This window comes from Carboxylicivirga marina, from assembly GCF_016612505.1.
GTDB classification, from domain to species: domain Bacteria; phylum Bacteroidota; class Bacteroidia; order Bacteroidales; family Marinilabiliaceae; genus Carboxylicivirga; species Carboxylicivirga marina.
The window spans coordinates 1-57671 of sequence record NZ_JAENRR010000001.1 but is presented as its reverse complement, the minus strand read 5'-3'; the positions used below and the strand labels follow the sequence as shown (position 1 = coordinate 57671).

The following is a 57671-nucleotide window of genomic DNA, read 5'->3' as shown; positions in this document are numbered from 1 at the left end:
CGTGATATGAATGTAGCTGGAGTCATGTTGTTATCTGATAATAAAAACGGAACTGCCGAAGTAATCTTAGACTATGTAACACCACAGTATCGTGATTACAAAACAGGCAAATACCTCTTAAGAAGGTTTAAGCAACAATTATTAAATGAAGGGGTAAACTCGCTGTATTATTCGGAGCTGAATCCTTTGCATTCAAAATATTTTCAGCGTATGGGGTATCGTTTAGAAGGTGAAAGTTATGTGTTAAACCTTAACAATAGAGCTGATTAGTTTGCTTAAAATACAGCGCTACAATAATTTGATATCATCAACAGCCCGAATAATAAGTGCTTATTTTACTTATTATTCGGGCTGTTGCAAATGACGATTCTTACATTTATTCTACCTACATTTTTATTACCTTATGTGTGTGGGTTCTGTCATTTGTTTTGACATTAAGATAGTACACACCAGGTTCATAGCCTGATACATTAATGAAGGTTTCATCAATATCCTGCTCTTTTTCCAATTTGATTATTTTCCTACCTCTTGAATCATACAACTCTAGTTCATATATCTCGTTGTTGTAAAACTCAATAAATAATTTACCTGATACAGGATTTGGATATACCTTATGAGAGTTAATTACTGTTTCATCCAATCCAGTAGCAATATCAATGTTAACGATGTATTGCAGCGAAGTCAACTGGTCTTCAGCTAATACGTTAATTTCAGCTGCACCAGGTACCTGAGCTGGATCGATAACGTTTACCGATGCACTCGGGTCAGTTGGTGTACCAACAACAGTAGGAACAGTAAAGTCACCCGGAGCTAATTCGTAGTTGTATATATAAACAGCAGGACTAAAATCTGGTATAGCATTTCCATTAACTGTGATGCCTTGCAATGTTGCATCGGAGGAAAGAATTAATGTTTCTCCTGTAAGCGATACAATCGTTGTCTCATCGTTACTCATAATGCTTAAGTCACCTGAATACGTATCGATAGCCTGAGGATAGAAGTATATTGGTACTTTCACTTGTTCGTTTGGATTAACCAAAAATACAGTGTTAAGAACAAAGAAAGCCTGCTCAGATGATGTAATGTCTGTTATTTCCAATGGTATACATCCCTGATTCGAAATAACTAAAGTGTCTACAGTGTAATGATCTTCCAATACAGCACCAAAGTCTATTGTACTTTCTGAAACTCCAATGTCAGGCACACCCATTTTGTCCAGGTTAAACACTATTGAATCAGTTGGATTAGCCGGATCATTTGAGAATATGGCAACAATATCCTGATAAGAACCATTTGGTAAATTAGCAGTCGGTACCACATATGATACCTGCTTCGTTTCACCAGCTGTAATGGCATCAGAAACCGTTGTTGTTGCCACGTTTTCGAGGAAACTGTACATTATTTTCTCGAAATCTTCATTATCAATAAAAGCACCATTTGAACTTGCAAACAGTAAGTAATAAATCCGGGTTACCGAATTGATGCTATCAAGTTTGTGTCTGTTAAACTCTGGATTTTTATCAACCTTCTGAACAACATCATCGTTTGGCTTTGTAATGATTAAGTGATTAATAGAAGGCTGAGAAGAACCATGTACACGTCTGATATAACCATTATAGGCATTTCCATTGAATATCTGTGTGATCATATCTTCAGTATGGGTGGCATCATCTTTTGCACCAGCCACACCGTTTATTTCAAAGAAGTCGAGGTCGTGTGCATCCATAGCCAATACAAATAAGCCTTCAACTTTTCTGGTAAAGTACTCACTCTTGTTACCAAAATCGGAGCTTTGTGTGATCACATTATCCGAATATGGTATTTGATCGTTGAAGTTGGTGTTGAGGTAATTACCAAAATCATACATGTCGTTACCACCATTTTCGATGAAAAAGCCTTCGACGGCTTCAGTGAAATTATATCTGTTCGGAATCAGTGCCGTTACTTCAGCAAAATTGGTATTTAAGTTGTCTAATACATCGGTTAATGTCGCCTGGTTAGATGAATACAATTCTAAATCTCTTCCCACTCCATTGTTGCTGATAGAAGTACTTACTGTAACAGACTCTTCGCAACTGACCACAAAATCGGTGATATCAGTCGAAATATTCATCACAGGAACCAATGGATCAACACCAGCATCGTCTAATAGAATGGCTGTTCCCAGAACTGACGGATTGGTGGCTTTATCAATAGCACCTGAATGCCAGCCCAAAATCTGTTCTACACCATCACCATCATTATCAATAATATTCAGGTCTATTCCAATCTCTGTACCTGCAGCAGGAATAATGCTTGTAGCTGAACTCCATGGAATGGCCATTTCAAATACATATTCGACAGAGTCTGTAGTTGTTGTTTGTGCAAAAACGATGTCATCAATGTTTGTCCCATTTGCAATAATATAGTTGCCATTGTCCCATACAAAACGGATGAAATAGTCATCTGCATCATAATTCGTGCCTTTTGAATTATTAAAGTCGAGGTACAACTCTACATTATCAAGTGTAGCCACATCGCCGCCAACATTGTGCAATGAATCATCGGCAACTGTTACTAATAGGTATAAGAATTCATCATCCCATGAAGCCCGGTATCCTGCGACAAGATCTGCCACAAAGGTTGATAGTTTTTCAACTGGAGAAACCGGTTGGGCGATATAGTCAAAGGCATAAGAATTCCAATCAGACTCCAGAGCCCCATCAATAGTAAATGGTGTGTTAGTATAGGTAAATGATGGCTTAATATTCGCACCAACGCCTGAAATCGGAATCCTGTAAGTTGGGAAATTCTGGTCATTGCTTTCGATGACTAATTCACCATCATAATCTATCGCATCGCTTGGTTCAAAAACAATATCGAGATAAGCCGATTGATTGATTGGTATCAGAAGGTCGCCAGTCAGCGATTCAGCCAATTCACTGCCATTCACTGAGAATCGGAAACCGCTAGGTACACTAATAGATGTAATATTTATATAATCATTGGCAAAATAGTTTGACAGTTGCATGTTGTATGGCTCAGATTGGAAGCCAATGGGTTGTGCATAAAAATTGATCGCAGAAGTATCAATACCCATTATCAGGTCTTGTAACACTTTTTCGGCTTGTAATTCATAAGCACCCATGTCAATAATATCAACTGTGCCATCAAATATACGTGGGTTTCCAGCCAAATCAGTGGGAGGGAACATACCATCCGAATCCCCCATATTTACAAACAGGGAAGTAGAGCTAGGCTTGTAACCGGCATCCAGCTCTGGATCCTCCGGAAATTCTGCTGAGCCGAAGATATCGTTAGGGCCAGCATTCCAATACGAGCGGCCTATATTACCAATAAGGTTATAGCCTAATGAATTGGTTTCGCCATTAATAAAGAAGTCGGGTCTGAAATTGGATTCATCAATGATAGTATTATCCGCAATTATCGAATGCCAGATAGTTAACATGCCACTACCCATATATAAACCACCGGCTGCCATGTTTGATTGGTTCGCAACAATACTGGTGTTGTATAAGACCAGGTTACCGCTAAATGATTGTCCTGTTACTACACCACCTGCTCGCTGCTGTACACTGATATTGTTAGCTATTAGTGAATTGACAATTGCTATGCTATCTCCGTCAACTACCGCAATACCAGCTCCACTCAATTCGGCAGTATTATCAATTATTCTGCAGTTATTTATAAATGTTGTTGATAAACCGCCATCAATCAGTATGGCTCCAGCATTAGTAGTTGAACTGTTGTTAGATATTGTAGTGTTATTTAATTCAAGCATAAAGGAATTGCTAACTGCACCACCTCCATCGGTAACGTTAAGAGTGTTAACACTGTTGTTGTCAATAAGGCAGTTGTTAAGTGTGGTATTACCTTCGTTGTGTATGGCACCACCACGGTTGTTACTTAGATTATTAGATAACTCACAATTATTCATTTCTAAATTAGCGGCTATGTCCACATTAACAGCACCGAATTCGGTACCTTGACCATCTGATATCCTGGTATAATTTAAAATGGAGGATTGAGTATTTAGGTCATTATATATGAAATGAATACCTTTCCATCCTTCATCAGCTATTGATTCAATAAATACAACATTATCAGTCTCCAGGCCATTGCTTATAAGCATTCCTTGGACGATGAGTGCGGCATCAGGTAAAAACTCAAGAATTGTTCCTTCACAAATGGTATATGTGACACCCGGCATAACAGTTAAGGTATCAACAACTAATGCTCTATCGGTACATAAAGTGATATTATCACCAATTTCACCTTCCAGTATGGTCAAATCACTTCCTAAACCTTGCAAATTAACGGTCTTGATAGGTGCAAAATTATCATTACTTAGGATGATAATTTCGTTATCATAATGTGTGGCTAGAGCAGGAGCGAACTCAATGGTAATGATAACTGTATCCTTTAAAGGCATTGAGAAAGCGGCAATGAGGTTGGTAAATGGTTCATCATCCTTTTTAACACGGAATCCGGTTGGCGCTGTAATACCTGTTACCTCAACGATGCTCGTACCAATATTGGTTAACAATATAGAATCTAGTCTAACGTTACCAATTTCAGTAGGTAAAAAACGGACAGTATCTTCACTAATAGCCAAGAATATTTCTTCATCGGGTGCATCGAGGTATTCAAAAGCACCAATATCTATAATGCCAATGCCATCGTCTGTGTATATTCTTCGGTTGCCTTTTATATCAACTGGCAGAAGGTTAATGCCTGTTGTATCGGCTTTACCATTATTAATGGCAATGGAATTGCTTAATGGACTGTAGTCAACATCAAGCTGTGGGTTGATTGGATTATCGCTTGTACCAATAATATCACCGTTCTTGTCCGGGAAATCAAAATTAGCCGTGTTGTCAACCAGGTTGTAGCCTTTAGATTTTATTTCCTTGTCATCCGCTTTGATAAATGGATCGTCACCACCGGCGTTATTATTACTAAACAAGTTACTTTGTAAATCAACAGTAGAGTCATAAATGTATATAGCACCACCATCGTCTGCAGCTTGATTATTCACAATGGTTGTGTTAATAAGTTTGACTTTGGAGTTAGTTCTGCTGTGCAAAGCTCCACCATCATCATCCAGGGCTTGATTGTCTGCAATTAAACAGCCCACAATTTCTACAGCTTTAGCCTTGCGTACAAGTATGGCACCACCATCTGTTCCGGCAGTATTGTTGGTGATATACGAATTTTGTATAAGTGTATAGGTATCTTCATATTCAATTAGAATTGCTCCTCCTTCATTAACGGTTGTATTGTTTTCAATGCTTGAGTTAGCCACTTTCATATACCCAGCCTGGCGATTAGCTAATGCACCGCCGCCATAATGATCATCTGGTTCTACTTTAGTAGTCGTATTATTTGTAAATAAACAATCATTAATAATTACTACGCCTTCATTATAGACAGCTCCTGCAATGTCTTCAGCATTATTATCATAGAACACACAATTATTGAGTTCGACAGTGCCAAATTCGTCAATGAAAATGGCTCCACCTCGTCTAAAGTGGTACGAATCTTTTAATAGGAAAGGGTAGGCATCGGTATGATCAAAGCGCGCATATTCAAATTTTGATATATTGACGCTGTCGAATTGAGCTTCTGTGTCAATTTGCAGGCCGGCCCATCGCTTACCTTTTGACGTGAAAACGATGCTGTCTGTAACTGTTCCCAAAGCTATTATCTGCCCCTTAACCGTAATATCAAAATAATCCATAAATTCAACGGTCGTACCTGGGCAAATGGTTAAGGTCGCATCATTTGTAATGGTTATGCTTGCACCAATACGAATGGTGTCAGTACACCATTCCGTATCTTCGGTTATATCACCTGTTATTAAGTCACTATTATCTACACTGGTTGCTGATAATTCAATGCTAACTGTAGAAGTGTTATCGGCGTTACTATAAACGGTTGCTTCGCCAGTAAATGCGCCCAGTCTGCTAGGTGTAATTGAAACTATCAAATCAACTGATGCTAGTGCAGGAATGGCGAATGAGCTAATGGAGTCTGCGGGCTCGCCATCGGTATTCACTAAAAATCCACCTGTTGATCTAATGGAGTCAATTGTTAAGGCTATATTTCCAAAGTTGGTGATAGACAGCCTTTTATTGGTAGTTGCATTGAGAGATACTTCTCCGTAGTTAATGATGGTATCCGAAACTTCTATAATGTACTTTGGTAGTGGATCACCCTGAAATTCAACAGCACCAATGTCAGTCACATTGTATTCCCCTACAAATATTCTTGGATTCTTATATACATCCACACTTGATTCGTTGATGTATTCCAAATTTTCACCATAATTGATGGCAAATGAAGAGGGTAGCGGTGTAAACGAATCATCCAATTCCGGATCAAACGGTTCTGTTGAATTGCCTTCAAAGCCTTCTCCATACATTTCAAAATTGGACTCACCTGATGGGTTTATCCCTATTATGTTTCGCCCTTTAGATAGAGTGATGGCTCTGATTGAAAAATCCGATGTTTCAGGATCGAAAGCATCTGTATTTTCAGCAATGATTGAATTAGCGATCGTTAAGTCGCCTCCTACCATATATAATCCCCCACCTTTTTCATTAGAGGCGTTTTTAGAAATGGTGGTGCTGTTAATCGTGATGTTGTTGAATGGTTGCAGGGGGAGTGGGAAACCATTGAATGCCACACCTCCTCCTTTATTTCGACTCTTATTGTTCGTGATCAGTGTATTTTCAATGTAAATATTGGCATCAAATTTAGATCCAATACCTCCACCGGATTCTACCGTTTCATTATTATCGATTATACAATTATATACCTCCAGATAGCTGCCGCTCTTTGACGACCAGATACCACCACCATGTCCGCTTGAGTAGTTGCTGCGAACTTCGGTAAAATATAATCCTAACCAGTTTTTGTTGGCTATAGCACCACCACCTTCAAAATTAGCTGCTGAGGCATCAAGATGATTATTCGTTAATAAACAATTATAGACAGAAAGGTTTCCTTCATTGTAAATGGCACCACCCTCACCACTGGCATTACCATGTTGCATGGTAAGGTGATGAATACTCACTGTTTTGCCCTCTGGGATAACAAAGATTCGATCATTTGCCTCTTCAATACTTGGCGCTGCTTGTATAGTGGAACTGTTTTTATCTATTCCGGTAATTGCAACGTCCTTTGTTATCAATATATTACTTTCATTGTGTACAGCATCACCTAGCCTTAAAGTATCTCCGTCAATTACTAGGTCGCTAAGCAAAGCTTCCTGAAAGGAGGAATAGTTGCCTCCACTGGAGCTGATAGTGTAGGTTGATTGCGCTTTAAGGTTTTGGGTAAATATAAGAATAAGTAATACTAACAGACAATTCGATACATCTCTCATAACAAATGGGATTGGTTCATCATTAAATGCAAAAAAAACATGCCTCCTTGGAAGCATCCAGAATAGCAGAAACTATACTTGTCTTGTTATTTTGTCGGAGATAAAAGTTCTTGTTTTACAACAGAATTGTCAAGTTGTATTCATAAGAAATTGATGGAATATTCGTATTGACTGACAAATAAAGTCTGGAGCGTAATAGAAGTGTTGTTTGATAATGTAGAATTGGCCTATTCAATAAAATCCCTAAGCTCTCTTTTTACTGCTCTCAGGTTCCGTGGTTTAATAGGAAGTGATTCTTTTTGCGTTGCTTTTTTGTAAAGATCATGACACATCACAATGCCTTTGCCCAATAACGCTTTTTTCTCCTTAAGGGTGATGGATGACAAACAGGTAATGGGGTGAAGGTTTTCCAATTCAATCCAGTTTTTGAGGTTCCCTTTCTCGGGATAATCCCAGCTTAAAAGTGTTAAGCCGTAATCGCGACCAAATTTAATGGCATCCTCGGTAAAGCGAGTGTTGGTGACAATCCAGCCTTGGGTATTGGTATTTTTTAATTCATCGTCAAAATGACGAACCCGGTTTAGATCGTCAAATCGCGAACGGATATACATGGGTACTTTTACATTGGTCTTGGTACCCTGATAATTATGAAATTTACACTCGACAAAGATGTGTTTATGCTCCGTTTTTGCAAGCACGTCAATTTCATGGCGTACACTATAACCGTTTACCAGCTTGCCCACTTCAACACTAAAACCACGTGCTTTAAATAATTCACCTATAAAATGTTCAAAGGGATAGCCAGAAGGTCCCAGCTGCAACACAGCCTGCTTTAGTCGGTAGTTAACCGCCGTTTTTCGCTCTTGTTTTTGTAGCATGCGGTAGGCCTTGGTATAGATGTCGCTGGTCAGCATGCCATCGTGCAATTCCATACTGATGGCCTGTAGTATTTGTTTTGCCAATTCCTCTTTTGCACCTGAACGGATTAGTGAATCCACTAGTTTATGGCCTTCGAAATAAACTTGTTCGCCCGAAGCTTTTTGTATCAGATAATTAGAAATAGGCTTAGTATGCATGCTGTGCGTTTTGAGTAAAGATATTAGAAATTGTTGAACTGCATAAATGTCGAAGTGGAGAAATCAAAGTTGAAAGTTTAAGAGTTGATGAACTCCTAATAGCTGATAGTAGGAAGTGATTTATTTGATGACTGATACCTTCATCTTTTTTTTGTAGTTTAGTTATTCATTAATACATGCAATTATTATGGAAGAAAGTGGATTGCCCTGGCGGATGCAAAAGATTTTTGACAGAATGGATGAGCACGAGCGGATTGGGAAAGCTTTTTTAAGTCAGCTTAAGGCTGATCTTATTCTGTATGTATTGGACGAGCGCCCTCTGGTTAAGCAATATTATGCAGAAGTTGCAGAGCAACTGATTGAGATCTCAGACAAAACGGCACACCAGGTTTTTGACGATTTTGATTTGGCATTGTCCATTAACTCCAATAAGATGAATGTGGATGAATATTCAGGTGTGCGTAAACCCAAAACGAAACAAGAAGCTGAATTAAAACTTAAAGCGGAAATAGCAAAGATACCCAATTGTGATGAAGAGGTGTTCGCCGAAATATTCTGGGAGAGTTTTGAACAAGAGCAAAAAAGAGAATGGTTTATTTATAAGGCCTATTCTAAAATGAAAGAAGTGTTGGTTAAGTATTATGAAGACTTGATATTATCTTTGGACAGTAAATATTTAAGGATACTTGATAGTTATTTATTTACAACAGCTTATAACGATTTTTCAGATGAGGTGTTTGTTCTGGAAGGTAAAATAAGAAAACTTAAGTGTTAAAAAGATACTTACACTAAAACGGGCGTATAGGAATATATTCTTTGGTACCATGGCCTAAAAATAACAAAAACGACACCAAAGGTGCCGCTTTAAATGTTTTCGCAACTAGTGCCTGATAGTGGGGGTGGGGTTTCTCATTTCAAAGACCGCATTAAATATACAATTTGAAAGCAATTCACAACGAACATCTCTTAGGTTTCGTTATTAATACTTTGCGCTTTCTTCGGCTCACCTTCGTCCTTTCTTCGGGTCTTCATCGTACCTGCTTCGGGATCAACCTCGCTCCCAAGCGAGGTTGATCCCGAAGCAGACCCTTTGTTGGTACGAAGCGGGGAGCTATAAAAGTCAAAAGAATGTACTTTCTTATTCTTCGCCTACAACAGGGGGAAACAAGCGTATTCCTGAATATTGTATTTAAGCATGGTTTAAGGCTCTGTTTTTTTCAGAGCGATACAGTTGTTACAAAAGTTTTTTGATTAAAAATCTTTCCGAACGTTTCCGAACGAAAATCGGACGTATCGAATCAGGTATCTTCTATTGCTAATCAGTGGTTTTGAATCGCTTGTTTGGGATGGTAACTTGTAGAGTGAAATTTCTTAAAATAAAACTATGAGAAAGCACAAGAATTTACCTCACATTAATGTGGGACGCGATGGCAATGTAGTATACTATTTGGTAGGTGAGCAAATGCGCCTGAAGAGTTATGCTTGTCCTAAGGACCCAAAAACCGAAAAGCAGATTAAAAACCGCAATTTACATGCCGAACTTACTTTAATAAGTGCTCAAACTAAAGCCTTACGGCAGTTTTGCTACAAAGAAGTGCCCACGTATAACAATTCACACAATGCCTTTATTGGCTTGCATAAGCAGTTTATGCGCAAAGCCAGACTGGATTCTGAAAAGGTATATGAGAACTTGCACTGGTCGAGAGGTGAAAGGGCCGGAGTCGCTTCTGTTACTGTCAGGCGAAGTAGCGGTCATTTCAGGCTCGAATGGCACCCGGGGAATTTGACTGCCCTATCGGATGTTCAGTCACGCGTTATTTGGGTGCTACGCAACCTTACACACGGCTATTGGGAATGGAATCTAAACGCTGCTCTGCGACCAGATGGTCATTGTAATGTCAGTTTATTTGATAAGCATTATATGGATGAATATTTGCTCTGGATTTTCTTCTATAATCCGAAGCTAAAACGATTTAGTGAGGATCAGATTGTCCATATTCCGGCTAACAAGTCGATTTTTACGATAGAGTTTGGTGGTAATAATAAAACCCCGTGGAATATGTTCGAATGGCTGTATCCTGAGATTATTGCTAAAAGAAGAGAATAAAATCTCAATGGGTGATTGATACCTGTAGAGTGATGTAGAGTATTGTGTTAATCTTTAATGTGATACTCAATACGCCTGATCCATACCACCACAATGGCAAATAATACCCTTGGAATGATTAATACGGGCATCGAATAGCCCAGGCTGACAAATAGCAATGGGTCTTCCAGCTGTGAATGGGAAATAGCCAGGTGGTGATTAAGTAAGTCACATTCCTTGGGCTTGAGGTGCCCTTCTTCTACTTTTTGTAACATCACCGCAGAACCGTATGCCAAACCGATGGTGTTGCCAACTGCTTGGTATATCTTATTGCTTATTAGATTCAAACCACAACTGTAAACACCACTTTCACCATTGAGAAGTCGGTATATCTTATTGCTTATTAGATTCAAACCACAACTGATATGGTGTTCACTTCAATGTTACGACCGGTATATCTTATTGCTTATTAGATTCAAACCACAACTGTGGTGGCTTCTTTGGGGGGAATTGGGAAGGTATATCTTATTGCTTATTAGATTCAAACCACAACTTCTTTGATCGGCTTCTTTTTTTTGTCATCGGTATATCTTATTGCTTATTAGATTCAAACCACAACTTAGTGTTAATCCACTAGCAGCGACGATGGGGTATATCTTATTGCTTATTAGATTCAAACCACAACCCTGAGTCGACGAGAGAGTTCGCTGTTGTCGGTATATCTTATTGCTTATTAGATTCAAACCACAACTTCGTGGCGTACCGATGGCTCAACCACAAGGTATATCTTATTGCTTATTAGATTCAAACCACAACTTACCCTGTGATATATAATAGTTCCTATAGGGTATATCTTATTGCTTATTAGATTCAAACCACAACCATGAAATACTTGTAGAAAGTAAAGAAAAGGGTATATCTTATTGCTTATTAGATTCAAACCACAACTTACCCTGTGATATATAATAGTTCCTATAGGGTATATCTTATTGCTTATTAGATTCAAACCACAACGGTCATGAGGTAAAGATGTCGTGTCAATTTGGTATATCTTATTGCTTATTAGATTCAAACCACAACTGAATTTCCAAATCTTTTTCAAGATACTTAGGTATATCTTATTGCTTATTAGATTCAAACCACAACTAGCCATCCCTCTAGTTCTGTCATAATCATGGTATATCTTATTGCTTATTAGATTCAAACCACAACTCGGACATATCTATAATCCTAAAGTTGTTTGGTATATCTTATTGCTTATTAGATTCAAACCACAACTAAAGTTTGTAAATTGAAAAAAGATAATACGGTATATCTTATTGCTTATTAGATTCAAACCACAACTTGATGATGATGGACACGGTGCAGAATGGAGGTATATCTTATTGCTTATTAGATTCAAACCACAACTTAGCGGCAGGAATTTAGTATCTTCATTGAGGTATATCTTATTGCTTATTAGATTCAAACCACAACTCTCCAGTTAGCCTTTTCATTTCATTGTGCGGTATATCTTATTGCTTATTAGATTCAAACCACAACTTCTTCTTACGGTTGTATCGCCTGTTATATGGTATATCTTATTGCTTATTAGATTCAAACCACAACACGACAAGTGAAGGCTTTACGATAGGGATTGGTATATCTTATTGCTTATTAGATTCAAACCACAACAGGTGCAACTTTAGGTGATGCCATACTTGGGTATATCTTATTGCTTATTAGATTCAAACCACAACAATGTAATAAGACTAGCCAGATTTGATGAGGTATATCTTATTGCTTATTAGATTCAAACCACAACCGCGCGCCATACAGCTCAGTATTTACGGTGTATGTAGCTTGTTTTTCTATTGAAAAAATTAACACGGAAGAGTGTTCGAACCTAAATTATGTGGTATTTTTTTCAGGACGTCAAAGAGCGAGATGTAAATGTACTAATCTTTTTTGAGTATAATCTTTTGCGTAAATGGATGTGCTTATTAAAACAGTTCCAATTGTTGAGGAGTCTCTTCCGAAGCTTGTATTTGAGCGCCCCAAATATTAATCATACCGCCATATTGCTTATCGGTGATACGCAGTATAGTTATCTGCCCTTTGTCGGGCACAAAACTCCTCACGCGTTTTTCATGTACATCGGCACTTTCACGACTGGCACAATGACGTGTATACACACTCCATTGCATCATATTAAAACCATCTTTAATGAGCTCCTTTCGAAAACGGGTAGCCAGCTTACGTTCTTTTTTAGATGAAACCGGCAAGTCGAAAAATACAAATAGCCACATAATTTGATAAGCGTTTAGTCGGGAATGTTCCATTAAGTGAGCTTTTATTCTTTGAAAAAAGTGGGGTAAAGAATTTTTTTACCTTCCCCATTAAAACAGCGAGCCAACGATGCAGTTGTGTGCGAAAGTGCTAGCAGTAGCGGGCGTTTAACTTCACCAATTGAAACATCACAACTCAACACTTGCAACAAGTGAGCCTTGGTTTCCTTTTCTAGTATGAGTTCACCGTTACCTGATTGCCACATTTCATAGATTACATCATCCACGTAGGGGCGATACGGTTCCATAATATCATCAGCCAGGCAATAGGCATTGTAACGGTTGCTATGGTGAATGCCCAGTGTAGGTAGCAGCCCCGAACCAACTAAGGCGCGGGCTACGGCTGAGCGCAAAACGATGTAGCCATAGTTAAGCAGGTTGTTAGGATAGGCGCCATAACGGTCGCGTGTGAAGTCATTGTCAAATAAACGTCCCCAATATTCACGGGCAGCTGTACCTTCGCGATTGGTACTGTCATCACTTTTAACCGATGATGCCAAAGACACTAAAGAGCCACTGTCAATGCTTTTTGATTTGAGTAGAGCCGCCTGATTTTTTATTTTGGCTACAATGGTTTGCTGCCACAATTGCTTTTTAAGTGGTTGGCTACTATTAATCTGCTTACGAAATATCTCGTTCTGCAGATGGTGCCCATCCAGGTTGAGCAGCATAGATGCGGGCATGTGTTTTTCGTCGCAAAAAATAACGGCCACGTTATTAGTATTGAGTTGCTGTAGTGTAGGCATTGTCATTGATATTTGTGGATGTTCTAATATTACAATGCCAATGTCTTCAATGGGTACAGAGCGCTCCGTGTCGCTATCTTTAGTTTTAACCACAAGTTGTTTTTGGCGAACAGACAGGTAAGCCGGATTAGTAAAAAACAGGGTGCGTTTTAACATGATTAGCAGGTTTTGTAATTACTATCTTATTCGATGGAAGTAGTTGATGGGTTTACTTATGTTGATGAACGCGATGAAAACGAGGGCGAACATCATTTAACAGGTTTTAAAAGTGCAGTAAGTGAATTTGAATCATATGCCTTTATTTTGAATTTAACTTTTAAAGTTTAACTCATCTCTGCTTGTTTCGATGTAATTCTTCCATGGTTATTCGTTAATTATCTAATTAGGTTGTGTTTCGGGATGTATGATTTGCTGTATCTTTTTTGAAAACTACATACTGATACGCATATAACTTTATTCGAATTGAATTTGGGTAAGTCATACTAAAATATTATTATTGCTGATGATAAAAAATAACCAGTTAACCTAAAAAGTCCCATTAGTAATGTCGAAATTCTATTTTATTCAACAAAACAGTTGTTTTGTCAGCGCTTATTTAAGTCGAATTAAGCGAAAAGATATGAATGAGAATTATCCTTGCAATTTATATAGCGAACAGCCAATTATAACTTTCGAACCACGGTTGCAGCCTGCGAAATCTACTATTTGCAATTTCCAAAGTATATGACACCTGTAAAAGGGATCGGGGATTGAGTGAACGATTCGATTTTACAGCGAAACACCAATGTTTCAGAGCGAATAGCTTATGTATGAAAACATCCGTACTTCTGCTGCCAAACATTGGGTTTCGCCTTTAGTAATAGCATTTCGCTACCTACAAAAAGCTATTTATTTTAATGATTACAGTTATCTGACTACTATCATGCAGCAACGGTTGCATTCAATTATACTTTTAACTTTTATACCATTTTACCATGAACAGAAGTAAATTAACGATTGCAGAGTTTCTTTTTCAATGTGGTTTACGCATCAACAACTCATTAAATGACTCTAAAGTTCAAGAGGCCGTCTCAGTGTTTGGCTATACAGCTGAGAGGCTTGAAGCGGGGCGTAATATTTTAGACGCCTCAAACGCGCTGAATGAAACATTTGTTAAAGAGTATGGAGAACTTGATGCTGCCTACGAACAGCGCAATGAGGCCAAGGATTTGGCCAACTTTAAATTTCAGGGGCACCTGGCTGTTGCACGCATTGTATTTAAAAGCAATCCTTCTGCATCAACCGCACTGGCTTTAAATAAACCTTTGCCTCGTACCAACAGTGAATGGTTTACCCGTTCGCGTGCCTTTTACAACAACTTACTGTCCAATGCCGAGTGGTTGGCGGCCATGGCCGATTATAATGCTGGTGAAGAAATGCTAAAGAGTGTTTTAGCCGATATTCAGGGTGTTGAAAATTATTCGGATGTGATAATGCGAGAAAAGGGTGATGCGCAAAATGCCACCAAAGAACGTGATGCTAAATTAGAAGAACTCAACGAATGGGTTAACGATTATGAATCAATTGCTAAAATTGCATTGAATGAAAAGCCTCAGTTATTAGAAAAACTGGGTATTGTGGTTAAATAATTTATCATTCCACCACCTAAGGCTTTATTAGGTGGTGGAATGAAAGTTTATAGTTTTTGAATTTTGCCGAGAGGGGAGAGGGTGAAGTCAATGCCTTCGACAAGGGCGTTGAATTGATTGTGACTTAATTTCCTTTGTGCAACATATTCTTCATCAGATTTATAAATCCCATCCTGAGTTTTAAGATCACTTGCAGAGTTAGCTTCTTGATGATGTCTTAATATGCACATGCCAAATTCATAAAACTTCTGACCTGATTTAATTCTATTAATTGTTAAGCCCACTAATTTATACAATCTTTTTTTGACTTGTTCATTATCCAATTCCCAAATTTCATCCGGTGTTTTCTCCCAAAGAATGACCATTGTGCCAATTTTTATTGTCGCCTTGTGTAGTAGCTCTAGTTTGCCATTTTGTTTGACTTTAGGAATTAATCCTTCAAGTACCCCTATGCCTTGTGGTTTTAGTACTGATTGAACGGAGTTTTTAAAGTATTCAGCTGCTGTTAGGTTATTAATTAATTCAAAGTCACGTTTAATCTTTCCCTTAACATCTTTCCCCTCATAAACGGCCATTAGGTAATTCCCATCGTTAGCCGTATAGTACTTCTCCTTATGAGGACGAATTGCTTTAGTACTCTTATCGCGTTGCACTTTTATTTCAAGTGGGTTGGTAACAGTTGGTTGCAGTAAACGTACTTTCTTAATTGGTACCCCGCTGGCAGGGAATGCATAAAGATTTTCAATCTCTTTTTTCAACTTAGCAATATTTTGCTCTATCTGTGGCTCTTCATGCTCTTCGGCTTTTTGTTTTTGCTTAACAAGCTTGTCAATCTCTTTTTGCAGTGTTTTTTCAGCTTTACGTGCTTCAATTAGTATGTTACGCACCTTTTCATCCACCACATTTTTAAGGTCAGTATCTGATAAATCGACCACCTTCTTGCGAACAACATATTTACATACTTCCTCAATCTGGCCTGTTTTTTTATTTTCTACCTTCTGTTTGATTGCTCCGTAAAAAGTTTCTTTATGTAGGCTGCCTCTAACCGAGTCACCTGTTTGGATAATAGGATTGCCGTTTTTATCTCGTTGTATTACGCCTCTTTTGCGCAGTGTCTTTTTATTATTTTTGGGCAGATTGTCAGGTGTGTAGTGCGATACAAACAATTCATGTTCTATATTCTTAACATCTTCAGTAAAAGTTGGCCATGGTTTTTCGAAGGTTGGCTTTTTATCGTGGCCATCTTCTCTTAAGCCTTCCCAGTCGTGATAAAACTTGGCTAGTTTATCGTATTGAGGCTTTGTCATACATGCAATGGTCATGGCATCAATGCAATGGTGCACGTGGTTAACTCGTGCCTTTTTCTCATAAATATCCTGCAGTCCCCAGAATTTTCTGAAATCCGCCACTGTAGCACCTTTTACAGTAAACACTTTTGAGAAAAGTGTTTGTAGGTATAGGCGCGAGTATTTAGTTATAATTCCTATATCAACCAGTTGGCTGTTTTTAAACCCACTTGGCACATCTTTCATTATAAAACGCTGGTATTTTTCGCGCCAATAGTCACGTTCAATAGTAGCTTCGTGTCTACGCTTTATAGCACCATCTTTTGCTTCTTTGGTTGAGGCACCTCTGGCATTGCGTACTTCTTTACGTATTTTTTTATCCAGGTCTTCGTATGCCTTTTTCCAGTGTTCAATGCGCTCAGTAAACACTTCATGTTCGGGTAATTCGCATGGTATTTTATTTCGTTTTACTGAACGATTATAATCATTGTAGCATAAAGTAAGGTTGGCTTGTGAGTTGTCAAACGAAAGACTTTGTGGGATGGTGTGTTCGATGTCAAATTTTGGATTAGCTCCTAAAAAATCACTTAAACCAATGGTTTGTCCGGTGTAGATACAAACATGTTTCTGCTCTTCCCATAGTTGGTATTTGAGTATTTCGCTGTCATTTGGTTCGGAATTAATACCCTGAGAAGAAAAATGAGTTTTAATCTCCGCAATATATTTTTTGCGTTCATTTTCGCGTTTACGTTGCCAATTTTGTAATGCCTTGCGTTCGTTGGCATTCATAAGGTCGCGCGCCATTTCAATATGCACGATTGTATTGGCGTCAATGGTGTCATTTTTGATTAACTCATTCATCACCTTACGAAGCTGGTGTAGTGCTCGCATAGCCATCGGGTTACGCACCGATGAGGTCATAGGACTGCCCAGATACAATTTACCATCTTTGCCTTTTTGAGCAGGTTTATACGTCTCTAGAGCCGAAGGATGATATAGTTTTTCCTTATTTACTATTCCAAAATTGTCGTTCAGAAATTGGATTATTCGGTCGTCTATTCGTTGTACAGGCGCAAACTGGCCGCGTCCCATATTAAGTTGCATTTGCTTTTTTAAAAGTTCAAAAGCATGTTTTTCAATTCGTTGCTTTTTTTCTTCGTTAAATGTGGCAAAGCGATTTGCACCATAATAGTTTTTTATCCGGTCAATCAAGTCCGCTTTATAGGCATCAATGGCCTCTTCGCTCCACGTTGATTCATTCTCATGGTTAATCTTAACAAAGCCATTAACAATATCAATTATTTGCTTTTCCTCATTTTGAGTAATAATTATATCATGTATAGCTTTGCGTATGATAGCTTTGTTTTCATCGTCTTGCCATATACTTTGGGGAACTACTTCGCCCATATTAGCTAAAAAGATGGCGTGTGAATAGATTAAATTCATACGCAGATAGGGAAGCGTCTTTTTAATTGCTTTAAGGCTCAATGAAGCAAAATCTTGTTTTAACTTAATGTTGACAAACTCTTTGGTTTGCTCATCGTTTAAATTAAGCTTGTTTTTAGCAAAGTCGAATAGTTTGTCATCCGAATCAAAGGTCATTAATACATGCCAAACATCGCTAATGTCAATAGTTGATAATTGCTTGTCTGAAGAACGGGTATGCGTAATAGATAGTTTTAGCCAATTATCACCAAAAACAGATTTAAACCTGGCTGACACAGGACAGCCACTAACAGTGGATTTCATGCTGTAATTAAACAACGAGTCTTCAGGATTTTTATCTCTCGATTTGTAGTATTTGTATTGTTTTTTAGGTGCCAACTGTTTGGCTATGTCCTCAAAGTCAAAATGCTCTTTGCTTTTTCTGAAAAACATAGGTATAACCTTTTCACGTTCGCCTTCATTTAAAAAGCGAAGCTTTTCATCTTTGGGTGTTTTAATTTTAATATTATTCAAAAAGCAAAGCATTCTATACTCTTCAAACAAGGGATGTGAAACAGCACAACGTGGTTTGTTGGTTTCAAACGGGCATTTACCGATTAGGCCTTTTTGCGATTTCAGCGGTCGTTGGTAAAAGATAGCTTTGCGTATCGTATCAATTTGTTCTTGAGTTAATTCTTGTAATTGACAGATGTGGTTAAATTCTGCCAAGTAATGGGTGTCGCGATGTGGATAATGGTCACGTATCTTTTCACCTTTGGTATATCGCTCGTAAAAATATTGCCCGAGTGTTTTTTTGCCTTTTGCCTCGTCTATTTCTTTAATGCCAGAGAGCACAGCACCATTTTCATTTTCTTTTGTTGTTTCGAGGCGGTTGCTTAAAAAACCTCTGCGCTGTGCCATGTGGTAGAAAGCACGGCCAAGTGCAAATCGATTATTTTCACAGTTTAAGTCCAGTTTTTCTGTAGCTGCTAAATTACGGAAGTAATATGGATTCTTTTTTTGAGCTTTTTTCTCATTTTCATCCCCTTCATTATCCGTCATCCACCAATGCTTGAATGCTTCATTGTTGGGGTATTTTTTATCGTATCGCCAAGTATTTAATTCTTGCTCGGTGAGGGTAGGGCAAAGCTGATATTTAACTAAAGCTTTTAGCGTTGTTAACTTCCTTAGTTTTCGTCTGTATTTAATACGTCTGGCGCTTCTATAGCCAGTTCGTTCTGCCGCTTTTGACCCTTCAATGCCTTTTTCAATTTTAACACCTTCCTGGAATATCCTAACGCCTTTATCTACGGGATTGAAAGTTAATTTGTCTTCTGTTTCCACCACAGCCCAACCAATACTATTTGTGCCAAGGTCAAGTCCTAGTATTTTGCTCATTTACTTAGGGTTTTAATAACGCTAAAGAGTGCTAGTTTTATTTGTCATAAGTATCAAACCTAAAAGTAGGTATTTTGCTACCCTTTTCCAAAGTTAATGACTTTAGTTGTGGTAAGTGGGATTTGTATATTAAATTTCTTTTCTTATTTTTGACATAAGAATTTAAAAAATGCTTATTAGATTCTTATCACAATAAGGCTATATGCCGAAGGAAATTTATCCTATACTCCCGCCTCGGTGGGAGTTTCTTTTTTAGCTCAATTTTTTCTTCAATTGACAAAGCCACATTCATCCTTTATATTAAAGCCCTTTGAAACAGGGTATTAATTAAACGTTGGGAAGATGAAAACAATTACAATGGTATTGTTGATGTTGGTAGCACCTGCAATAATGGCGCAGTTAAGCAAGGATGAGGCCGCAATTAAGGAGGTCATCGAAAATGAAACAAAGTATTTTATGCAGCGCGATTTTGATAAGTGGCAAAGTACATGGGCTCAAACGCCTACCATTTATTGGTCGGTGGTGGGGCCTAATATGCATATGGAACATACCTCATGGGAGGCTTTGAGTGCGATGGTAAAAGAGAATTATAAAAATAATCCTGAACCAATTGCAAAGTTTCCAGAGAAGCAGGATTATAAGTTCCAGGTGGGTAAGAGTTCGGCATTGGTGACGTTTAAAGAGGGGGATGATTCAGGTACCCGTTTGCTGATTAAAGATGGCAATACATGGAAAATAATGCAGATGACAGTGGTGAAAGCGGCCGCATTTAAGAAACAAAGCGATATGAACTTGCTTAGCTGGGCACTCGGCACCTGGAATATGGATGCCTCGCAATCGTCGGTTGACATGCCGTGGGCCGATTCAGTGGCAAAGCAAAGCTGTCATTTTATCAAAACACCAACAGGTTTTAAAATCAAGTCGGTATTTACCAATAACCAAAATGATGGCCAATGGCATATGTGGGAGGTTAAAGAGCTGAATATTGATCAAAATAAAAACTTCTTACCCGTGTTTGTAAAAGCGGGTGGAGGTAACTGGTTGGATGCCGCCATAGGCAAAGCAACATTTAAAGATGGGCAGCTGCACATTAGTTACCATGTGGTTGACAAGCCCGATTGGGCAGCCCGTAAAGAGGTTTACACTTTTGATAATAAAGGAAGTATTACATTGGAAGGCACTTTTTTTGGCGAGGATGGTCAGAAGGATAATACTTATAAATATGTGTTTAGGAGGTAAGAGTATCCTTATTGAAACAGGAGTTTTAAGAGGCTGTCCAAGAATATTACTATTTCTCGCAAATGGCGCAAAGAACTAAAATCACAAAGAACGCAAAGTGTTGAAAAGTTCCATTCTGCACTTTGCGACCTGTGCGAAATCCTTAGTGTTCTTCGCGTGAAACTTTATTTTCGTGCATCTTCTTTTGTCTGATTGACAGTGCCCTTTCTTCTGGTGTTTTTAATCACCTTATCGGCAGCCAGTCGTCCTGTAAGAATAGACATGGGTACACCGGCCGGACTAAAGCACCATTGACCTGCCTGAAATATATTTGGGATGGGCGTAAGGGTTGAACGGTCGGAATATTGGATTTTATGCATCACAGGAATGGTCTCCTGAAACGACCATCCGGTAATGGCACCTTCCGAGCTACCTACACGTTCTTTGATGCCAAGTGGAGTAAAGGAAAATTGTTTCATCACCTTGTTAGCCAGCATGGGGTAAATGCTATTACTTAATACTTGTATCATTCTGTCCTCTAACTCTTTCTTAAATTCATCGTACCAGCCATCTTCTTTTATCTGTTCAAATAAGTCGTAATCAGCTAAGATGCTAATAATCATACCTGTTTTGCCTGTTGGCACTAAGCTTTTATCCTTTAATCCCGGAATCGAAATTTCATAGGTGTTTAAGGCAGTGAATTTATCCAGCCATTTATATACGTCTTGCTTGCTGGTTTTGGTCCAGCACTTGAGCATCGTTTTTAATTCTCCCCAATGGGTTTCACCAAGACCCTCTTTTGACGGTGTGTAAAAGAAGTGACCATGGGCTATTTTACAAAAGCTATCGAGAGGTTCATCAATTTGCAGGTATAAACTAAATACGGAATCGCCTCCGCGGCTTTCTAAAATTGGTTTTTTCTGTTTTTCAAAGGCGAGAGCTATTTTCGGTGTAAGCTGTTTAGTGATTGTCTGTTGGTAAAACGTTTTTAGATCGGCCGCCCACACCATATTTTGGTAGGTATGGCATGCTCCTGTATTATCTGTTATTTCATTGGCTCCGGCATCAATGCTTATCACACTCGTTTGTGTTAATAATACACCTCCATATTCATGAAACTTGGCATGCATTGCTTCGGCTAGTTTGCCCACGCCACCAATGGGGTAAAAATAATCGAGGTATAAAGCGAAATAGCTAAGGGCAAAAAATGTGGGTGTGTTCTTAAAAAAATGTTGGGCCACCACATCTCTCAACGATGCATTGGTGAGAATGTTTTTTAGGTAATCTTCAACAGGCATGTTCATGCGGTTGATTTTACCCATGGTGAATAAAAATTTAGGTAGCCACGGTAGCAGTTGTTTAAAGAGATAGTTGGTGTCGTTCTTGAGATCTTTAAAGGCTGGGTTTTCCAGCCCATACAGCACTTCCATGTGCTTCATTATTTTGCGTATGATGACCATCAAATTGTCAATCTCATCTTCATTGTCGGGAAAGAGTCTGATAAGCATTTGTTGGTAGTCCTTGAGGCTATTGATGTCTTTGATGTTGATGATTTCATTTTCAACCCCCACCGATACCGGGCTTCTTACAAAATCGAGCTCAATGCCTAATTCTTTCAGCATAGGAAAAATAATACCTGCATCTTCAAGGGCTCTCACGCCTGCTTCAAACTGAAAGCCATCGCGTGAAAAGGTGTTAACCAAGCCACCAACTTCTTTATTCTTTTCAATGAGCAATACCTTCTGTCCTGCACGTGCTAAGTAGGTGGCCGATGTTAAGCCAGCTATGCCACCGCCAACTACTATGCTATCATATCTGTTTTGTGTCATCTTTTTTTACTTTCGAATATTACTTTCAGTTTTGTCTTCATCTAATTGTGCCAGTTTTAAACTAATTGGCCATAGGTGTTTGGCTGCCTCATAATCCAATGCAGGAGGAGCAGGCTCTTCTTGTGTGGTGAGGTTGAAGAACTGTCCGCCCATATCATTGAGTTCATCAGATACTCCCAAATAATAGATGGCTTCGGCCGATATATCGGCTGGTTTAAGTGTTTTGTTGAGCACATTTCGTTTAAACCATTTGTATATAGGCCCATTCTCCTGACCCGTTTCAGACTTAACAGCCCCAGGATGCATGGCCACGATACTGACACCTGAGTTTTTGAATTGCTCGTTGAACAGGAGCATGGTCTGCAGTTGAGCTAACTTAGCAGAGCCATAACTTTTGAGGCCTGAATAGCGACGTTTATCCCAGTTTAAATCCGTGAGTTGGAGCCCCCAGGCTGCAAAGCGATGCCCTTCTGAGTTGATTAAAATAATGCGAGCCTGCTTTTGCTGCATTAACTTATGCCTTAGCTTATAATTAATGATGAAGGAAGAGAGGTAGTGCACAACCAATACTTTTTCAAGTCCATCAATCGTTGATTCTTTTTGGGTTAAATAAACCCCTGCGTTATGAATGAGTACATCAATGGGGGTCTTAAGCTGAGCCAATTCATCGGCCACCCGGTGGATGTCTGCAAGAATACTGAGGTCGGCAATTTTGTAGTTACAGGTAACTTGATGTTGTTCTTCAATCTCGCGCTTGAGCTGCTCCGACTTTTGTGGGTTACGATTAATACAAAGTAAATGGGCTCCACGCGAGGCATATTTATGTGCCGTTATTCGCCCTATGCCCGATGTGGCACCTGTTATCACCACTAATTTATCTGTGAAATTTTGATGACAGATAAGCGGGTCGCGCTGGTTGTTTTTAAGCATGGCCCACACATTAGCAAACTCGTATTGCTTAAAATATTTTTTAAAGTTTTGGTTTTTCATTGGTCCGCTTAACGGTTACTATTTAATTGTTTTGAAAAGCACAGGAAGGCTAACTACCAAAAATACATACCCAAGGAAATGGTGTAGTTTTGGTTACGTAAAGGAGCTGTATCTTCACTATTTGGTGATACCGGCAATTGTAAGGTGTTCCAGCCAATCACTTGTCGATAATCAACAAAAAAGGTTTGTTTAAGTAATTTGAAATGAGCGCCCAGTCCATATACAAAACTGTAATCAAACTCATCCAATTCTTTAATGTCTTGTGTTGATTTTTCCGATGCGACAACTGGCCCTGGTTCAAAGTTAATGCCGTCAGTAGTAATAAGCGGCTGTATGCTTTGTTTGTATGTGTATTCACCATCAAGTAACATGGATAGTGCAAAGCCACTGCAGCCATATATGCCTACGTTACCAATCTTGGCAAAGGTATATCGAAAGACGATGGGCATTTCAAAATAGTTAATTTGATATTCAGTAGAGGTAGAGACGAAGGTGTTACCCATTTCAGGCGGTAGGGTCATGCTCACATTTTGGACAGAGCCTTTGTTACTGTAGATATATTCCTGCTGAACAGCAAAGGCATTGGTGATAGGAAATAGTAACATGATACCGCCACTGAAACCATTCAGTGATTCAGAGCTTACATCATAGGTTAAATCTTCGGGGGTAATGCCATATTGGGTAGCAATGTTGTACCCTCCTTTAATGCCGAAGCGTATACCTGTTTTATCTTGACCTTGGCTTGTTAGAAATACAGTGGTGATGAGGCAAATGGAGGTGAGTAGTTTTTTCATTGTTAATGATTTTAAAGCACTATTGGTGCTGTTGGGATAATGTTTGTGAGTTATATTCTGGATAAATTACGTATGGTATTAACCAAATTTCTTTTTCAAAAAACGACGATATGCCTTACCAAAGCGAGGTATGTTATCAAAAATATCTCCCCATAAGTCGTAATAATCACGTTGTTCGATTATTTTGCCCGCCTCGTTTAAACTTAGTCGTGAAGCTCCATACAAAATCGAATTGGGGTATTTTTTGTATGCAATGGTCATTTCCCATTCAATAAACACAATGCTATCCTGCAGTAATGAGTGGGTTAACTTCATTTTTAAATCCGAAGAGCGTTTGGTTAATCGTTCGGTCATGGCTTTGAAATCATTCATGCCACGTAGCTCCTGTATGGAGTCGCGGAATACAATATTATCATGATAAAAGGGCAAAATGTGTGACCAATCCGGTTTGCCTTTGGTGTTATAGGTTTGCGACCAAAGTAACTTTACAGTGTCAATGCTGCTAATGGATTGGTTTTGTATATCTTGCTCAATGCTTTGAGTGATTTCCATTTGGTAGAAAATTGGTTATTGTTTATAAGTATTCAATAGTGCAAATGTGTGTGGTGTCTGTTTCGAGGGTAAAAACTGTCTTCTCAAACCCGGGTGGGCCAAATGTGCCTTTGGCATTGTTCGAAAAACCAAAGCCTTCTTTTGGCATTCCAATGAAGTTGGTGTCCAACTCTTGGTTGTCGTTGGCATCGTGAAAGTATTTGTAAGAATAAGTGCCAGGTTTTAGGTCATTTATTACGATGGTGCATAAGTGTTGGTTTATCGTTTGTTTGACTTCATTTATGGCTTTCTCATTGACGTCTGATATCTGTATCAGTATATGGCCTTCGTTACTTTTTAAGCCATTGATTTTAATTGTCAATGTTATTGGAGAGTCAAATGCAGATAACATAAACAAGCTCAAAAAGCAGAGTTGTTTTAGTGCTGAGGTTTTCATGTGTGTTTGATTTAGGGTTATAAATATAAGAAAATTAACAGTTTATGCAAGTTATTTGTGGTATTTGAATATCGTAAGTATTTGTGTTAATAGTATAAGTATCTGGTTTATGTTATCTATAATTAATGAGAGAACGGATTATGTTTTGATGAATGTACCTGTCGCTAATTGTCTATGGTATTGTTTTTAGACATCTATTGAAACAAAATCACGGTTTGTTGTTTTATATTACCGAACTCACATAAACACACAACATGTCCAAAACATGCTACCATTGCGGGAGTCCCTCACAATCATGGGTGCGCCACGACGATAAAGATTTTTGTTGCGAAGGCTGCGTCATGGTATATGATATATTGAAAGACAACGATATGGGTGCCTACTATGATATTGAAAAGGCACCTGGTATACGCGATAAAAAGGCCAGCATTGACTACTATGATTATCTCGATCAGGAGGATATTAAGCGGTCTGTTCTTGATTTTTATGATGGCTCCATTGGACGAATTAAACTATACATTCCATCGATTCATTGTAGCTCATGCATTTGGCTGATAGAGAATTTACATCGCTTACATCAGGGGGTTGTGGCTTCATCAGTAAATTTTAATCGCCGCGAAGCGGCCATCACCTTTAACGAAGAAGAAATTAAGCTGAGTGAACTGATGGGCCTGTTGGCATCCATTAATTATAAACCTCACATCAAAACAGAGGAGCAAAAAAAGACAGCTAAACGAAGCAAGCGGCTACTTGTTAAATTGGGCGTGGCAGGCTTTATTTTTGGTAATGTGATGCTCCTGAGTTTCCCTGATTATTTGTCAGATGATATCGCATTAAACCCCGAAATAATTTCCTGGTTTAAGTGGATAAGTATTTTGCTATCCATTCCGGCCATGATCTTTTCGGGCAATGAGTATTTTATAACTGCCTGGAAAAATATCAAACGAGGCATTGTGTCCATTGACATGCCCATTGTATTGGGTATCATTGCCATATTCATTCGTAGCCTGTTTGAGATTATTACCGATGCTGGCTCGGGCTACCTGGATTCTCTTACCGGACTGGTTTTCTTCTTACTGATTGGGAAATGGTACCAGGCCAAAACCTACGAAGCGCTGAGCTTCGATAATGATTACAGCTCTTATTTCCCTTTGGGCATAACCCGAATAACAGATAACAACGAAGAGATTGTACCCATTAGCCAATTGCAGTCTGGTGATAAGATTCAAGTGCGTAATGGTGAAATTATTCCGGCAGATGCCAGGTTAATATCCATAGGTGCCTCCATCGATTATAGTTTTATCACTGGTGAATCGGTACCTTTACGTAAAGAAAAAGAAGAATTGATTTATGCCGGTGGTCGGGTTATTGGGAATGCCCTTCTGCTAGAAGTGGAAAAGAAAGCCGAGACGGGTTATCTGGCCGAACTGTGGAAAGAGCGCAGCGATGCCGATGAGCAGGAGTCGATGATATCGCATACCCTCAATGTGGTGAGTAAATACTTTACCATAGCCATTATACTTATCAGTACATTAACAGGTTTTTATTGGGCCTGGTACGATAGCACCAAGGCAGTCATGGCTTTTACATCTGTTTTAATTATCGCTTGTCCGTGTGCCTTAGCCTTATCTGTACCTTTTGCTTTTGGGCATGCTGGCCGAATATTAGGTAAAAATAAGCTGTATCTGAAGTTAACATCCATCATCGAAAAACTAACGAAGGTGGATGCCATTATTTTTGATAAAACAGGTACGCTCACCGATTCTGAGCATTTTGAGGTAGAGTTTAATGGCGAGCAGCCCGAGCATTTTGTATTATCCATTATTAAATCAGCTGCTTATCAATCGCGTCATCCATTGAGTCGGGCATTGGCAACGCATCTTAATAGTGCCGACTTGTTTGAAGTGCAAGGTTTTACTGAGCACGAAGGAGCTGGTGTAGAGGCGCAAATAATGAATCATCGTATAAAATTGGGTTCAGCTCGATTTGTAGGGACTGAACAACAACCTGGCAATGCCTCGGCTCAGGTGCATGTTAGCTTCGATGATGAGGTGATAGGTTATTACACCATCAAGAACTATTACCGCGAAAACTGGCAGGAAATGCTGAAAGCGGTTATGCAATATACCGATGTGCATATTCTTTCGGGGGATAATGATGCCGAACAGGAGGCCTTAAATAGGATTGTTAATGACAGTAATAAGGTGCATTTTTATCAAACCCCAAAGGATAAGCAGGATTATGTATCACAATTAAAGTACGAAGGTAAAACAGTAATGATGGTGGGTGATGGATTAAATGATGTTGGTGCTTTGAAAGAAGCACACGTTGGTATCGCTGTGGCCGATGATGTGCATCAGTTTTCTCCATCGAGTGATGCCATTATTAGTGCGTCAGAACTCATGTATCTGCCAAGATTTATGCGTTTTTCAAAATCGGTATTAAAAATTGTATATGCTGCCATCTTCATTTCATTTCTATACAATGTGCTTGGTTTGTCATTTGCTGTTTCAGGGCAGTTGAGTCCCTTGTTTGCTGCCATATTAATGCCCTTAAGCAGTGTGTCAGTGGTTGTATTTACCAGTGTGAGTGTCATGATTAGTGGAAAGCGCAGAGGGCTTTAAAGTTTACATCAGTTTATGATTGTAAAAGTTGTGGCTTGATAATGAGTGATATATATTTAAAGGGGCAAAAAATCTAATAAATGTTAAACAATCGTATAAGCCTGATTGTCATTAAAGGCGACAAAAGTTAGAGAATTAAATTAAATAATAAGACCTTAAAATCTTAATTTATTTCTACTTTTGCTACACTTTAAAAAGGATGCATTGGAATGGAGATTATAATTGTACTTGTTGTTGCCAGTTTATGTGTTGCCCTTGTGTTTTTGGGCTTATTTATCTGGGCTGTTAAATCAGGACAATACGACGATGATTATTCGCCTTCGGTCCGCATTTTATTTGATCAGAAAGAAGAAAAGAAAGAAAGTAATAATAAAATCCAAAATCTTGGTAAGGTGCGTCGTGAGGCAAAGGCCTAGTTGATATGCTTTACTGATTATTGAAAAAATGTTGAACACATGAAGCAAGAGACGTTTTATTACGACAATAAAATTGTCAAATATTTTATGTATGCCACAATTATTTGGGGATTGGTAGGTATGGCCGCCGGTGTGCTGGCAGCTCTTCAAATGGCTATGCCAATCTTTAATTTTGATTTGGAATACACAACTTTTGGTAGGGTTAGACCTATTCACACCAATGCAGCCATTTTCGCATTTGTCGGAAATGGTATTTTTATGGGGGTTTATTACTCCATGCAGCGATTACTAAAGGCTCGAATGTATAGCGATGTCTTGAGTTATTTGCATTTCTGGTTATGGCAGTTAATTATAGTATTAGCAGCTCTGACCTTAGCATTGGGTTTTACCACAGGTAAAGAATATGCCGAATTGGAATGGCCAATTGATATAATGATAGCCGTTGTTTGGCTTATCTTTGGTTGGAACATGTTTGGTACCATTGTTAAGCGTCGAGTAAAACACTTGTATGTAGCTATTTGGTTTTATCTGGCAACTTTTATCACCGTTACTGTGCTACATGTGGTTAACTCTGTTGAACTACCTGTTACACTTTTTAAGAGTTATTCGTGGTACGCTGGTGTACAAGATGCTCTTGTACAATGGTGGTATGGACACAATGCTGTGGCCTTCTTCCTTACTACGCCATACTTGGGTCTGATGTACTATTACATCCCTAAAGCGTCTAACCGTCCGGTTTATTCGTACCGATTATCAATTGTACACTTCTGGTCGTTCTTGTTCATTTACATATGGGCAGGTCCTCACCACTTGTTATATACAGCTTTGCCTGATTGGGCACAGTCATTAGGAACTGTTTTTTCGATTATGCTATTGGCACCTTCATGGGGTGGTATGCTTAACGGCTTATTAACGCTTCGCGGAGCCTGGGATAAAGTTCGCGAAAGTGCTACGCTTAAATTTATGGTGGTGGCGGTTACCGCATATGGTATGGCCACATTCGAAGGACCGCTCTTATCATTGAAAAATGTAAATGCCATCAGCCATTTTACCGACTGGACTGTGGCGCACGTTCACATTGGAACATTAGGGTGGAATGGATTCTTAACCTTTGGAGTATTATACTGGTTAGTTCCGCAAATATTCAAAACAAAATTATATTCTGAGAAGTTGGCAAATGCGCACTTCTGGATTGGCACTTTAGGTATCTTGTTTTATGCTATCCCAATGTATTGGGCCGGCTTGGCACAAAGTTTAATGTGGAAAGAGTTTACCGAAGAAGGATTATTGGCTTATCCGAACTTTCTGGAGACAGTCACTCAGATTCGTCCGATGTATTATATGCGTGCCTTTGGTGGTTTAATCTATTTGATAGGAGCCATGTTAATGGGGTATAACCTGTTCAAAACGGCTTCAATGGGTAAGGTGACTGCCAATGAGGAGACTTCAGCTATGGTTGAGGATATTCATAAAGGTAAAAAAGGAGAGAAAGCACATGGTTGGTTAGAGCGCAAGCCTGTTCAGTTCATGGTTATTTCTTTGATTACTGTTTTGATTGGTACTTTTATTGAGCTGATTCCAACCTTCTTAATAAAATCTAATGTTCCTACCATATCGAGTGTACAACCATATACACCGCTAGAGTTGGAAGGACGTGATATATACATCCGAGAAGGTTGTTATAACTGTCACTCACAGATGATTCGACCATTTAGATCTGAAACTGAGCGCTATGGCGAATATTCTAAAGCTGGTGAATTTGTTTATGATCATCCATTCCAATGGGGCTCTAAACGTACAGGACCGGATTTGGCTCGTGAAGGTGTGATGACTGGTAAGATTTACAAGCCTGATGCCTGGCATTATAACCACATGTTGGATCCTCAATTGCTGAATGAGAATTCTATTATGCCGAAGTACCCTTGGTTGATTTCTGACGATCTGGATATTTCTGATTTGCCGGCTAAGATTCGTGCGATGCAAACACTGGGAGTTCCGTATCCTGAAGGCTTTGATGAATTGGCTGTTGAGGAATATAATAAGCAAGCAGATAAAATAGTCAGCAACCTTAAGGCAGCTGGCATTGAAACAGCTCGTGAGAAAGAGATAATTGCTTTGATAGCCTATTTACAGCGTTTAGGTACCGATATTTACAAAGTGGCACCTGAGCCTGAAACAACTGAATAAGGAGGTTTAATATGAAATTAGTAAGACATTATTTGGAGTCAATTTCAGGGGTGGAGATATACCCGATTATATCCTTCATTATCTTTTTTAGCTTTTTTTTGGTGGTGACTTATATGGTTATCCGCATGAAAAAAGAATACATTGATGAGGTGGCAAATTATGCCACCGATAAGGCTGACGAGCTGCCATCAATAAATGAGAGTGAATGAGTTTAAAGTAATTAAGTGATTATGGCGGAAGAATTGCAATGGTAATTCTTTATAAGCGTTAACTACTGCCTTCTGCCAAATAACTAATCTACTATATTTATCTATGGAAGAGAATATGAACAAAGAGCAATTACCGGAGATAGATCCTTTAACTAATGACAAGTTTGTGCCCGAGCATGAGTTTGATGGTATCCGTGAATTAGCAAATAACCCGCCTTGGTGGCTCACATTTATCTTTATCTTTTCAATGTTGTTTGCCTATTTCTATTTGGCCAAATATCATTTTTATGGAGATGGAGAATTACAGATTCAGGAGTATGAAAGTGAGATGTTAGCTGCCAACCCTGAAGAGGAAGAAGAGGCGGCAGGCGGTATTGTTATCGAAGCCGAGGATATTGATTATTCAGTGCCATTGGCTGATGCATCTGGTTTAGATAAAGGAGCCAAGGTTTTTAAAACCAATTGTGCTGTATGTCACCTGGCTGAAGGGCAGGGGCTTGTAGGTCCTAACCTGACCGATGAATATTGGATTCATGGCGGAAGCTTTGAAGATATTACATTGATAATAAATAACGGTGTTGTTGAAAAAGGGATGATTGCCTGGAAAGGTCAGTTATCCAAAAAGCAAATTCATCAGGTAGCAAGTTACATTACCACTTTGCAAGGAACGAATCCTCCAAATCCTAAGGCTCCCGAGGGAGAGAAGTATGTGCCATGATAGTTGAGTAGTTAAACGTTTAAAGGTTTATTGATTGTTATCTTGCATTTGATATAAACGATTTATTTATGCATCAATTTTCATTTGAACGATTAACTGCATGGCAATTAAGTAGAGTTTTTGTTAAAAAGATATATCAGTTAACTTCTAATTTTCCCATAGAAGAAAAATATGGATTGGTTAGCCAGTTAAGGAGAGCTTCTATATCAATATCATCTAATCTTGCTGAAGGAAGTTCTCGCTTATCTGCAGTTGATCAGAAAAGGTTTTATCAATATTCATACTCCAGTTTAATGGAAGTAATTAATCAGATTATTATATCTTCGGATATGAATTTTATTTCTGATGAAGAGTTGGTCGAATTACGTAAAGATGGAAATGAACTAAGTAAGGTGATTAATGGATTAGTCAAATCATTAATTACTAAGTGATGTTTTGAGAGTAATAAGTCTAAACGATTAAACTTCTTAACTCATCAACTTCTTTTTTAATATCCAGATAACAACCGAACTATGAACAACATACCTGAAAATAATTTTCGCGATCGCATTGTAACAATGAATGAGGAAGGTAAGCGCAATTGGATATACGCTAACCAGCCTAAGGGTAAATATTATAATGCCCGTACCATTGTTGGGCTTATTCTACTGGCATTCCTCTTTGCTGCACCCCACATTAAAGTAGCGAGTGGTGAATCATTGTTATTATTCAATATACTTCAACGTAAGTTTGTATTGTTTGGTGTTGTTTTTTGGCCGCAGGATTTTCATTTGTTTGTTATTGGCTTGATAACCATTATTGTTTCCATCATCACATTTACTGTTGTATATGGGCGAATATGGTGCGGATGGGCTTGTCCGCAAACCATTTTTATGGAAATGGTGTTTCGTCGTATTGAATACTGGATAGAAGGTAGTGGTGATCAACAGCGCATACGAGCAAAGGGAGAAGATACTTTTGACCGTGTATGGCGCTCTATGCTCAAGCACTTCATCTTTATCATTATATCATGGGGTATTACTCACACTATGATGGCTTATATTGTTGGTGCCGAAACGGTACATCGATACATTATAAGTTCGCCTTCCGACAACCTGAGTGTTTTTATTGCTATTATGGTTTTTACCGGAGCATTTTATTTTGTGTTTGCCTATTTTAGAGAGCAGGTTTGCTCTTTGGTCTGTCCATATGGTCGTTTGCAAGGTGCATTACTCGATAATAACACCTTAATGGTAAGCTACGATTACAAGCGTGGCGAAGGACGTTCTCCCATGCGAAAAGGAGAAGATAGAATGGCTGCCGGTATTGGCGATTGTGTTAATTGTAACAAATGTGTGAGTGTTTGCCCAACGGGAATTGATATTCGAAATGGCATTCAGCTGGAATGTATCAACTGTACCGCTTGTATGGATGCATGTGATAGTACAATGCGTCGTTACAAACTACCTGAAGGCCTTATACGTATCACTTCGCAAAATAATATTTCCAATGGCTCCAGTTTTAAATGGACGCCACGTATTATTGCATATACTGTACTAACCACGGCCTTGATTGGCGTGTTGGTAGTACTATTTACCCTTCGTTCAAGTTACGAAACAACCATTTTACGCGTACAAGGTTCCTTGTATCAAAAAGTAGATGAAGGGGTTTATTCAAATATTTATAATTATAAGATTGTGAATAAAACGGAGAATGAAGGAGACTTAAGCTTTAAGTTGGTTTCTCCGGATGGACGAGTTGAGTTGGCTGGTAGTAATATGGTGGTTAAGAAACAGGAAAAGATTCAAGGTGTTTTCTTAATTAAACTCCATGAGGAACAGTTAACCGGAGGAAGTACAAAAGTGGTGCTTGGGGTCTATAATGGAGATGACTTAATAGAAACAATTCACACAACTTTTGTAGGGCCTTAATACGATATTATCTTAACCTTTAATAATTGACACATGAAGTTTAATTGGGGACACGGTATCGCTCTGGTGATAGTAACTGGTGTTATTTTCTTTATAAGTCTGGTTTTTATAACCACCAGAGAGCGCGTTGATATGGTAACTGAAGATTATTATCCTAAAGAGTTGAAATATGATGCTCAGATGGATAAAATGAAGAATTATAACGCATTGGATAAAAAGGTGGTAGTTAATGTCGGTAATGCTTTTGAAATCACCTTTCCAGATAACATTGCTGATGCCAATATGATTAAAGGATTGGTTCATATATACCGGCCTTCTAACAAGGAGTTTGATGTGGAGGAAGAAATTAAGCTCAATGAGCAATTCACCATGAGTATTCCACTTCACAAATTTCAAAGTGGAAAATACGAGCTAATAATTGAGTGGGAAGCCAATGGTCAGCCTTACCTGACAAAACAAGATATTTATATAGATTAGGCACCGAAATGAATATAATTGAAGGATTTATCTTTGGATTTTTAGGAAGTTTGCACTGTGTTGGAATGTGTGGTCCGCTTGCGTTAGCATTACCTTTACCAACTAAATCAGCTGCGCAAAAAGCAACTGGAGCTGTATTATACAATGTGGGTCGGGCTTTAACTTATGGCTTATTAGGACTTATCTTTGGCTTATTAGGAGCCGGCCTTAAATTATCTGGAATACAGCAATGGGTATCAATAGCCTGTGGTGTTTTAATGATTCTTTCAGTGGTACTGCCTGGCGTTATAAAAATGCCAAAATCGACCAATAAAGTCTCATCTTCCATATATTCCTCCCTCAAAAAGAAGATTGGTGATTCGCTCAATCGAAAAAAACTGAGTAACCTATTAATTATAGGTGTGCTAAATGGCTTTCTGCCATGCGGCCTGGTATATGTAGCCATTTCTAGAGCTGTGACGTCACAAACAGTTAATGATAGTGTGATATTTATGTTCTTTTTTGGCTTGGGTACACTGCCATTAATGTTTGCAGTAGCATATTTTGCCAATATTATAAAGAGTCGCTTTCTTTATCAGTTACGAAAAGCAATTCCTGTATTTATCATCATTCTAGGTTTATTATTTATTCTGAGAGGGATGAATTTGGGCATTCCTTATATTAGTCCTGAATTTCAGGAAGAAACACAAGAAGTGAAGTGTTGTCATTAGATGCCATATTGATAGGGAAGAGTTTATCTTTCATAATTCTCAGATATCTTACCCTTAGTGTATAGCTTTAATAGAGGTCTCTCAAGTTTGTTTAAACTAAGTCTAAAGAAGAAGACTTTTCTTTGGAAAATAATTTTTTAGTTAGCACAATTCAACTACTTTTGCCAACGATTTGGTTCACGAGGCATCTTTCAATGCTAAGTGATGAAAAGGGAACGCCGTGAAAGTCGGCGACAGTATCCGCTGCTGTAAGTCCCATTCGGTGAAACCGAAGTAAAGCTGTAATCAACAAAGCCACTGTTCTGGGGAACGGGAAGGCGATTACAGTGGGATAAGTCAGAAGACCTGCCAAAGAGATTCAATTGTTCGTGTCATTCGGAATAAATGCATGACGATACATCTTTTTGTATTCAATATCCGTTTTGTCAGAGCAGTTTAATTAACCTATTTAGTTGATGAGGTATAGACTGTTGATATTATTACTAGTGCTCGCATGGCCTGTTTTGGCCGATGACGAAGTGCGTGATTCTGTAAAGGTTCAGGAGGTGGAGATTACGGCTTCGCGTTTGTCACATTTTGCATCAACAGAGCGCGAAGACAGGTTAGATACATTGACTTTGCAGAAATATGCTAATCAGGATTTAGGAACCTTACTTCAGAAGAGCTTATTGGTTAATATTCAGTCAAATGGTGGACTTGGAGGATTAACAACAGCAAGTATTCGAGGAGCTTCATCTAATCAAACTTTAGTGACATGGAATGGGCTGCCAGTTAATTCATTAACAACGGGTTCGGCAGACTTATCTTTAATTCATGCTGGCTCTTTTAATGATATAAGTATAACCTATGGGGCAGCTGGCTCACTATATGGTAGTGGTACAATGGGAGGAACCATTGAGTTGACAAATGAACCATCATGGAATAATGGATTATCTGCCAATGTGAGAGCTGAAATAGGAAGTTTTTCTAATTATAAAGGCAATATGTCTTTCGCTGCTTCGAGTAGTGTACTTTCTTATCAAGCTCAACTGCAATACCAGGATAGTAAAAATAATTTCGCCTATACCGATGAGTTTGATCATGGCCATCCAACTGAAAAATTAACGCATAATGAGAATGCTCTTATAGGAACCATTCATAATTTGTACTGGAAGGCAGGTAAGAACCTATTTGATTTTGGTGCCTGGTATCAGGTAAAAGAAAAAAACATACCTGGCTTAATGGGTGTTGGTGAGCCTGTTAGTCATCAAACACAGAAAGATTCAACTTTAAAGATATATGTTGGTTGGAGGCGATTGATTGGTAATTGCCGTTTGGATGCAAAAACTGCTTATTCTTATGATTTCTTACGATACACCGATAAGGAAACAGCGGATAGTGAATCCTATAAGATTTTTTCAGAGATAGCTGCGAAACGTTGGTTATCAGATCTTAGTTCGCGGTGGTACCTGATTCAAAATTTGAGTATTGACTTAAACGGACGCTACAGTCGACTGGAAGGTATCACATCAAATTATGCCGAGAATATTATAGAACATGAATGGCGTTTTAATACTGCTATTAAGTATACAAATGACATTGGAGTTTTTATTGGTACTATTGGAAAAGATTGGAATACGACAGAGGCTAATCAACTGACAGCTATAGGTGAGGGAGTCGATTCTGATGGTTCAATATTAAACGCGAATGAATTACCCAACCCTCCATTAATGTTTTCATTAAGTTCAAAAGTAATAATTCGCCCCACCTGGCTGGCTTTACGCGGAAGGGTAGCCACACATTTTCGTCGTCCAACATTTAATGATCGTTATTGGGTACCAGGTGGTAACCTTAATCTGAAAGCTGAAGAGGGGTTTAATTTTGAGTTGGGTGCAGAAATTTTTGAGCAGCAAACAAAGGTAGGATTCTTCTCTGGTGATGTTGCTTATTATCGGTCGGATAACAACGAGTCGATAGCATGGAAGCCAGCTGGTAGTATCTGGCAGCCAATCAATACGGGTGCTGTTATTTCACATGGCTTCGATATTGATGTTAATCACCAACTTAGTTTCAACAAATTTCAACTTATAAACAAGCTACTCTACGGTTACAACGATACATACGACAATAGTGAAGAAAGTGCATCTTATAAAGAAGCTTTGGGGTATCGACCTAAACATATTTTTAAGGCAAACTGTGATATTGTTGGTGAAAAATGGAATGCGGGAATTAACTTCTATTCGCGTTCAAAATGCTTCACTTGGGAAGGCAGGCAAGTTGATGCCTATGCCTTGTTTGATATCAGTGCCGGATACCATATGGTAATTTCAAAAGTAGATGTTGATTTATTGGGGCGAGTAGAAAACGTATTAAATACATCTTATCAGCTTGTACGAGCTTATCCGATGCCTGGAAGGGCATATTACTTAACTGTAAATATTAATTTCTAACAAATATACGCTATGAAAAAAGTTTTAAGACTTTTACCATTTTTTCTGATGGCCCTTGTGATGTTCACAGCTTGTTCTGATGACGATGATGTAACACCAAAGGTGAGTCAGATTTACATTTTGAATGAAGGAAATGAGAATGGTTCTGTTTCTATTATCGACGAAAATGATGAAGTAACCAATAATTATTATGAGGCTATTAATGGGCTGCCTCTTGGAAAATTTCCACAATCAATGGCTGCTAACGATACTCACGTTTTTATAGTGGTAACAACCACAACCGGAGCAGGATATGTTGAAGTAGTTGATAAGAATACATTTAAGCATGTTGCCGCCATTACCGGGTTTTCATACCCACGCGAAATAGTACTTATGGATGGTAAGGCATATGTTTCTAACGGAACAGGTGCCGATGATAGTTATGCCAAGAAAAACAATGAAATCTATCCAATTAACCTCTCGACTTATGAGGTAGGTGCCAAAATAGCTGTTGGCGCTGGACCTGAAAAGATGGTTGTGTCAAAAGGTAAACTATATGTGGCTAATAGTGGCGGATGGTCTAACGACGATAAAACGGTAACAGTTATTGATACATCAAACGATCAAGTATTGGAAACAATTACTGTAAAATCATGTCCTAAAGATATGGCGGTTGATGCTAACGGAGATGTTTGGGTTTACTGTGGAGGAACTCCTGACTATTCAAACTGGCCTAATACTACTTTTGTTGATGCCGGAATTTCTAAAATTGACGTGTCAAATAGTGAAGTAGTATCATTTGGTTTTCCTGATACCAAAGGTGGAACAAAAAATATAGGCATAAGTAAGAATAAAAAAGATGTGTATTACATCTCAGATGCTGTTTACTCAATGAGTATTAGTGCAACAGAACTGCCGACTACAAAGCTAATAGATGCAACTTATTATGGATTAGATGTACATCCCGTAAGTGGTGAGTTGTGGTTGTGTAAAGAGGTAGATGCAACAACACCTGGTTCTGTATATGTATACTCAACAGAAGGAACTGAATTGAAGAAATACACTGTTGGTTCAATGCCAAATTCAACAGTATTTGCGTATTAATTTCAACCCCTAACATATCCCTCGTTTCTGAGGAAAGTTTCCTTAAAGGTCGGCGTAAGTCGGCCTTTTTTATATGAATTAGTTTGTACTATAAACAAGATTAAAATATGTCATTCATAAGTCTTTTGTCTTATATCTAAAAATCTAATGGTCTATTGAATAATAATTAAAAAAGGAATAATATCTTTGATTGCTTATTAAGAAAATGAGCCTTATACTATAATGGTTATATTGAAACGGAATATGAAGAAATTGTTATTAGCAGCCAGCGTTGCTGCTACCATCGGCTTTTCAGGCTGTGGTGATGTAAATATATATAAGCTGGAAGCTCATCAGGGCGCTTATGTTTTAAATAAAGGAACTAATGAAAGTACCGTTAGTTACTATAATTATGAGCGTGAAGAATGCACCAATGATTATTACCAAAAGAAGAACAACGGAAATACAATTGGAAGTGGAGCCAGTTCAATGGTCATTCGTAAGAGTTCAGAATATGCTAAAGGTGTTGCTTTTGTAACGCTTCCTTCTGAAAATGCCGTTGAAATGATTAATGTTGATGGTTTTACAAGTATTAGTTCCATTGATGACTTTACATCGCCAACGGATGTTCTGCAAGGTGAAGAGGGAGTTATATATGTGTGTCATGGCGGAAACAAAGTATCTTCATATAATACGAGCACGCATGAGGTAATAAAAGAATTCACCATTGGAACAAATCCCCAAAAGCTTATTTCTTCAGGAAAGTTTTTATATGCAGCATGTGCAGGTGATGGAACAGGAGCAAAGGTGTTTGTGATTGATATGAGTAACGAGGTAAAAGTTGATACTGTTGATTTCGCTTATAACAATCCGATTGATATGGTGGTTGATATCGACCGAAAGGTATGGGTTTATTGCGATGATACTGAGCAGGTATTGGTTAAATTAGACCGTCAGTTTGTAACTGAAACTCTAGAAGAGGATACGCCTAATGAGCGTGATACGACTTATCTGACCAATGAGCCTATTAACTTTTCTCTGGGTGCCAGAATGTCTGATTCAGCTAATCCATTAACTATCTCTAACGACGGACGTATTTTGTATTACGTTTATGGTAAGCTTTGTGCCAATTCGGTTTATATTGAGACTGAAGATGATTTAAACCAGGATGTATCTATTGTTTCCGGAGATTATAAAGATGTTGCTTTCAATGGTATTGATTACGATCCACGAACAAGAAGAATTACTGCTTTAACATCAGATGGTAAGCTCGTTGTATTACGTAATTATGATGATGTCTGGAATGATGAAGAATTCTATGAAGTTGGTGAAAATCCGTTTATGACTTCGTTTAACTTTTAATATTATAGCAGAGTAAGATATTTAAGGCTGACGTAATCGTCAGCCTTTTTTATTATCCGCCATGTTCGTCAACAAATGTTTTGTGACAAACAATATACCTTTCATGAGCACCTATTCCGATGGAATCACCCTGTTTGTTTAACATCGCAACGTCAAAAAATAGCTTTTTACCTTCCATGTATTTAAGGTGTGCCCGGCAAATGATTTCTTCATTGCGTTTGGCTGTGTGTAGGTGTCTTACATTCATCTCTGTGCTTACCGTATCATAACCTACGGGTAAATTAGGGTCGATGAGTGCAACACAGCACTGTTCCATATACACAATCATTGCCGCAGTAGATATAAAAGGAACCTGCCCTGTTTTAAGATGGGTCGCCAAATCTTCCTTTTTAACGATGATGTTTTTTTCTGTTTGGCTTCCAACCGAAAGATGGTAATTACTCGGTGGTGCTCCTTTGTATTTTTTATCGCAGTCGGTAGTCATATTGCAAGGGTTGTTTCTATTAAAAATAACCCTTTTTTATTAGTTAATAAACCCTTGGGCAATAAAAAAGGTGAGCTTCAGTTGAGGCTCACCTTAATAATGGATATTTAGTCTTTTAAAACTCTGATTTAAAGTGAAATTTGATGTTTTTAAAATTGCTTTCAGCCATTTGTAACATATAAGCTGAATCGGCCATAAATACATCACGTCCAAACTTATCTTTTGCCATGTATTGTAACTTACGCTTCTTGAAATCATCTAATTCAGCCTGGTCATCACTTTCTAACCAGCATGCTTTGTATAAATTAATAGGCTCGTAGCGACATTTAGCCCCATATTCATGCAATAGGCGGTATTCAATTACTTCAAACTGAAGTGCTCCAACTGTTCCAATTACTTTGCGACCATTAAACTGGCTTGTAAAAAGCTGAGCAACACCTTCATCCATTAGCTGGTCAATGCCTTTCGCCAACTGTTTCGATTTCATCGGATCGGCATTTTCAATATAACGGAATAACTCAGGTGAAAAGCTTGGTAAACCTTTGTAGTTTAGTTTTTCGCCCGAGGTAACAGTATCGCCAATCTTGAAGTTGCCAGTATCAGGAATACCAACAATATCGCCGGGATATGCTTCATCAATAATTGATTTCTTTTCTGCCATAAAAGCAGTAGGGCTCGAGAATTTCATGTTTTTTCCAATACGCACATGGTGGTAGTTGGTATTTCGTTGAAATTTACCCGAGCAAATCTTTAAGAAAGCTAATCGGTTGCGGTGATTCGGATCCATATTCGCATGAATCTTAAACACAAAACCAGTCATTTTTTCCTCTTCTGCCGTTACCAAACGCTCTTCTGCTTGTGCAGGTTGAGGTGAGGGGGCAATTTTTAAGAAACATTCCAATAATTCCTTAACGCCGAAATTATTCAGTGCACTACCAAAAAATACAGGCGCTACTTCTGCATTCATATATGTCTCCGACTCAAATTCAGGATAAACACCAGTCACCAACTCTAACTCTTCACGGGCCAATTCAGCTGAATCTGTGCCGATTTGTTCTTCCAGTGCCGAATCACTTAAGTCTTTAATGGATATACCATCTTCCAGCACTTGTTTGCTTGGTTCGAATAGGTATAAACTTTCATCAAACAGATTATATACTCCTTTAAACTGAGGACCATTGCCAATTGGCCAACTCAATGGACGCACCTTAATTTTTAATTCTTCTTCAACTTCATCAAGCAGATCAAATGGATCTTTACTCGGACGGTCGAGTTTGTTTATAAAAACAATTACAGGCGTATTACGCATGCGACACACTTCCATTAGCTTACGCGTTTGCGCCTCAACTCCTTTTGCTGCATCTACAACAATAATTACGCTGTCAACAGCTGTTAAGGTGCGAAATGTATCTTCGGCAAAATCTTGGTGACCAGGTGTGTCCAGGATGTTTACTTTGTAGCCATCATACTCGAATCCCATTACAGAGGTTGCCACTGAGATACCCCTTTGCTTCTCAATTTCCATGAAATCGGAAGTGGCTGTCTTTTTTATTTTATTCGACTTTACTGCTCCAGCCACATGAATAGCACCACCAAATAGCAGTAGCTTTTCGGTCAGCGTTGTTTTTCCTGCATCGGGGTGACTGATAATAGCAAACGTACGTCTTCTGTTTATTTCATCGATAAAACCCATGTCCTTCAATTTTTCGAGCTGCAAAGGTAAACAATAAGACGCAATTCATGTTTTCTTGTTGAAGAATTGTTTGATTAAAAAAAAAGGTCAGTTTTGCATTAGTTTGAAGATGTTTTTTAATTTTTGCTTCTGATTTAAAAGCGTATTTTAAAAAGAGATTAAACCTTTAAAGTTGGACATTAATATGGGTTGGACAAATTATCATGGACATTGTGATTATTGTGATGGACAAGGAACGATTGAAGATTGCATAAAGAAAGCAATTGAATTAAAGATGGATGGGATAGGCATATCTTCACATGCACCTGTACCATTTCCTACCGATTGGACAATGCCTGCTTATAAACTAGATAATTACTTAAAAGAGATTGAAGAGCTGAAGGCGAAATATGCCGATCAGATTGATGTATACAAAGCCCTTGAAGTTGATTATATACCAGGTTTGGCATCGCCTAAACATGAGAAGATTGTAGCTGCTAATCTGGACTATTGTGTTGGTTCTGTTCACTATATTGGACAAATGAATGACGGAACTCATTGGGCTGTTGATGCGCCAGCCGATGAATTTAATAAAGGTTTGAACGAAACCTTCAATGGTGATATTAAGCGGGCAGCTTGCAGGTATTACGAATTGCAGCGTGAGATGTTGGAACAAGCAACGCCGGATATTATAGGTCATATGGATAAGATAAAGATGCATAATTTGACCTTTGGTTTATTTGATGAAAATGAGCAATGGTATCTTGATGAAGTGAATAAAACCCTTGCGGTAATTAAAGCAAAAGGGGTGATTGTTGAAGTTAATACCAAAGCCTATTATCGCGATGGTCATCTTTTTCCAGGGCCTGAGCATTTTGCAAAAATAAAAGAATTGAATATTCCGATTACCATCAATAGTGATGCTCATCATCCTGATAAACTCGTAAATGCTTTTGAAGAGGTGGAAGAGATGCTTTTAAAAGCTGGCTTTACTCACTTTGTGGAGTTAGTTGAGGGTAAATGGCAGGAAGTTGCCATAGCTGAAGCGTAATAGTATAAGAAAAGCAGGTATTTTAATTACCTGCTTTCTAAATTTGTCAAACAATTGTTTAAACTACTGAGTTTTTTCGTCTGATTTTAATCCGCATAGCATCCTTAATCGGATTCTCTGAAACAAGTATAAGGTAACCACCACCTCCGGCACCAGCTAGTTTCCATGCCAATGCATCATTTTTGTATTTGTCAATGGCAGCATTTACTTCGTCATCAACCATTGCCGGAAACATAGTTTTTTGTGCATTGAATGAATTGCCAAAAGCACTGGCAAAAGCTTTGAGATCCTTCTCTTTGATGGCTTGCCATGCATTTTCTGATGCATTCGCCAGTCTTTTGGTGTTCTCTAAATTAAGATAGGTCTCTTTTAATAGGTCAAGACCATTCTTGCGAGGCCACAATAGTACCATGTAAATATGTTCCTCCAGCCAATTAAGAATGTCCTCATCGTGGATAGATTCAAACTGAGTTGGCCAGTATTGTGCATCATAATAATGACGCACTAGGCCAGGCATACAAATGCCGATGGCATCCTGTGCACCGGATACGAGTTCTGAGCCGGGCGAATTTTCATATTTAAACAGTATTTCAGCTAATTTTTCAGGCCTGTCAATAGGTAGATAATGTGGCCAAATCTTTTTTGCTGCGTTGCGTGTGGAAGTTGACATACCACAGCGCTCGTTGTATTCAATAACAGGCTCTAGTGACAATGTAATGGCCCATCCCGGATGATGCTTCGATACATAAGGTTGATCGATCCAGGTGCCGGCCAAATCAATGCGATAAGGTAGCTGGCAATTGTCCGAAGTGCGTATATCAGTTGTCGAACGTTTAGGTAAACCAATTTCAGGAATTCGCTCGAGTACTTTCAATTCTATGCCAAGCTCTTTGCAAAACGTCTCTTTTGCTGGTGAAAAACCATCTTCGTTGACCACAAAGTAATCGGGCTTTAATTCTCTCACTTCTTTTTCAAAATCCATGATGCCTGAGCCAGAATTGACAAATGCTTCTTTTACATGCCTAATGGCATTGATCATATAAAGACGTTCGGCTTCACAGTTTATAGTCTCTCTTCCTTTGAGCTCACTAATTGTTTGATCGGAGCCTATACCAACAAATACATCACCATATTGCGCTGCTTCTTTGAAAAAAGCCACATGTCCGCTATGGAGCATATCATAACAACCTGATACAAATACTTTCTTGTTCATCTGGAATTTTTAAGAATCTCGTTGGTTCAAATATAATGAATCTTAATGTTATTGGATCTAGCACACTGCTTAATACGAAAAAGAGCATCCTTTCGAATGCTCTTTTTATAAGTTTTTATTGATTCAGCTAATCTATGCTGCCATCTTTAAATCAGTTTGCTCTTCCTGCTTTTTTCTTAACTTTTTGGTGTTAAGGATTAATAGGATGGATGAAACCAATCCTAAGAATAAAAAGCCAATCAAGTAATATAGGGCTTCCTGATACGAACCAGTTGTATCTTTTAAATAGGAGATGATTTGAGGACCTGCAATACCTGCCAATGCCCAGGCAGTAAGAATGTATCCATGAATAGCACCCAACTCTTTTGTGCCGAATAAATCACCAATAAAGGCTGGTACAGTGGCAAAACCACCACCATAACACGTTAGGATGATTAAGAATGCTACCTGGAATCCAATTTTACCGGCAGCTGATACATCACCACCGAAGAAGGTGGTGATGTAAAAGAATGCTCCTATTTGAATAACAAAGAATGAGATGTATGTGGCAGGGCGTCCGATGTAATCTGATAAAGTAGACCAACCTAAACGACCAAAGGCATTAAACATACTCATTAACATTACTAACACAGCTGCAGCTTCAACCGATAGCATCACAATCTCGCGGCCCATTGAGTTAGCTACTGAAATTAAAGCAATACCACTTGTAACATTGATAAACAAGATGGCCCATAAGAAATAAAAACGAGCTGTTTTCAATGATTGGTTAGCAGTAATGTTAGACAAATCTTTCTTTACTGCTTTACCAGCTTTAGCTAATTCCTCAGGGTTGTAGCCTTCAGGTAACCAGTCAACAGGTGGCTTTTCAAGGTATTGAGCTGCTCCTAGCATGATTAATCCATATACAGGGCCTAAGATTAATAAGATAGTTGAGATAGACTCAATGCCGAATGCAGGAAATACATTTTTAATCAAATATATTTGAATAGCTGCTCCCAAACCAAATCCCATAATAGCCAGACCGGTTGCTAAGCCACGTCTGTCAGGGAACCATTTTACCATGGTTGATACTGGTGTTACATATCCCATTCCGAGACCAATTCCACCAATCATACCGTAAGTAGCATACAACAAGTATAGATTTTCGAGCATTAATGCCAAACCACCAAGCGTAACACCTGCACCAAAAAAGATACCTGCCACTGTACCCGTGAAACGTGGCCCTTTGCGCTCAACAACTTTACCCATAAAAGCAGCAGATACTCCTAAAAAGAAGATAGCAATACTGAAAACAGTTGTAATTTGCTGCAAAGACCAGCCTGCACTTACTTGTTTTTCCACCATGGAACCCAACTTACTCCATGCGTAGATAGAACCGATTGACATGTGAACGCTCACACCAGCCAATGCTATTAGCCAACGATTTTTAATTTTTTTTGTTGAAGTTGTCATTTTCTAGTTTTATTCTCAATTAATTTTTTCTCCCAATCGGAGAGTTTACTTTAAAGCAGTTTTGTGTTGTTTAGTTGATTACGACTTCTTTAAAGTAATTGCTTAGTATATCGTGAGCCGCATTTAGTTGTTCATCAGTATTAGCTTTTACCCCTTTGAGCTTGTATTCCCACCCAAGGTGTTCATACTTGTGCGCTCCTAATTCATGATAAGGTTGAATCTCAATCTTCTCGATGTTCTCAAAAGCTTTGAAGTGCTCACCTAACTGATGTAAATGCTCTGTTGCATCACTGTATCCTGGCACCAATACGTAGCGTAACCAAATAGGTTTCTGTATCTCAGAAAGGTATTCAACAAACGCAAAGGTTTTTTCATTACCCTTCCCGGTTAGTAATTGATGCTGTTCTTTATTAATGTGTTTAATGTCGAGTAGTACAATATCAGTGTATTGTAATACCTCTTTTACATCATCATTCAAAATGCTGCCATTGGTATCGATGCAAATGTGGAAGCCTTTTTCTTTAAGTGCCTTAACAACCGGTAATAACTGTTTTGCCTGCACCAAAGGCTCACCTCCTGAAAATGTTAATCCACCTTTTTTACCAAAGAAAGGACGTTGATTCTCAGCCATGCCAACGATTTCTTCAACAGAAGTTTTGTTACCTCCTTTTAATTCAATCGTATCGGCATTGGCGCAATAAAGGCATTTAAAATTACACCCTTGTAAAAACGCTACAAGGCGAATTCCAGGACCATCGTAGGTGCCTAATGACTCAAATGAATGTACTCTTAGCATATGTAATTTGTTAATTTTATTAATAAGGCAAAGGCAGAAGTTTTGTTCATACAACTTCTGCCTTACTTTATCCTTTTTATGTTGTGTTCTTACATATTGCTATGGAAGCTACGTGAGATAACCTCAAGCTGCTGCTCGCGTGTTAAGCGAACAAAGTTTACAGCATAACCCGATACGCGGATAGTTAACTGAGGATACTCATTTGGATTTTCCATGGCATCTTCTAATAACTCACGGTTAAGAACGTTTACGTTCAAGTGGTGAGCTTCTTTAGAGAAGTATGCATCCATCATGGTTACAAGGTTCTCGTTACGAATTTCAGCGTCGGCACCTAATGATTTAGGGATGATGCTGAATGTGTTTGAGATACCATCCAATGCATTTTTATAATCTAATTTTGCTACTGAGTTTAGTGAAGCAATCGCACCGTTCTTATCACGTCCGTGCATTGGGTTAGCACCAGGAGCGAAAGGTACACCTTGCTCACGCCCGTCAGGCGTAGCACCAGTCTTTAATCCATATACTACATTTGATGTAATTGTTAGGATAGACATTGTAGGATCAGCTTTTTTGTAAGTATCTAAACCACATAGCAACTGGTTGAAGTGGTTAGAAATCTCAACTGCTAAGTTGTCAACACGATCATCATCGTTACCATAGCAAGGGAATTCACCATTGATTAGGAATTGAGATGATAAACCTTCGTCGTTACGAACTACAGTTACATCAGCATGCTTGATAGCAGATAACGAGTCAGCTACAATTGAAAGACCAGCCATACCATAAGCTAAGTTAATAGCCGGGTTGGTATCAACAAATGCCATCTGAGCTTTTTCGTAGTAGTACTTATCGTGCATGTAATGGATGATGTTCATTGACTCGTTGTAAACGCGAGCAACATCTTTCATCGCTAATTTGTAGTTAGCCATTACTTCGTCAAAGTCAAGCTTGTCGCTTTTTAACTCAGGAATACCTTCTACGATTACTTTTCCACTCATCTCACAACGACCACCGTTGATTGCTAACAATAAAGTTTTAGCTAGGTTGGTACGTGCTCCAAAGAACTGGATTTGCTTACCAATTTCCTGGAATGATACACAACAAGCAATACCATAATCATCAGAGTCACGTGTGCTTGTCATCAAGTCATCATTCTCATACTGGATAGATGAAGTGTCGATAGAAACCTGAGCACAGAATTTCTTGAATCCTTCAGGAAGCGTCTGCGACCAAAGAACAGTCATGTTTGGCTCAGGAGAAGGACCTAGGTTATATAGTGTTTGTAAGAAACGGTATGATGTCTTTGTAATTTTGTGACGGCCATCCATTAATTTACCACCAATTGCTTCAGTTACCCAAGTTGGGTCACCCGCAAAAATCTCATTATAAGCGTTCATACGCAGGTGACGTACAACACGTAACTTCATTACGAACTGGTCAATAAATTCCTGAGCTAACTCCTCAGTAATGTTACCGTTAGCCAAATCGTACTCCATGTAAATGTCGATGAACGAAGATACGTTACCTAATGACATAGCAGCACCATCTTGCTCTTTTACAGCTGAAAGGTAAGCCATGTAAACCCACTGTACAGCTTCTTGTGCTGATTCAGCCGGACGGCTAAGGTCTAAACCATATTTGTTACCTAACTCTTTAATCTGAAGTAAGGCTTTGATTTGCTCAGCAACTTCTTCACGCAAACGGATTTTGTCGTCAGACATTGGTCCAACTAATCCCTGCATGTCAGCTTTTTTAGCAGCAACCAAGGTGTCAATTCCGTATAATGCTAAACGACGGTAGTCACCAATGATACGACCACGAGCGTAGTTATCAGGTAAGCCAGTTAAGAAACCTAATGAACGGTACTTACGAATTTCGTCTGTGTATACGTCAAAAACACCGTCGTTGTGTGTTTTAGCGTAGTTGCGGAAAATATCTTTAACGCGGTCAGAAACCTCTAAACCTTGCTCTTCGCAAGCTTTCTCTACTACAGCAATACCACCATAAGGCTTCATAGCGCGCTTTAGTAGCTCATCTGTTTGTAGACCTACGATTAATTCTAAATCTTTCTGGATGTATCCTGCTTCGTGAGATACAATTGAAGAAACCGCTTCCGTGTCGATTGAACGAACGCCATTGTTAGCTCTTTCTTCTTTAATAGCTTCAAGACAAATGTCCCAAAGTTTTTTTGTTCTTTCAGTCGCTCCACTTAGGAAAGAACTATCACCATCAAAAGGGGTGATGTTTTTTTGAACAAAATCTCTAACGTTTACCTGTTCGTTCCAAGAACCTTTTACGAACGCTTCATTAATTTTACTCATAATTCGCTTATTAACCTGTACTAATTATTATTTGTGCGTTAAAATCGTATTTGCACTGCAAAGAAAAGCTCTTTTATTTTACTGTGCAATCACCTTTGTTGGGTATAATACAGAGTATTACAATGTGATAAAAAGACCTTTAAGTATTTATATGGTAGAATATAGAAGTAATAAATTCGAATGGAAATTGTAATGTGCAGATTACAAAAGAAATTGATGAGTGTAATTTGAGAGCGACAAATACTTTAATTGTTCGCTAACTATCGATTTAAATATTTTTGATAGTATGAGGGGTGGAGTAAGATTTAAATATTTTTAACAGTTAGGTAGATTTGTTTGGACAGATAGGCAGATAAAAAATGAAAAAGGAGTATCATTTAATTGGATTTGGTACCTTTAAATCAATTTAAACCTAAATACTATTCACGTATGTATAAATCAATCTAACTTTTGGCTGTACTTTTTGTAGCAGCATGTAATTCACCAAGTAAGAAAGTTTCTATGATACCCGAAAAATTACCGAATGCTCCAATTGCTGAGAAGAAAGACTCGGTATTAACCATTCATGAACACACCCGCACCGATCCTTACTTTTGGATGCGCTTAACGGATGCACAAAAAAATGCTGAACAAGCCGATGAACAGACGCAAAAAGTACTTGACTATTTGAATGCTGAAAATAAATATACCAAATCTGTACTTATAAATACGGAACCGTTACAGGAAAAGCTATTTGATGAAATCGTTGGACGTATAAAGAAAGACGATGAATCGGTTCCTTATTTTTCAAACGGTTATTGGTATTATTCTCGTTTCGAAAAAGGAAAGGAGTATCGTATTCATTGTCGTAAAAAAGGAACACTCGATGCTGAGGAGGAAGTTTTTTTTGATGAAAATGAGCGGGCCGAAGGTCAGTCTTACTATGGACTTGGAAGTTTAAGTATTAGTAAAGACAATAAAATGCTGGCGTTTGGTGAGGATTTTGTTAGTCGTCGTATTTATACCATTCGCTTTAAAAACCTGGAGACAGGCGAGATATTAGCTGAAGAGCTAAGTAATGCTCAAGCAGGTGGTGCATGGGCCAATGATAATCAAACCTATTTTTATACAAGCAAAAATGAAGTGTCGCTATTGAGTGAAAAGATATGGCGACACAAACTTGGTACCGAAGTTTCTAAAGATGTAATGGTTTATCATGAAAAAGATCCATCATTTTATATTGGTGTGAGTAAGACCAAATCGGATAAATATATTGTTATTGATGAAGATGCCACACTGGTTAGTGATTACTGGATATTAGACGCTGATAATCCGACTGGTGAATTTAAGCAATTTACACCGAGAGGAACGAAGCATCAGTATTATATTGAGCATTTTGATGATAAGTGGTTTATTACAACCAATCATGAGGCGACTAATTTTCGCTTAATGGAAACACCGGTGACTGCTACAGAGATGAGTAATTGGAAAGAAGTTATTCCGCATCGTGAAGATGTATTGCTTGATGAGATCGAAGTATTTAATGGCCATTTAGTAGTGAGTGAACGCAAAGATGCTTTAACACACTTGCGCATAATCAATCAGAAAACAAAGGAAGAGCATTATCTGGATTTTGGCGAAGATGTATACGTTGCTTATATATCTACCAATCCTGAATTCAACACAAGCAGTTTGCGTTTTGGTTATAGCTCGATGACTACCCCGACATCTACTATTGATTATGATATGGATGCTAAAGTTAAGGTCGTTAAAAAAATACAAGAGGTTATTGGCGGTCACAATCCGGATGAATATGTAACAGAACGTTTATGGGCGACCGCTCGTGATGGTAAAAAAGTACCGATGTCTGTTGTATATAAAAAAGGAGTTGCAAAAGATGGCAAGGCACCATTATTATTATACGCTTATGGTTCATATGGCTCAACCATGGATCCTTGGTTTAGCTCAACACGATTAAGTCTTCTTGATAGAGGTTTCGTTTATGTGTTAGCTCACATTAGAGGAAGTCAGGCAATGGGGCGTCATTGGTATGATGACGGCAAAATGTTGAATAAAATGAACACCTTCAATGATTACATTGATTGTAGCAAGTATTTAATCGATAATAATTATACATCACCTGAGCATTTATACGCCATGGGTGGTAGTGCTGGTGGATTGCTTATGGGAGCTGTGGCGAATATGGCTCCTGAGTTATATAATGGGATGGTGGCAGCAGTTCCATTTGTTGATGTTGTTTCAACGATGTTAGATGAAACCATTCCGTTAACAACCAATGAGTTTGATGAATGGGGTAATCCGAAGAACAAAGAGTACTATGATTATATGTTGAGTTATTCGCCTTATGACAATGTAGCGGCTAAAGCTTATCCAAACATGCTGATCACAACCGGATTGTTTGATTCGCAAGTGCAATATTGGGAACCTGCCAAATGGTTAGCAAAGCTACGCGATCAAAAAACAGACGATAACATTCTCATTATGCACACGAATATGGAAGCTGGTCACGGCGGAGCCTCAGGGCGTTTTAAGCGTTATCGTGAAACGGCATTGGATTATGCTTTTATGCTGATGCTGGAAGGGATTGATGAGTAATTGGGTAATTTGGCAGAAATAGAAAGGCAGAAGCCAATAGGAACTAAAAAACCGCCAGGTATCGAACTTGGCGGGTTTTACTTTTATATTGTTCTAAATGTTAGCTACTGTCTACTGACTCAAAACTAACAAACTATAGTTTACAACGAATTCAAGTAGTCAGTCACATTCTTTTCAACGCGGCCAATAACTTCAGATACATCAGCTTTTTCAAATTTATCACCCGTGATGCTTTCGTAAAGTTCAATGTAGCGATCCGATACTTCAGTTACAAACTCATCAGACATTTCTGGAACAACTTCGCCTTCACGACCCTGGAAATTATTGTCCATTAGCCATTCGCGCACAAATTCTTTCGACAACTGCTTTTGGTTCTCACCTTTGTCGAAACGCTCCTGGTAACCGTCAGCATAGAAGTAACGTGAAGAATCAGGTGTGTGAATTTCGTCGATTAAGTATATCTGACCATCTTTTCTACCAAATTCATATTTTGTATCAACCAGGATTAAGCCCATTTCTTTAGCGATTTCGCTTCCGCGCTTAAATAACTCAAGTGAAATACGCTCTAATTCCAGGTATTCTTCTTCTGAAACCAAACCTTGCTTGATGATTTCTTCACGAGTGATGTTTTCATCGTGCTCACCCTGCTCAGCTTTTGTGGTTGGAGTAAGAATTGGCTCAGGAAATGCTTCGTGCTCCTTCATGCCATCAGGAATAGGTACACCACAAATGTCGCGACCGCCATCTTTGTACAAGCGCCACGAGCTACCAGTTAAGTATCCACGCACAATCATTTCAACCGGGTAGGTTTCGCAAAAATGACCAACAGTTACCGTTGGGTCTGGCGTAGCTATTTTCCAGTTAGGAACGATATCAGCAGTTGCATCCAAGAATTTTTCAGCAATCTGGTTTAACACTTGTCCTTTGAAAGGAATACCTTTAGGTAAAACCACATCAAATGCAGAGATGCGGTCAGAAACAACCATTACAAGATAATCATCATTAATGTTGTAAACGTCGCGTACTTTTCCTTTGTATACGCTCTTTTGTCCCGGAAAATTATAATCCGTCTTAACAATTGCTTTGCTCATAATTATTAGTTTATATCAATATTTATTTTCCTTTAGTTTCGTTTATGTGCTTTTTAAGTGTTGTTTCTGTTATTCTTTATCGTAGGCATCAACAATGTCCTGTACCAGCTTATGACGAACAATGTCTTTTACTGTAAAGTTCACACGTTCAATTCTTTTTATCCCTTTTAAAATACGCATCGATTGCACCAGGCCTGATTGTTGCTTGTTGGGCAGGTCAATTTGAGTCACATCACCTGTAATAATGAACTTTGCATATTCCCCCATTCGTGTGAGAAACATTTTCATTTGGTTGTTGGTGGTGTTTTGTGCTTCATCCAAAATGACACAGGCATCATTGAGGGTACGACCCCGCATAAAAGCCAGTGGAGCTATCTGGATAGTGCCATTCTCCATGAACTCTTTGAGTTTAGCACCGGGAATCATGTCTTGTAAAGCATCATAAAGCGGCTGCAGGTAGGGATCAATCTTTTCCTTCATATCGCCAGGTAGGAAGCCTAATTTTTCACCAGCCTCAACGGCCGGACGGCTCAGTATGATTCTTCTTACCTGCCTGTTTTTCAATGCTGCTACTGCTAAAGCAATAGCTACATATGTTTTGCCCGAACCAGCAGGACCAACTGCAAAAAGCAAATCATTCTTTTTAAAACCTTTGACCAGTTTTTCCTGATTCTTAGTGCGTGCTTTAATGGGTTTACCGCTTGTACTAAATAGAATCACATCACTATTACTACTGGCATCCGACAAACGATCACCACCTAGTAACTCATTCAGCGATTTTTCAGTTAGTACGTTATAGTTGTTGTAGTGATTGAGTAGTAAATTTACCTTTTCTTCAAAGTCAGCCACTTCATCAGCTTCGCCTATGGCTTTTAACCAATTGCCTCTGGCTACAATATTCAACTTTGGGAAACGATTTTTTATCAATTCCAGTTTGGCGTTTTTTATGCCCAGAAATTCAACTAGATCAACCGATTCCAGGTAGATTAACTTTTCTATCATAAAGTGGTTTAAATCCTTAATTTTGTATTTTGCAAAGTAACAATATTTTTTGCATTTGTAAGCTGACAAAAGTGGTATTCATTACCATCTTTTTTGAAAAAACAAAGAAGGCATTCGATAGTAATTCAAATTTTTAGCAATATCAAATTATGAGTCAAAACCATCATGAACCAACTTTAAAAGTTTTTAAAGAGTTATTAAATATCATGGATGAACTTAGGGCGAATTGCCCCTGGGATAAAAAGCAAACCAATGAATCATTAAGAACGCTTACTATTGAAGAGACATATGAATTGGCCGATGCCATTATAAAGAAAGATGCCTCATTGATTAAAAAGGAGCTTGGTGATTTGTTGCTGCACATTGTTTTTTATGCCAAAATTGGCTCAGAGCAATCGGAGTTTTCCATGGTTGATGTGATTCACTCCTTGAATGAAAAACTAATTTACCGCCATCCGCATATATTTTCTGATGTAGAAGCCAATGATGCCAAAACAGTTGAAGAGAATTGGGAGAAATTAAAGCTGAAAGAAAAAGATGGGAATAAGTCAGTTCTGGAGGGAGTTCCAATGTCGTTGCCAGCTATGGTTAAGGCAAATCGTATTCAGGATAAAGCACGTGGGGTAGGTTTTGATTGGGAGCATAAAGAGCAGGTTTGGGAAAAGGTAAAGGAAGAATTAGAAGAGCTAAAAACCGAAATAGACGCCCACGATGAAGATAAGACTGAAGCTGAATTCGGAGATTTGTTATTTTCAATCATCAATGCAGCTCGCTTGTATGGCGTTAATCCCGAAAATGCCTTAGAACGTACTAATCGAAAATTCATTAAGCGATTTAACTATTTGGAGGAAAGAACCTTGAAGGTTGGGAGGGATTTAAAGCAGATGTCTTTGGCTGAGATGGACGAGATTTGGGAGGAGGCCAAAAAACGATAGTTGCTTTAATTTGACGAACGGCAAATGTTATGAAATTAATTAAACAATAATAATTAGCTTGGTGTAAATGAGATAATTAAGTCTTAAAATGAGTCTGGTGTAAGTGTTGTGTATTCAGTTGTTTGTGTTTATTTGAATATGGGCGACTAATGTTCGAATCTATGTTTTAATCGAAATTATATCAATTAGTGTAATGACTGAAATTATTTAATCACACAAATGTGGTTGTTTATCACCAAAAAGAAGGCATTCGTCAATTCTCAATAACAATACGCCCGTTAAGGCAGTAAACTCGTCTGAATTCACAATTCATTTAAACACTCAAAGAAACTGAAACGGACGGTTTCTTAAAACACCCAACACTATTCAACATCCTTTACCTCTGTAATAAATTCTAACCCAATAGAATTGCAGAGGTTTTTTTATGTCTGCCAATCAAGAGTAAAACTCCGTTTATCAACAAAAAGACGCTGTTTGTCAAAATAAAACAACCTTTCGCTTGATTTCCGGTAAATGTAAGTGATTTCAAAAATTAAACACACGTAACTGAAACGGACGGTTACAACCCCAACACTATTCAACATCCTTTACCTCTATAGCCAATCTAACCCAAGAGACACTATAGAGGTTTTTTTATGCTCAAACTCAATCCGGTCTGCTTTTTGAGGTTCTTTAATTAAACGAAAAACGGCATATCTGTATCGATTCATCTTATTCGTTCATCCTGATTGCAGGTTAAAAAGTCAATCTTGCCGAGAATTGAGAAGTCAAAAATCAACTTAATTATCAGCATTTGCAGTTTTATCTTTATACAAAGAAGAAATAAGCTGCGATTTTTTACACTGGGATTTGTCGTTTCTTAAAAGAAATTTGTATGTTGCCATGATTGATTGATAAAAAAAGCAGAACATGCCATTAAGCAGTATACTAAAACATATTCAAGCTGATGAACAGTTATGGAATCAGGCGATTGAGCAATGTGCATATTACAAAAGTGGTGAAATTGTTTATGAGCAGGATACCAATATGAAACACGCCTTTTTTGTAAATAAAGGTTTATTAAAAATATATCGGATTGGTTCAAAAGGTGAGCAGCAAATTGTGCGACTAGTTAAAGAAGGTGATTTATTTGGTTTTCATTCCTTATTGGGTGATGAGCCTGAGGTAACGGCATGCGAGAGTTTAACAGATAGTGAGGTTTGTCAGATTCCGGGCGAGGCTTTTAAAAAGACTATCAGTGCTAATAAAGAGTTAACTGATTTGCTCATTAAAAAAACGTGCGATGAGTTGAAAAACTCATATAGTTCATTGGTTGAGTTGTCGCAGCGTACCGTACGCGGACGTTTGGCTAATCTGCTATTGAAATTGCAGGATTTGTTCAATACTACAGCTGACGAGGCTATTCCTTTGGTAATTTCACGACTGGATATGGCGCGTTGGATTGGCACTTCAAAAGAGTCGGTAAGTCGATTGATTACTGAGTTCAAAAATGATGGTGTTATCCGCTTCGACCGACGAGAATTAATCATCACCAACAAAGAAAAGCTTGAGCGTATAATTATGTTGTCCTAACAATATTTGAAAAATGAAATAAGGGCTGGATTCCACATGGTATCCAGCCTTTTTCTTATTTTTTATTCAATGGCAATTCAACGCCAAAGTGCTTTTTCTTATCCTCGTATTTTAATAGCAGAGCAAAAATCAAACCTATTAAACTAACTGCTGCAAACATTAATATGGTAGCTGTGTAATCCGATACCGCAGGATTACCCGGATTAGTAGCATCTAATATAGTGCCGGCTAACAGCGGGAAGATAAATAGTCCAAGGTTCTGAATGGAATACATTAAACCGTAAGCTGTACCTATTTTATTTTCGTCAACTAGTTTAACCATTGTTGGCCACATAGCTGCAGGCACCAAGGCAAAAGAAATTCCTAATAAAATGAGTGGTATAATTGGTGGCGTATTTGTTAGTGCAAAAAGTAAGTGCGTAACTAATAATGTGATGGCACCAAAAATCATGGCGCTTGCACTTTTCCCTTTTCGATCAATTAAAGCGCCAAAAACTGGTGTAAATATGAGCGTTCCAACTGGCAAATAGGATGTTAAGTTGCCACTTTCAACAGATGTCAGCCCAAATTTATCAGAAAAGAAATCGGGAGCATACTGGATAAATGGAAAGACGGCAGAATAAAAGGTCACACATAGTAATGCGATATACAAATATGCTCGGTTACTAATTAAACCAGTAATGTCTTTGAAAGAGAACTTATTCTCAGATTTTTCACTTGTATTTTCTTGTATTTGACTATCCAATTTGGCATCAAAAAGCATATAAACAAGAAAGGCTAATAGCCCTATTGATACCAGGATCGCACCTAACCATATGGCGCTGCTTAAGTTGGTTCCTTCATTTGAAATTAAGGGAGATAAGCGTAGAGCTGCAAATGAGCCAAGTCGGCCAAATCCAACTTTTAAGCCAAAAGCAAGTGCTAGGTCCTTTCCTTTAAACCATTTTACCAGTATTTTGCTCACTACAACAATGGTTGTTTCGGCACCCAATCCAAAAAAGAATCGACCAAGTAACATCACTTTTAGTTCAGGTGAGAAACGAGGTAAAAAAGATCCCATGAATTCATAGCCAAAGCCACCGTTGTTAAAGTAGTCTGATGCTCCATATCCGGTTAATAGTGCACCAATAGTCATAAAAAACACAAATAGAAAACCTGTACGCCTGATGCCAATTTTATCTAAAATGATGCCGCCAATAACGGCCATCATCAAAAATGTATTGGGTACAGAGTAAAAGGCTGAGAAGAGACCATAGTCTGTTCCGGTGAATCCGAAGACAGTTCTCATATCATCTTTAAGAGTAGAGAATGCGTCGTAGAAATAATAATTAACCGACAGGACGAAGCCCACTAAGAGTAATATTCCCCATCGCATGGCAGGTGATTCGTTGAGAGCTTTTTTAATTTGTTCCATCTATTGGGTGTTTTTTAGATAATTGTGACAGTTCAAAAGTAAATAAAATTGCCAATGAACAAGGTTATCTATCTTGGAATTGAGATTAAAAATAAATTATTCGTTAAATCAGATATGGTATTTGTAGTAAGTGGTGTGATTTATGTGTATTTTGTTTATTATGAGTCTTATATGTTGGAGTTACCCCATTTTTTTAAGTAAATCCAAAAGTTAGCTGAGATTCCTTTCTTTGCTTATATGCCTTGGGTTTACCTGGGTGACGAGAAAAGATATTGTACAAACCATCACCAAGGGCATAAAATTTAAAATCAGGAACCCCAAATACACGCTTGGCACTTTTGATGATATACCCAGCCATTATTGTTAGCTTTTGTGATTGATCAAGTATTACCGAAATAAAGTAAAACACAGCCAGTAATAGAGCCATCATGTTTTGTAGCCGTGTGTATTTCAATAATCTTACGTTCTCAAGGTCATAAGTCTGCTTGATAAATCGAATGGTTTCTTCGATACACCACCGCTTAATATAGGCCTGTATAACGAACCAAATGTCTTTCTCTTTAGATTCAATTGGCAAAGTTGTCAATAACATCATTGGTTTAGTGCCGAATCCTTTAACAACTATCATATTTAAAGGAGTGTCGTACCCTGGCAGCAACACTGGTAAAAACCCAAAGCGCAGGTCAAATGGAACCTCTTTGCCTTTTATTAATCTAACGATTGATTTTTTGTAGGGTAACCTACAGCCATAGGCCAACCATAAAGAACGTGCCAAAGTGTTGTTATGG

The 57671-nt window shown here is 38.4% G+C and carries 44 protein-coding genes, 1 CRISPR repeat array and 1 riboswitch (1 of these 46 running past the window's edge); of the genes, 23 read left to right on the top strand and 21 right to left on the bottom strand.

Features of this window, described 5'->3' with window-relative positions; genetic code table 11:
- Positions 1 to 270, top strand: partial view of a GNAT family N-acetyltransferase gene (locus JIV24_RS00215; protein WP_200462973.1) — the 3' portion only. 378 nt of this gene lie to the left of the window's left edge; only the last 270 of its 648 coding nucleotides appear in the window; its start codon lies off the left edge, out of view; the stop codon is at positions 268 to 270.
- Between the two features lie 115 nt (positions 271 to 385).
- On the opposite strand, the gene JIV24_RS00210 is transcribed toward JIV24_RS00215, so the two are convergent.
- Together JIV24_RS00210 and JIV24_RS00205 are read right to left on the bottom strand one after the other, a co-directional pair.
- Entirely contained in the window at positions 386 to 7390 is a 7005-nt protein-coding gene (locus JIV24_RS00210; protein WP_200462972.1) for a sugar-binding protein, read from the bottom strand.
- A gap of 227 nt (positions 7391 to 7617) precedes the next feature.
- Positions 7618 to 8466 carry a restriction endonuclease gene (locus JIV24_RS00205; protein WP_200462971.1) on the bottom strand — a complete coding sequence of 283 codons (849 nt, stop codon included), beginning with the start codon at positions 8464 to 8466 and terminating at the stop codon, positions 7618 to 7620.
- A 187-nt stretch (positions 8467 to 8653) separates the two neighbouring features.
- On the opposite strand from JIV24_RS00205, the gene JIV24_RS00200 reads away from it, so the two are divergent.
- Both JIV24_RS00200 and JIV24_RS00195 read left to right on the top strand, forming a co-directional pair.
- The gene (locus JIV24_RS00200) at positions 8654 to 9241 is read left to right on the top strand and encodes a P-loop NTPase family protein (protein ID WP_200462970.1); all 588 of its coding nucleotides are present in this window, start codon (positions 8654 to 8656) and stop codon (positions 9239 to 9241) included.
- 609 nt (positions 9242 to 9850) lie between these two features.
- Positions 9851 to 10573, top strand: coding sequence for a hypothetical protein (locus JIV24_RS00195; RefSeq protein ID WP_200462969.1), 723 nt, complete (start codon positions 9851 to 9853; stop codon positions 10571 to 10573).
- Between the two features lie 47 nt (positions 10574 to 10620).
- Here the strand turns inward: JIV24_RS00195 and JIV24_RS00190 are convergent, their stop codons facing one another.
- The 3 genes from JIV24_RS00190 to cas1 all read right to left on the bottom strand — a co-directional run bounded on the left by JIV24_RS00190 (position 10621) and on the right by cas1 (position 13781).
- A complete protein-coding gene (locus tag JIV24_RS00190; RefSeq protein ID WP_200462968.1) occupies positions 10621 to 10848 on the bottom strand; it encodes a hypothetical protein in 228 nt (75 codons plus the stop codon).
- Between the two features lie 23 nt (positions 10849 to 10871).
- Positions 10872 to 12356: direct repeats of the CRISPR family, unit length 36 nt; unit sequence GGTATATCTTATTGCTTATTAGATTCAAACCACAAC.
- A 178-nt stretch (positions 12357 to 12534) separates the two neighbouring features.
- On the bottom strand, positions 12535 to 12873 hold the full coding sequence (gene cas2, locus JIV24_RS00185; RefSeq protein WP_234445648.1) for a CRISPR-associated endonuclease Cas2: 339 nt from the start codon (positions 12871 to 12873) through the stop codon (positions 12535 to 12537).
- An 11-nt stretch (positions 12874 to 12884) separates the two neighbouring features.
- The gene (cas1, locus tag JIV24_RS00180; protein ID WP_200462967.1) at positions 12885 to 13781 is read right to left on the bottom strand and encodes a type II CRISPR-associated endonuclease Cas1; all 897 of its coding nucleotides are present in this window, start codon (positions 13779 to 13781) and stop codon (positions 12885 to 12887) included.
- A 33-nt stretch (positions 13782 to 13814) separates the two neighbouring features.
- Here cas1 and JIV24_RS00175 point away from each other — a divergent pair, with 33 nt between their 5' ends.
- A complete protein-coding gene (locus JIV24_RS00175; RefSeq protein WP_200462966.1) occupies positions 13815 to 13952 on the top strand; it encodes a hypothetical protein in 138 nt (45 codons plus the stop codon).
- A gap of 647 nt (positions 13953 to 14599) precedes the next feature.
- Entirely contained in the window at positions 14600 to 15253 is a 654-nt protein-coding gene (locus JIV24_RS00170; RefSeq protein ID WP_200462965.1) for a hypothetical protein, read from the top strand.
- Positions 15254 to 15300: 47 nt separating this feature from the next.
- On the opposite strand, the gene cas9 is transcribed toward JIV24_RS00170, so the two are convergent.
- Entirely contained in the window at positions 15301 to 19362 is a 4062-nt protein-coding gene (gene cas9, locus JIV24_RS00165) for a type II CRISPR RNA-guided endonuclease Cas9 (protein WP_200462964.1), read from the bottom strand.
- A gap of 342 nt (positions 19363 to 19704) precedes the next feature.
- On the opposite strand from cas9, the gene JIV24_RS00160 reads away from it, so the two are divergent.
- Positions 19705 to 20601, top strand: a complete 897-nt coding sequence (locus JIV24_RS00160) for a hypothetical protein (protein WP_200462963.1) — start codon at positions 19705 to 19707, stop codon at positions 20599 to 20601.
- Positions 20602 to 20765: 164 nt separating this feature from the next.
- Here JIV24_RS00160 and JIV24_RS00155 read toward each other — a convergent pair whose 3' ends face one another.
- The 5 genes from JIV24_RS00155 to JIV24_RS00135 all read right to left on the bottom strand — a co-directional run bounded on the left by JIV24_RS00155 (position 20766) and on the right by JIV24_RS00135 (position 25181).
- Positions 20766 to 22409, bottom strand: coding sequence for a phytoene desaturase family protein (locus tag JIV24_RS00155; protein ID WP_200462962.1), 1644 nt, complete (start codon positions 22407 to 22409; stop codon positions 20766 to 20768).
- A 6-nt stretch (positions 22410 to 22415) separates the two neighbouring features.
- Positions 22416 to 23399: an SDR family NAD(P)-dependent oxidoreductase gene (locus tag JIV24_RS00150; protein WP_200462961.1), complete on the bottom strand. Its 984-nt coding sequence runs from the start codon at positions 23397 to 23399 to the stop codon at positions 22416 to 22418.
- 53 nt (positions 23400 to 23452) lie between these two features.
- The gene (locus JIV24_RS00145; RefSeq protein WP_200462960.1) at positions 23453 to 24193 is read right to left on the bottom strand and encodes a porin family protein; all 741 of its coding nucleotides are present in this window, start codon (positions 24191 to 24193) and stop codon (positions 23453 to 23455) included.
- A gap of 78 nt (positions 24194 to 24271) precedes the next feature.
- A complete protein-coding gene (locus tag JIV24_RS00140) occupies positions 24272 to 24745 on the bottom strand; it encodes a nuclear transport factor 2 family protein (RefSeq protein ID WP_200462959.1) in 474 nt (157 codons plus the stop codon).
- 22 nt (positions 24746 to 24767) lie between these two features.
- On the bottom strand, positions 24768 to 25181 hold the full coding sequence (locus JIV24_RS00135) for a DUF2141 domain-containing protein (protein ID WP_200462958.1): 414 nt from the start codon (positions 25179 to 25181) through the stop codon (positions 24768 to 24770).
- A 254-nt stretch (positions 25182 to 25435) separates the two neighbouring features.
- Here JIV24_RS00135 and JIV24_RS00130 point away from each other — a divergent pair, with 254 nt between their 5' ends.
- The 12 genes from JIV24_RS00130 (at position 25436) to JIV24_RS00075 (ending at position 39285) form a co-directional block, all read left to right on the top strand.
- A complete protein-coding gene (locus tag JIV24_RS00130; RefSeq protein ID WP_200462957.1) occupies positions 25436 to 27805 on the top strand; it encodes a heavy metal translocating P-type ATPase in 2370 nt (789 codons plus the stop codon).
- A gap of 209 nt (positions 27806 to 28014) precedes the next feature.
- Positions 28015 to 28221 (top strand): cbb3-type cytochrome oxidase assembly protein CcoS, encoded by a 207-nt coding sequence (ccoS, locus tag JIV24_RS00125; protein WP_200462956.1) that lies wholly within the window; start codon positions 28015 to 28017, stop codon positions 28219 to 28221.
- Positions 28222 to 28260: 39 nt separating this feature from the next.
- Positions 28261 to 30408 carry a cytochrome-c oxidase, cbb3-type subunit I gene (ccoN, locus tag JIV24_RS00120; RefSeq protein WP_200462955.1) on the top strand — a complete coding sequence of 716 codons (2148 nt, stop codon included), beginning with the start codon at positions 28261 to 28263 and terminating at the stop codon, positions 30406 to 30408.
- Between the two features lie 11 nt (positions 30409 to 30419).
- A complete protein-coding gene (locus JIV24_RS00115) occupies positions 30420 to 30617 on the top strand; it encodes a hypothetical protein (RefSeq protein WP_200462954.1) in 198 nt (65 codons plus the stop codon).
- Positions 30618 to 30720: 103 nt separating this feature from the next.
- Complete coding sequence (locus JIV24_RS00110) at positions 30721 to 31335, top strand: cbb3-type cytochrome c oxidase N-terminal domain-containing protein (protein ID WP_200462953.1); 615 nt, start codon at positions 30721 to 30723, stop codon at positions 31333 to 31335.
- A gap of 68 nt (positions 31336 to 31403) precedes the next feature.
- On the top strand, positions 31404 to 31766 hold the full coding sequence (locus tag JIV24_RS00105; protein WP_200462952.1) for a four helix bundle protein: 363 nt from the start codon (positions 31404 to 31406) through the stop codon (positions 31764 to 31766).
- Between the two features lie 81 nt (positions 31767 to 31847).
- A complete protein-coding gene (gene ccoG, locus JIV24_RS00100) occupies positions 31848 to 33245 on the top strand; it encodes a cytochrome c oxidase accessory protein CcoG (protein WP_200462951.1) in 1398 nt (465 codons plus the stop codon).
- Positions 33246 to 33278: 33 nt separating this feature from the next.
- Positions 33279 to 33722 (top strand): FixH family protein, encoded by a 444-nt coding sequence (locus JIV24_RS00095; protein WP_200462950.1) that lies wholly within the window; start codon positions 33279 to 33281, stop codon positions 33720 to 33722.
- 8 nt (positions 33723 to 33730) lie between these two features.
- Positions 33731 to 34432 carry a sulfite exporter TauE/SafE family protein gene (locus JIV24_RS00090; RefSeq protein ID WP_200462949.1) on the top strand — a complete coding sequence of 234 codons (702 nt, stop codon included), beginning with the start codon at positions 33731 to 33733 and terminating at the stop codon, positions 34430 to 34432.
- A gap of 156 nt (positions 34433 to 34588) precedes the next feature.
- Positions 34589 to 34799, top strand: a riboswitch (cobalamin riboswitch).
- A gap of 88 nt (positions 34800 to 34887) precedes the next feature.
- The gene (locus tag JIV24_RS00085) at positions 34888 to 36861 is read left to right on the top strand and encodes a TonB-dependent receptor plug domain-containing protein (RefSeq protein ID WP_200462948.1); all 1974 of its coding nucleotides are present in this window, start codon (positions 34888 to 34890) and stop codon (positions 36859 to 36861) included.
- A 12-nt stretch (positions 36862 to 36873) separates the two neighbouring features.
- Entirely contained in the window at positions 36874 to 37944 is a 1071-nt protein-coding gene (locus tag JIV24_RS00080) for a YncE family protein (protein WP_200462947.1), read from the top strand.
- Positions 37945 to 38187: 243 nt separating this feature from the next.
- Positions 38188 to 39285, top strand: coding sequence for a YncE family protein (locus JIV24_RS00075; protein ID WP_200462946.1), 1098 nt, complete (start codon positions 38188 to 38190; stop codon positions 39283 to 39285).
- Between the two features lie 52 nt (positions 39286 to 39337).
- Here JIV24_RS00075 and JIV24_RS00070 read toward each other — a convergent pair whose 3' ends face one another.
- Entirely contained in the window at positions 39338 to 39769 is a 432-nt protein-coding gene (locus JIV24_RS00070) for a thioesterase family protein (protein ID WP_200462945.1), read from the bottom strand.
- A gap of 115 nt (positions 39770 to 39884) precedes the next feature.
- Positions 39885 to 41462 (bottom strand): peptide chain release factor 3, encoded by a 1578-nt coding sequence (locus JIV24_RS00065; protein WP_200462944.1) that lies wholly within the window; start codon positions 41460 to 41462, stop codon positions 39885 to 39887.
- 184 nt (positions 41463 to 41646) lie between these two features.
- Between JIV24_RS00065 and JIV24_RS00060 the strand changes: the two genes are divergently transcribed.
- Complete coding sequence (locus tag JIV24_RS00060) at positions 41647 to 42492, top strand: histidinol-phosphatase (protein ID WP_200462943.1); 846 nt, start codon at positions 41647 to 41649, stop codon at positions 42490 to 42492.
- Between the two features lie 58 nt (positions 42493 to 42550).
- On the opposite strand, the gene JIV24_RS00055 is transcribed toward JIV24_RS00060, so the two are convergent.
- The 4 genes from JIV24_RS00055 to pflB form a co-directional block, all read right to left on the bottom strand.
- On the bottom strand, positions 42551 to 43705 hold the full coding sequence (locus tag JIV24_RS00055) for an adenylyltransferase/cytidyltransferase family protein (RefSeq protein WP_200462942.1): 1155 nt from the start codon (positions 43703 to 43705) through the stop codon (positions 42551 to 42553).
- A gap of 132 nt (positions 43706 to 43837) precedes the next feature.
- Positions 43838 to 45157 carry an L-lactate MFS transporter gene (locus JIV24_RS00050; protein ID WP_200462941.1) on the bottom strand — a complete coding sequence of 440 codons (1320 nt, stop codon included), beginning with the start codon at positions 45155 to 45157 and terminating at the stop codon, positions 43838 to 43840.
- A 70-nt stretch (positions 45158 to 45227) separates the two neighbouring features.
- Positions 45228 to 45953, bottom strand: a complete 726-nt coding sequence (gene pflA, locus JIV24_RS00045) for a pyruvate formate-lyase-activating protein (protein WP_200462940.1) — start codon at positions 45951 to 45953, stop codon at positions 45228 to 45230.
- 89 nt (positions 45954 to 46042) lie between these two features.
- A complete protein-coding gene (gene pflB / locus JIV24_RS00040) occupies positions 46043 to 48274 on the bottom strand; it encodes a formate C-acetyltransferase (RefSeq protein WP_200462939.1) in 2232 nt (743 codons plus the stop codon).
- Positions 48275 to 48775: 501 nt separating this feature from the next.
- On the opposite strand from pflB, the gene JIV24_RS00035 reads away from it, so the two are divergent.
- On the top strand, positions 48776 to 50869 hold the full coding sequence (locus tag JIV24_RS00035) for a S9 family peptidase (RefSeq protein ID WP_200462938.1): 2094 nt from the start codon (positions 48776 to 48778) through the stop codon (positions 50867 to 50869).
- A 140-nt stretch (positions 50870 to 51009) separates the two neighbouring features.
- On the opposite strand, the gene JIV24_RS00030 is transcribed toward JIV24_RS00035, so the two are convergent.
- Positions 51010 to 51960, bottom strand: coding sequence for a phosphoribosylaminoimidazolesuccinocarboxamide synthase (locus JIV24_RS00030; protein ID WP_200462937.1), 951 nt, complete (start codon positions 51958 to 51960; stop codon positions 51010 to 51012).
- Positions 51961 to 52029: 69 nt separating this feature from the next.
- On the bottom strand, positions 52030 to 52962 hold the full coding sequence (locus JIV24_RS00025) for a PhoH family protein (RefSeq protein WP_200462936.1): 933 nt from the start codon (positions 52960 to 52962) through the stop codon (positions 52030 to 52032).
- Between the two features lie 149 nt (positions 52963 to 53111).
- Here JIV24_RS00025 and mazG point away from each other — a divergent pair, with 149 nt between their 5' ends.
- Positions 53112 to 53897, top strand: coding sequence for a nucleoside triphosphate pyrophosphohydrolase (mazG, locus tag JIV24_RS00020; RefSeq protein ID WP_200462935.1), 786 nt, complete (start codon positions 53112 to 53114; stop codon positions 53895 to 53897).
- Between the two features lie 909 nt (positions 53898 to 54806).
- Positions 54807 to 55469, top strand: coding sequence for a Crp/Fnr family transcriptional regulator (locus tag JIV24_RS00015; RefSeq protein ID WP_200462934.1), 663 nt, complete (start codon positions 54807 to 54809; stop codon positions 55467 to 55469).
- A gap of 55 nt (positions 55470 to 55524) precedes the next feature.
- Here JIV24_RS00015 and JIV24_RS00010 read toward each other — a convergent pair whose 3' ends face one another.
- The gene (locus tag JIV24_RS00010) at positions 55525 to 56883 is read right to left on the bottom strand and encodes an MFS transporter (protein WP_200462933.1); all 1359 of its coding nucleotides are present in this window, start codon (positions 56881 to 56883) and stop codon (positions 55525 to 55527) included.
- Between the two features lie 54 nt (positions 56884 to 56937).
- Between JIV24_RS00010 and JIV24_RS22315 the strand changes: the two genes are divergently transcribed.
- A complete protein-coding gene (locus JIV24_RS22315) occupies positions 56938 to 57084 on the top strand; it encodes a hypothetical protein (RefSeq protein WP_234445647.1) in 147 nt (48 codons plus the stop codon).
- Here the strand turns inward: JIV24_RS22315 and JIV24_RS00005 are convergent.
- The coding region (locus tag JIV24_RS00005) for a transposase (protein ID WP_200462932.1) at positions 57077 to 57671 on the bottom strand (595 nt) is incomplete at its 5' end. The genes JIV24_RS22315 and JIV24_RS00005 overlap by 8 nt on opposite strands.

Excerpts from the sequence above, each read along its gene's own strand:
- JIV24_RS00075 (WP_200462946.1), top strand. The coding sequence starts at position 38,188 with ATGAAGAAATTGTTATTAGCAGCCAGCGTTGCTGCTACCATCGGCTTT.
- JIV24_RS00015 (WP_200462934.1), top strand. The coding sequence starts at position 54,807 with ATGCCATTAAGCAGTATACTAAAACATATTCAAGCTGATGAACAGTTA.
- JIV24_RS00145 (WP_200462960.1), bottom strand. The coding sequence starts at position 24,193 with ATGAAAAAACTACTCACCTCCATTTGCCTCATCACCACTGTATTTCTA.
- JIV24_RS00090 (WP_200462949.1), top strand. The coding sequence starts at position 33,731 with ATGAATATAATTGAAGGATTTATCTTTGGATTTTTAGGAAGTTTGCAC.
- JIV24_RS00025 (WP_200462936.1), bottom strand. The coding sequence starts at position 52,962 with ATGATAGAAAAGTTAATCTACCTGGAATCGGTTGATCTAGTTGAATTT.
- JIV24_RS22315 (WP_234445647.1), top strand. The coding sequence starts at position 56,938 with ATGAACAAGGTTATCTATCTTGGAATTGAGATTAAAAATAAATTATTC.
- JIV24_RS00095 (WP_200462950.1), top strand. The coding sequence starts at position 33,279 with ATGAAGTTTAATTGGGGACACGGTATCGCTCTGGTGATAGTAACTGGT.
- ccoN (WP_200462955.1), top strand. The coding sequence starts at position 28,261 with ATGAAGCAAGAGACGTTTTATTACGACAATAAAATTGTCAAATATTTT.
- JIV24_RS00105 (WP_200462952.1), top strand. The coding sequence starts at position 31,404 with ATGCATCAATTTTCATTTGAACGATTAACTGCATGGCAATTAAGTAGA.
- JIV24_RS00150 (WP_200462961.1), bottom strand. The coding sequence starts at position 23,399 with ATGAAAAACCAAAACTTTAAAAAATATTTTAAGCAATACGAGTTTGCT.
- JIV24_RS00030 (WP_200462937.1), bottom strand. The coding sequence starts at position 51,960 with ATGAGCAAAGCAATTGTTAAGACGGATTATAATTTTCCGGGACAAAAG.
- cas2 (WP_234445648.1), bottom strand. The coding sequence starts at position 12,873 with ATGGAACATTCCCGACTAAACGCTTATCAAATTATGTGGCTATTTGTA.
- JIV24_RS00085 (WP_200462948.1), top strand. The coding sequence starts at position 34,888 with ATGAGGTATAGACTGTTGATATTATTACTAGTGCTCGCATGGCCTGTT.
- JIV24_RS00050 (WP_200462941.1), bottom strand. The coding sequence starts at position 45,157 with ATGACAACTTCAACAAAAAAAATTAAAAATCGTTGGCTAATAGCATTG.
- cas9 (WP_200462964.1), bottom strand. The coding sequence starts at position 19,362 with ATGAGCAAAATACTAGGACTTGACCTTGGCACAAATAGTATTGGTTGG.
- JIV24_RS00155 (WP_200462962.1), bottom strand. The coding sequence starts at position 22,409 with ATGACACAAAACAGATATGATAGCATAGTAGTTGGCGGTGGCATAGCT.
- ccoG (WP_200462951.1), top strand. The coding sequence starts at position 31,848 with ATGAACAACATACCTGAAAATAATTTTCGCGATCGCATTGTAACAATG.
- JIV24_RS00210 (WP_200462972.1), bottom strand. The coding sequence starts at position 7,390 with ATGAGAGATGTATCGAATTGTCTGTTAGTATTACTTATTCTTATATTT.
- JIV24_RS00195 (WP_200462969.1), top strand. The coding sequence starts at position 9,851 with ATGAGAAAGCACAAGAATTTACCTCACATTAATGTGGGACGCGATGGC.
- JIV24_RS00065 (WP_200462944.1), bottom strand. The coding sequence starts at position 41,462 with ATGGGTTTTATCGATGAAATAAACAGAAGACGTACGTTTGCTATTATC.
- JIV24_RS00060 (WP_200462943.1), top strand. The coding sequence starts at position 41,647 with ATGGGTTGGACAAATTATCATGGACATTGTGATTATTGTGATGGACAA.
- JIV24_RS00080 (WP_200462947.1), top strand. The coding sequence starts at position 36,874 with ATGAAAAAAGTTTTAAGACTTTTACCATTTTTTCTGATGGCCCTTGTG.
- JIV24_RS00110 (WP_200462953.1), top strand. The coding sequence starts at position 30,721 with ATGGAAGAGAATATGAACAAAGAGCAATTACCGGAGATAGATCCTTTA.
- JIV24_RS00115 (WP_200462954.1), top strand. The coding sequence starts at position 30,420 with ATGAAATTAGTAAGACATTATTTGGAGTCAATTTCAGGGGTGGAGATA.
- JIV24_RS00170 (WP_200462965.1), top strand. The coding sequence starts at position 14,600 with ATGAACAGAAGTAAATTAACGATTGCAGAGTTTCTTTTTCAATGTGGT.
- JIV24_RS00160 (WP_200462963.1), top strand. The coding sequence starts at position 19,705 with ATGAAAACAATTACAATGGTATTGTTGATGTTGGTAGCACCTGCAATA.
- pflA (WP_200462940.1), bottom strand. The coding sequence starts at position 45,953 with ATGCTAAGAGTACATTCATTTGAGTCATTAGGCACCTACGATGGTCCT.
- pflB (WP_200462939.1), bottom strand. The coding sequence starts at position 48,274 with ATGAGTAAAATTAATGAAGCGTTCGTAAAAGGTTCTTGGAACGAACAG.
- JIV24_RS00205 (WP_200462971.1), bottom strand. The coding sequence starts at position 8,466 with ATGCATACTAAGCCTATTTCTAATTATCTGATACAAAAAGCTTCGGGC.
- ccoS (WP_200462956.1), top strand. The coding sequence starts at position 28,015 with ATGGAGATTATAATTGTACTTGTTGTTGCCAGTTTATGTGTTGCCCTT.
- JIV24_RS00140 (WP_200462959.1), bottom strand. The coding sequence starts at position 24,745 with ATGGAAATCACTCAAAGCATTGAGCAAGATATACAAAACCAATCCATT.
- JIV24_RS00200 (WP_200462970.1), top strand. The coding sequence starts at position 8,654 with ATGGAAGAAAGTGGATTGCCCTGGCGGATGCAAAAGATTTTTGACAGA.
- JIV24_RS00135 (WP_200462958.1), bottom strand. The coding sequence starts at position 25,181 with ATGAAAACCTCAGCACTAAAACAACTCTGCTTTTTGAGCTTGTTTATG.
- JIV24_RS00055 (WP_200462942.1), bottom strand. The coding sequence starts at position 43,705 with ATGAACAAGAAAGTATTTGTATCAGGTTGTTATGATATGCTCCATAGC.
- JIV24_RS00130 (WP_200462957.1), top strand. The coding sequence starts at position 25,436 with ATGTCCAAAACATGCTACCATTGCGGGAGTCCCTCACAATCATGGGTG.
- mazG (WP_200462935.1), top strand. The coding sequence starts at position 53,112 with ATGAGTCAAAACCATCATGAACCAACTTTAAAAGTTTTTAAAGAGTTA.
- JIV24_RS00070 (WP_200462945.1), bottom strand. The coding sequence starts at position 39,769 with ATGACTACCGACTGCGATAAAAAATACAAAGGAGCACCACCGAGTAAT.
- cas1 (WP_200462967.1), bottom strand. The coding sequence starts at position 13,781 with ATGTTAAAACGCACCCTGTTTTTTACTAATCCGGCTTACCTGTCTGTT.
- JIV24_RS00035 (WP_200462938.1), top strand. The coding sequence starts at position 48,776 with ATGATACCCGAAAAATTACCGAATGCTCCAATTGCTGAGAAGAAAGAC.
- JIV24_RS00010 (WP_200462933.1), bottom strand. The coding sequence starts at position 56,883 with ATGGAACAAATTAAAAAAGCTCTCAACGAATCACCTGCCATGCGATGG.
- JIV24_RS00175 (WP_200462966.1), top strand. The coding sequence starts at position 13,815 with ATGGAAGTAGTTGATGGGTTTACTTATGTTGATGAACGCGATGAAAAC.